Genomic DNA, 54310 nt, shown 5'->3' with positions numbered 1-54310 from the left:
TCCCCAAGGCGACCCCAAGGAGGTATTGAGCAACTACATTCGCTCGAAAATCCGCATCTCCCGCGACCTGCCCTTCGCCTCCAAAGTATTCGCCAGCGAAATCATGCACGGCGCGCCGCACCTGAGCGGGGAGCAAGTCGAACAACTGAATGCCCAGGCCAGGCACAATATCGACTGCATCCAGAGCTGGGTGGATCGCGGGTTGATCGCAGCGATCGATCCCCATCACCTGATGTTCAGCATCTGGGCGGCCACCCAGACCTATGCGGATTTCGACTGGCAGATTTCAGCCGTGACCGGCAAGGCCAGGCTGGATGAGGCCGACTATGAGGCGGCGGCGCAGACGATTATCCGGTTGGTGTTGAAGGGATGTGAGCCGGACTGATAGATCCGGGCGAGGCCATCGCAGGCAAGCCAGCTCTTATCAAACACAAAATAACTTATTGATTTTAAACCTTAAGTTCCAGGCAGCCACATTCCTGTGGCGAGCAGGCTTGCCCTAATGCCGTTCAGTTAAGCGCAGATTCCCTGTGGCGAGCAGGCTTGTCCTGCGTTGGGCTGCGCAGCAGCCCCAAAGCCAGGCGCTGAGCCGTATCAGGTACACCGCGTTTTGCTCGATGGGGGGCGCTTCGCACCCCAACGCGGGGCAAGCCCGCTCGCCACAATAAGCCCACACATTTTCCTTAACTGAACGGCATTAGGGCGAGCCCGCTCGCCACAGAGGCCCCAGTTTGCTGCGCGACAGCGCTACGTCGAAGAGGTAGTGGGGACTCCCACAGGATTACACCGTCCAATGTGGGGGCTGGCTTGCCTGCGATGGGGCCCTGAAGATAATCCAGTCAATCTGGCACCCCCGCGTCCGCCAGCAACCCCAGCCCCTCAATCGCCGTAATCGCGCACCGCTCATCAATATCCGACGTATCCCCGCTGATCCCGATCGCCCCCAGCACCACGCCCGCTCCATCCCGAATCAACACCCCGCCCGGTGCCGGCACCACGCTGCCGCGTCCCAGGCTGTTCAATGCGGCGATAAACGCCGGGCGCTGCTGTGCGTCCAACTCCAGCAGGCGTGAGCCCTTGCCCATTGCAATAGCCCCCCAGGCCTTGCCGGTGGCGATCTGCGGGCGCAGCAGGCTGGCGCCGTCTTCACGTTGAAGGGTGATCAGATGGCCGCCGCTGTCGAGTACCGCGATGGTCAGCGGTGCGGCGGACATCGCACGGCCGGCGGCGATGGCGTGGCAGGTCAATTGAGTAGCGAGTTTCAAGCTTAACGCGCTCATGGTGCCGTCCTTTTTCTTGTTATCAGGATGCGCTCAAGGCTTGTTTGATCAAGCCGCGAATAAAAACAGAATACATTTACTATTATTTTTGTATACAAAAAACCCAATAAAGCCTCTAAAAACCGCACATAAAACGTCGAAAGACGTAAAAGCATGCTCATAAAATGCATTGACCTGCACAGCCCGCCGTGAATAAACTCCGACCAAACGCAACTTGTATACAATTATAAAAATACGAGGCGACAAAAAAATGAGCAGAATGAGAGCAATCGAAGCCGCCGTACTGGTGATGCGCTGCGAGGGCGTGAACACCGCCTTCGGTATCCCGGGCGCCGCGATCAACCCGCTGTATTCGGCCTTGCAGAAAATTGGCGGCATCGATCACATCCTTGCTCGCCATGTTGAAGGCGCCTCGCACATGGCCGAGGGCTATACCCGCACCAAGGCCGGCAATATCGGCGTGTGTATCGGCACTTCGGGTCCGGCGGGCACCGACATGGTCACCGGCCTCTACAGCGCGTCGGCCGACTCCATCCCGATCCTGTGCATCACCGGCCAGGCGCCCCGTGCCCGCCTGCACAAGGAAGACTTCCAGGCCGTCGACATCACCAGCATCGTCAAGCCGCTGACCAAGTGGGCGACCACCGTGCTGGAGCCGGGCCAGGTGCCCTACGCGTTCCAGAAGGCCTTTTATGAAATGCGCTCCGGCCGCCCCGGCCCGGTATTGATCGACCTGCCGTTCGATGTGCAGATGGCCGAGATCGAATTCGACATCGACGCCTACCAGCCGCTGCCCCTGGCCAAGCCGCTGGCCACCCGCCTTCAGGTGGAAAAAGCCCTGGCCCTGCTCGATGCGGCCGAACGCCCGTTACTGGTGAGCGGCGGCGGCGTGATCAATGCCGACGCCAGCGACTTGCTGGTGGCGTTCGCCGAACTGACCGGCATCCCGGTGATTCCGACCCTGATGGGCTGGGGCACCCTCCCGGATGATCACCCGCAGATGGTGGGCATGGTCGGCCTGCAAACCTCGCACCGGTATGGCAACGCGACCCTGCTCAAGTCAGACCTGGTGCTGGGCATCGGCAACCGCTGGGCCAACCGCCATACCGGCTCGGTGGAGGTGTACACCGAGGGGCGCACGTTCATCCATGTCGACATCGAACCGATGCAGATCGGCCGTGTGTTCACCCCGGACCTGGGCATTGTTTCCGACGCCGGCGCCGCACTGACGATGTTCATCGAGGTGGCCCGCGAATGGAAAGCCGCCGGCAAACTCAAGGACCGCAGCGCCTGGCTGCATGACTGCCAGCAACGCAAGGCCACCCTGCAGCGCAAGACCCACTTCGATAACGTGCCGGTCAAGCCGCAGCGGGTGTACGAAGAGATGAACCAGGTGTTCGGCAAAGACACCTGCTACGTCAGCACCATCGGCCTGTCGCAGATTGCCGGCGCGCAATTCCTGCACGTTTATAAACCCCGCCACTGGATCAACTGCGGCCAGGCCGGCCCCCTGGGCTGGACCATTCCGGCGGCCCTCGGCGTGGTCAAAGCTGACCCGAGCCGCAGGGTGGTGGCGCTGTCGGGCGACTATGATTTCCAGTTCATGATCGAAGAACTCGCGGTGGGCGCACAGTTCAAGCTGCCGTATATCCATGTGGTGGTGAACAATTCCTACCTGGGCTTGATACGCCAGGCCCAGCGCGGCTTTGACATGGATTATTGCGTGCAGCTGTCTTTCGACAACCTCAACGCGCCGGAGCTGAACGGCTATGGCGTCGACCATGTGGCCGTCGCCGAAGGCCTGGGCTGCAAGGCGCTGCGGGTGTTCGAGCCGGGCCAGATCCAGCCGGCGCTGCGCAAGGCGCAGGAAATGATCGAAGAATTCAAGGTACCGGTGATCGTTGAGATTATTCTGGAGCGTGTGACCAATATTTCCATGGGCACCGAGATCAACGCCGTCAATGAATTCGAAGACCTGGCCCTGGTCGGCAACGATGCGCCGACTGCCATTGCCCTGCTCGATTAAGGAGAACCCTATGCCGCGCTTTGCCGCCAACCTGTCCATGCTGTTTACCGAACAGGATTTCCTCGCCCGTTTCAAGGCGGCCGCCGACGCCGGTTTCACCGGCGTCGAATACCTGTTCCCGTACGAGTTCGGCTCCACCGAAATCAAGACGCAGCTCGAGGCCAACGGCCTCACGCAGGTGCTGTTCAACCTGCCGGCCGGTGACTGGGCCAAGGGTGAGCGCGGCATCGCGTGCCACCCTGACCGGGTCGAGGAGTTCCGCGCCGGGGTCACGCTCGCCATCGCCTACGCCCAGGTGCTGGGCAATACCCAGGTCAACTGCCTGGCGGGTATTCGCCCCGAAGGGGTGGACGATAAAACCGTGGAGCAGACTTTTGTCGCCAACCTCAAGTACGCCGCCGAACACCTTCAGGCGGCGGGCATCCGGCTGGTGATGGAAATGATCAACACCCGCGACATCCCGGGGTTCTACCTCAACAACAGCGCGCAAGCCCTGGCGATCCGCGAGCAGGTGGGCAGTGACAATCTGTTCCTGCAATACGACATCTACCACATGCAAATCATGGAGGGCGACCTGGCCCGAACCATGGCCACTCACCTGGAGGTGATCAACCACATCCAACTGGCCGACAACCCAGGGCGCAACGAGCCGGGCACCGGCGAGATCAACTACCGCTTCCTGTTCGAACATCTGGACCGCATCGGGTACCAGGGTTGGGTCGGCTGTGAATACAAGCCGTCGACCACCACCGAAGCTGGTTTGGGTTGGCTCAAAACTCACAACGCGATCTAACAAACACAACACAGAACCAAATGTGGGAGGGGGCAAGCCCCCTCCCACATGGGACCTGCTGTGTAATAAAAAGAGGATTTTTTCATGGCTAACATCGGTTTTATCGGCACCGGCATCATGGGCCTGCCCATGGCTGCGAACCTGCAAAAGGCTGGTCATCAATTGTTTCTCTGCGAACACCACAGCAAGGCGCCGGCTGAACTGATCAGCGCCGGCGCCGTGGCCCTGGCCACCCCGCAGCAGGTGGCGCGGGAGGCCGAGTTCATCATCGTGATGGTGCCCGACACGCCGCAGGTCGAGGACGTGCTGTTCGGTGCCAACGGCGTGGCCACCGGGCTGTCGCCAGACAAGGTGGTGATCGACATGAGCTCGATCTCCCCCACCGCCACCAAAGCCTTTGCGGCGAAGATCAATGAGACCGGCGCGCACTACCTCGACGCACCGGTGTCCGGCGGTGAGGTCGGCGCCAGGGCCGGCACCCTGAGCATCATGGTCGGTGGTCAGCCGCAGACCTTTGAGCGCGCCCTGCCGCTGCTGCAGAGCCTGGGCAAGAACATCACGCTGGTCGGCGGCAATGGCGATGGCCAGACGGCCAAGGTGGCCAACCAGATCATCGTGGCGCTGAACATCCAGGCGGTGGCCGAAGCGTTGCTGTTCGCGGCAAAAAACGGCGCCGACCCGGCCAGGGTGCGCGAAGCGCTGATGGGTGGCTTTGCCGCCTCCCGAATCCTCGAAGTGCACGGTGAACGCATGATCAACGGCACCTTCGACCCGGGCTTTCGTATCAACCTGCACCAGAAGGATTTGAACCTGGCGCTGGCCGGGGCAAAGGAGCTGGGGATCAACCTGCCCAATACCGCCGCCACCCAGCAGGTGTTCAGCACCTGCAAGGCACTCGGCGGTGGCAACTGGGACCATTCGGCACTGATCAAGGGCCTCGAGCACATGGCGAACTTCTCGATTCGCGAAGGATAAATGCAGTCCCTGTGGGAGGGGGCTTGTTCGCGATGGGTCCACCACGGTCGCTCTGACTCACCCAAAACCCGCCGCCGCATGGACAGCCCCTTCGAATCCCCCTAGGCTTGCCCGACCTTCGATTCGGGCGTTCTTTATGCACAGCAATAACGATTGGCGTCAGCGGCTCTACGTCATGGTTTTCCAGAGCGACACCGTGGCCGGGCGGCGCTTTGACGGCATCCTGCTGCTGATCATTCTCGCCAGCCTGGTGATCGTGATGCTCGACAGCATCGACCAGGTCCACCAGAACTACGCCAATGTGCTGGCCTATATCGAGTGGGGCTTCACGCTGATCTTCGCCGTCGAGTACTGCCTGCGCCTGTATTGCTCGCCCAAGCCGTTGCGTTATGCCTTCAGTTTTTATGGGCTGGTGGACCTGCTGGCCATCGTGCCCGGCATCCTCGCGCTGTATTACAGCGACGCGCAGTACCTGTTGATCATCCGCATCATCCGCATGCTGCGGATTTTCCGCGTACTCAAGCTCAGCCCCTACCTCAAGCAGGCCAACTACCTGATGGCGGCGCTGCGCGGCAGCAAGCAGAAGATCGTGGTGTTCCTGGTCAGCGTGTGCACCCTGGTGACCGTGTTCGGCACCCTGATGTACGTGATCGAAGGCCCGGAACACGGCTTTACCAGCATTCCCAAGGGCATCTACTGGGCGATCGTGACGCTGACCACCGTGGGCTTTGGCGATATCGTGCCCAGGACCCCGCTGGGCCAGGTGATTTCGTCACTGGTGATGATCACCGGTTACTCGATCATCGCCGTGCCCACCGGGATTTTCACCGCTGAACTGGCCAGCGCGATGCGCGGTGAACAGCTGCAAACCGACTGCCCGGTGTGCAAGAAAGACAGCCATGAGCCCAACGCAGCGTTCTGTTCGCGCTGTGGCAGCAATCTTTTCAAGAAAGTGGAATAAGCAAAGTTCTTTTTAATCTTTAAGGCGCTATGCGGGTGCCGCTATAGTCGCTGGCAAAGTGCCTCCCCTCTTCTCGAACAACAAGGAATGAGCAGTGAAAAAACTCGTTAGCGCCTCTCTCCTGGCCGCCGGCCTTGCCCTCGCGGGCGCCGTGCAGGCAGCCCCCGTCACACTGCTCAACGTCTCCTACGACGTGATGCGCGATTTCTACAAGGACTACAACGCAGCCTTCCAGAAGCACTGGGATAGCGAGCACCCGAACGACAAGCTGACCCTGCAGATGTCCTTCGGCGGCTCCAGCAAACAGGCGCGCTCGGTCATCGATGGGCTGCCGGCCGACGTGATCACGATGAACATGGCCACCGACATCAATGCCCTGGTCGATAACGGCAAACTGGTACCGGACAACTGGGTCACGCGCCTGCCGAACAACAGCGCGCCGTTCACCTCGGCCACCGTGTTCATCGTGCGCAAGGGCAACCCGAAAGCCCTGAAAGACTGGCCGGACCTGTTGAAAGACGGTGTGCAAGTGATCGTGCCCAACCCCAAAACGTCCGGTAACGGCCGCTACACCTACCTGTCGGCCTGGGGCTATGTACTCAAGAACGGTGGTGACGAAGACAAGGCCAAGGCCTTCGTCGGCAAGCTGTTCAAGCAGGCACCGGTGCTGGACACCGGTGGCCGCGCCGCGACCACCACGTTCATGACCAACCAGATCGGCGACGTGCTGGTGACCTTCGAGAACGAAGCGGAAATGATCGCCCGTGAATTCGGCCGCGATCAGTTCGAAGTGATCTACCCAAGCGTCTCCGCCGAGGCCGAGCCGCCAGTGTCGGTGGTCGACAAGGTCGTCGACAAGAAAGGCACCCGCGCAGCCGCCGAAGACTACCTGAAGTACCTGTGGTCGCCCGAAGGCCAGGAAATTGCCGCCAACAACTACCTGCGCCCACGTGACCCGGCAGTGCTGGCCAAGTACACCGACCGTTTCCCGAAAGTCGACTTCCTGTCGGTGGAGAAGACCTTTGGCGACTGGCGCACCGTGCAGAAGACCCACTTCAATGATGGCGGCGTGTTTGACCAGATCTACTCCGGTCAATAATCAAACGCGGTCATAACTGTGGGAGCTGGCTTGCCTGCTCCCACATTGGTTTTGCATTCGCCAATTACATCGGCGGTGTCACGCCATCCTTCCCGGCAGAGATCGCCTGGGCAGTGACTTTCCCGCCCGCCCCCTGCGACGCGAACAACACCACCTTTACGCCCGGCTTGAGCAACGTGCGATCCCCAGGCTCCAGGTTGACGATCGGCACATCATCCGGCACCACGATCTTCTGCTCGCCGCCCTTGTATCTGACGGTCAACGTGCGCCCGTTGCTGACCACCAGGTCGCCGACGGTGCCATTGGTCATGCTGCTGCCTTCCTTTAAATCGAACGCGCGATGCCCTTCACCCGTGCCGGCCATGGCCGGGGGGAATACGTGGACTTCAAGGGCGGTCAGGGTGCCGTCGGCATTGGGCATGGCAGCCGAGCCGATGTAGCTGCCCGGCTTGATCTGATCAATTTTGGTCAGGGTCACAGCGCGTACCTGGGTGGCCGGGGTGAGGTGCACGACGACGTCTTCGCCGCTGTTGACCTTGACGTGCATGGCATCCCCGTCCATCGCAGTGATGGCGCCGCGAACGCCAACGCGCGGGGCCTCGGCCGCGTGCGCCAGGCCCACCGCCATGGCAGCGGCGAGGGTTGAGGCCAAAATCATCTTGTTCAACGTGATCTTCATCGCAGTGGATTTCCTGTTTCGGCAGTTGTGACTGAATGTATCATTGCCCGACATAAGTAATATCACGCCGAACAGCCTACTCGTCCCAGGGCGTTGTCTCTACTCTCGCTCGCCATCCTCCCTTGCTTTATGAGAACACCATGAACGCTACGTCCCACGCTACAAGCAGCATGACCCGAGGCATGGTGATGCTGTTTGCGTTTTGCTGCGGCGCCATTGTGGCCAACATCTACTACGCACAACCGATCATCGAACTGATCGCGCCGGACATCGGCCTGACGCCCGCGATGGCAAGCCTGATCGTGTCGCTGACGCAGATCGGCTATGCCCTGGGCCTGTTTTTTCTGGTGCCGTTGGGTGACCTGCTGGAAAACCGCAAGCTGATGATCACCACCACCGTGGTCGCCATCGCCAGCCTGCTGGGCGCGGCATTTACCGAGCAGCCGAACCTGTTCCTGCTGGTATCGCTGCTGATCGGCTTCAGTTCGGTGTCGGTGCAGATCCTGATCCCGCTGGCCGCGCACCTCGCGCCCGCCGAATCGCGTGGCCGGGTGGTGGGCAGCATCATGGGCGGCTTGCTACTCGGCATTTTGCTCGCACGGCCGGTGTCCAGCCTGGTGGCCGACCACTTCGGCTGGCGCGCGATGTTCATGGCGGCCGCCGCGTTGATGGCGTTTATCAGCGTGGTGCTGATGCTGACCATTCCCAAGCGTCAACCCGACCACAGCGCCAGCTACGGCCAATTACTGCGCTCCCTGGGCACCCTGCTGCGTGAACAACCGCTACTGCGCCAGCGCGCGTTTTACCAGGGCTGTCTGTTCGCCACCTTCAGCCTGTTCTGGACCGCCGCTCCGCTGGAGCTGGTGCGCAGCCACGGTCTGAGCCAGACACAGATCGCACTTTTCGCCCTGGTGGGGGCCATCGGCGCCATCGCCGCGCCCATTGCCGGCCGTCTGGCTGACGCGGGCCACACCCATCGCGCCTCGCTGCTGGCCATGCTGTTTGCCGCGTTAAGCTTCCTGCCGGCCCTGGTGCATCCGTTGTACAGCGTCATCGGCCTGGCCGTGACCGGCGTGGTGCTGGATTTCTGCGTGCAGATGAACATGGTGCTCGGCCAGCGCGCCATCTACGCCCTCGACGCCAATAGTCGCAGCCGCCTGAATGCGTTGTACATGACCAGCATCTTCATCGGCGGCGCCTTCGGCTCGGCGATTGCCAGCAGCGTGTATGAACACGGCGGCTGGCTGGGCGTCATGCTGGTGGGCAGCGCATTCCCGTTGCTGGCGTTGCTGCGCTTTTTGAGTGCATCACGGCACGCGGCGGTCGCTACGGCCTAGGAACGCACCAACTTCTCCAAGGCCGCGTCCGCCAGAAATGACGAGCGGCTTTTGACCTTGTGCTCGCGCACATAGCGGTCGATACGCTGGATGACATAACCGGGCAAGGTCACATTGACCTTCTCGGTCCGGCCCAGATAGGGCGAAATGTCCAGCTCCAGCATCCCCCAGCCCATGCCTGCGTACGCTTCGTCGGCGTGGTGATTGGCCACCGACGTCGGCATTGGAATCACCCCACCCTCTGCGGCAATCTCCTGCAGCATGATGTGCGCGACTTCCACCGCTGCGTTGTACGCCTCTTCAAAACTGTCTCCGGCGGTAACAGCGCCGGGAATGTCGGGGATCTGGATGCCGGTGGCGGTGAAGTCATCGCCCCATTCGATACAGATTGGGTATTGCATGCATGCTCTCCTTAAAACTGAAACAGACCGGCGCGTTTTCTGATGCTGCTGACGGTGCCAAGCGGCAGATCCTTTTTGGGATGGGGCACCGGGATCGTGTACGGGTTATAGCGGTGGGTAAAAATATGATGGCTGCCCGTGACGCGATCCAGCACCCAACCTGCTTCCTGCAGTTCCTTGATCAACACCCTGCTTTGCACCTCGGCCTCCTTGGCTTGGCTCGATTAAAAATAACCCTAGAGTTATCTTTACTCAAGCACAACATTCACTTGGGTGACTGCCGGTTATGTGACGGGATATGGGGATAGCGAAGGACGATGCAGATCCAGTGTGGGAGGGGGCTTGCTCGGTCAGTCAATTCATCAGGCGACGGTTCCACCGCCATCGGGAGCAAGCCCCCTCCCACGCTGGATTTTCAGCAGGACGGACAAGAGATGTTCGACGGTATCTTCCAGAGCGCCGGAATTGTCGAGTACGTACAACCCGGCGTCATTGCCGGCGATCATCTGCGCCGTGAACCGCGCATTGCGCGCCAGCCGTTCCTCAATATCGGCCAACGACTCACGCCCCCGCGCGATCAGGCGCTGGCGCAACAGGGTGTGATCCACCGTCAGCAACAGCACCCCCATGCCCGGGTAGCGCTCGCGGGTTTGCGCCAGATGCGCACGGGAGCCGTTGACCAGCACGTCCTCCCCCGCCGCCAGCCAATCGTCGATCTCGCGCGGGATGCCGTAGGACAACCCATTGGCCTGCCAACTGAGGGCAAATGCGCCCTGCGCCTGCAGCGCGGCAAACTGCTCCGGGGTCACACCCTGCGCCGCCTCGCCCACCGCCTCCGCCGAACGCGTGATGACGCGGCGCACGATGCGACAACCGCGCTCGGCCAGGCGTGAGCGTGCGGCGTCCAACAGGCTGTCCTTGCCCGAACCCGACGGCCCGATGAGATAGATCAACCTGCCGGCCATCAATACACCCTGTTTGCTTGTTTTCCAGACATGGGGGCTACCTTACCGGAGCGCGGACCGCCATACACCCATTGGCAGGCGGAGTCGGGAATACCTCGGTTTGATGGCCGAATAGAATTTCCTGTGGGAACTGGCTTGCGGAATGGAAAAAGCGACCCGAAGGTCGCCTTTTGTCATTGCGCGTACTGCTTGCTCAAGCCCGGCGGCACGCCCTGCACGTCGGTTTCTTCCCATGGCCCGTTCGGGCTGATGGAGCGGCTCCAGCCGTTGCTCCAGCGGTAGTAGGTGCGCTGGCGGTAGAAGGTGTCGGGCTGCTCTTCCAGCACATACACCTGCATCTTGCCGTCCCAGTGGCTGGCGGCGCCAGGTGGCGGGGCGAAGGTTGGGGATTTGCTCGGCACAGGCTTGGGCTGTGGCGTGACCGGGCCGGAAGGTTGAGTGCTCGGCTGCGTCGACGGGCCCGTTGGCGGGATGGTCGGGCCGGTGGGCACCGGAGGTGGGCGGTGGACCGCGCAGGCACTCAAGCCGAGTACGAGGCTGAGCAGGGTGATGCGTGCAATGGCGGTCATGGGCGTTTCCTCGAAGTTACGGGTCCGGACTGTCGATGGTCAGCGGCTGCAACGCAGTGGTGCTGCTGGCCAGGGGTTGGCTGCGGCCGATCCACTCGCCGGCGGTTGGAATACCTGCCCGGGATATGCGCGCAACCAGTTGGACTTCAGGGAAGTTGGACAGTTTCAACGACGCCATCATCGCGTCGGCATCCCCCAGTTCAACGGTGATCGGCAGCTCGGCGACAGTCACACGCTTGACCGCCAGCGGCGCGGGCGGGCCCTTTACCGCGCGGGCGAAGATGAACACGCTGTCGGTGGGCAGGACGTTGGCTTTTACCTCGGCGGACAGGTCCACGCGCACCGTCATCACCGACTTTTGCGCCACCACGCCGCCGCCCTCCTTGAGTTTCTGCGCCGCGCGGTCGATGCCACCCTGCAGTGCGGCGCGGGAGTTGTCTTCGGCCGGCAACTGCGCCAACAGGCGGTTCCAGTAGTCGATGGCTGCCTGATAGCGCTGGCCCTCGAACGCGGCGATGCCAAGCAGGCCGAGGCTGGTGACTTCCTTCGGGTCCAGCTTCAACGCTTCGTCCGTGAGTGCCTGAATCCTGGGCGACCATTGTTTGTTGTCGGCAAAATACTGCGCCTGCGCCCACTGCCCGAGCAGTTCCGGCCGGCGCCCGGCCAGGGCCACGGTGCGTTCGAACACCCGGGCGGCATCGGCAGAACGGCCCTGACCCATATAGGCGCGGCCAAGGAAATACAGGCCTTCGGCCGAGTCGGGCTGGGCCGCAGCGGCGCGCTCCAGGCGGTGAGTCATGTCTTCCATGGACACCGGCGGCCGCGAGAATTCGCGGGTCAGTTCAACCTTGTCGCTGGCGCCGTAGTGCAAGTACAGCGCAACGCCCAGCACCGGGACCAGAAACGCCGCCAACAATGGCAGCGGTTTGCCCAGGCGCGACTCGCGGGGCGGCTGCACGCCTTCGGTGTCGGCCAATAATTCGCGCGCAGCTTCGGCACGGCCGGTCTCCAATTGCGCAGCGTTAAGTACGCCTTCCTGCTGCTGCACTTGCAGCTCGGCGAGGCGCTCCTGATACAGCGCGACGTTCAGGGCGGTGCGATCCTCTTCACGCTGGGCACGCCGGTCGCGCAACACGGGAATCAACAGAAAACTCAGGGCGGTCAACAGCAGCAAGCCGGCGGCGAGCCAGAAATCAATCATCGGTCTTGGCATCCAGCAAGTGGTCGAGACGTTTGCGCTCCTCAGGGGACAGCGCGTCGGATCCATCGGTCGGTGCAGCACGCCGACGACGCACGATCACCGCCATGACGACCAGCCCCGTCAGCAACAACCCGGCAGGCGCAAACCAGAGCAGCGCGGTTTTGGCGTTGAGGGCCGGTTTGTAGCGCACGAAATCACCGTAGCGGTCGACCATGAAGTCGATGATCTGCTGGTCGTCCTTGCCCTCCCCCAGCATGCGGAAGATCTCTTTGCGCAGGTCGGCGGCGATGGGCGCGTTGGAGTCGGCGATGTCCTGGTTCTGGCACTTGGGGCAGCGCAGTTCTTTGGTCAGTTCGCGAAACCGCGTGCGCTCGGCGTCACTGGCAAATTCATAGGTATCGATGGCAGCGTGGGCCACACCGGCCAATCCCAGGACCAGCACGGCAGCGGCAAGCAGGCGCTTCATGGCTTGGCCTCATCGACCAGCGCCTGGTACTTGGCGGCCAGTTGCTCGCGCCACACCGCCTCGTCAATCACGCCGACGTACTTGTCGCGGATCACGCCCCTGGCATCGATGAAGAAGGTTTCCGGAGCGCCGTACACGCCAAGGTTCAACCCGAGGTTGCCGTCGTCATCGCGAATATTCAGTTGATAAGGGTTGTGAAACTCGGCCAGCCATTTCAGCGCGGCGGCGTTGTCGTCCTTGTAATCGATGCCGTAGATCACCACGCCCTGCTCGGCCAGCTTGTTCAACACCGGGTGCTCGACGCGGCAGGAGATGCACCAGGTGCCCCACACGTTGACCAGCGCCGGCTTGCCCAGCAGGTCGGCGCGGGTCAGGGTTTTATCGCCCTGCACGCTGGCCAACGAGAAGTCGGGAAACGGCTTGCCGATCATGGCCGACGGCAACTCGGCGGGGTTCAGGTACAGCCCGCGATAGAGAAACACCGCCACCAGCAGAAACAGCACCAGTGGCACCAGCATCAACCCTCGCTTCATACCGCAGCTCCTTGCAGGCCGAGGGCTTCGCGCACCCGGGTTTTGACTTTGATGCGATAACGCCGGTCAAGCGCTGCCAGCAAACCGCCTGCGCCGGTGAGCAGGCCACCGAACCAGATCCAGCGCACGAACGGTTTGACGTGCACGCGCACCGCCCAGGCGCCCTCGCCCAACGGTTCGCCCAGGGCCACATACAGGTCTCGGGTAAAACCGGCGTCGATGCCGGCTTCGGTCATCATCGAACTCTGCACCGTGTACAGGCGTTTTTCCGGGTGCAGCACGGCCACTTCCTTGCCGCTGCGGATGACGCGCACGGTGCCTCTGTCGGAGGTGAAGTTCGGCCCCTCGAAGTGCCTGGCGCCTTCGAAAATAAACTGGTAACCGGCCAGGTCCATCGATTCGCCCGGCGCCAGGCGCAGGTCGCGCTCGGCGCTGTTCTGGCTGGACAGCACTACGCCCAGCGCGCACACCGCAATGCCCAGGTGCGCAATCTGCATGCCCCAGTAACTGCGAGTGAGGCCCGGCAGGCCTTTGATCAAGCCTTTGTGGCGCGTCTTGTCGACGAGGTCGCGCACACCGGCGAGCAATACCCAGCCCGCCAGCAGGAAGGTGGCGAGCACCGCCCAGTTGAAGTCGCCATAGGCAATGCCTGCGATCACCGCCAGCGCCACGCTGCCCAGCAGCACCGGCAGCAGCATGCCGGCCAGCCACTTCAGCGGGGTGTCTTTCCAGCGCACCAGCATGCCGATTGCCATCACCACCATCAGCAGGCCCATCAATGGAATGAACAACGCGTTGAAATACGGCGGGCCGACCGACAGCTTGGCGCCGCTCAGGGCATCCAGCACCAGCGGATACAGGGTGCCGAGCAGGATCATCGAAGCGGCCACCACCAGCACCAGGTTATTGCCCAGCAGCAGGGTTTCCCGCGACCACAGGTTGAAGCCCACCTGGCTCTTGACCACCGGTGCGCGCAGGGCGAACAGGGTCAGAGAGCCGCCGACCACGAACAGCAGGAAGATCAGGATGAACACGCCCCGCGCTGGGTCGGACGCGAACGCGTGCACCGACGTCAGCACCCCCGAACGCACGAGGAACGTGCCGAGCAGGCTGAGGGAAAACGCGGCGATTGCCAGCAACACCGTCCAGCTTTTGAACACGCCGCGCTTTTCCGTGACCGCCAGCGAGTGAATCAGCGCAGTGCCCACCAGCCAGGGCATGAACGAGGCGTTTTCCACCGGGTCCCAGAACCACCAGCCGCCCCAGCCGAGTTCGTAGTAGGCCCACCACGAACCCAGCGTAATGCCGATGCCGAGGAAGGCCCAGGCGACGATGGTCCATGGCCGCGACCAGCGTGCCCAGGCCGCATCGAGGCGTCCGCCGAGCAAGGCAGCGATGGCGAAGGCGAAGGCCACGGAGAACCCGACGTAGCCCATGTAGAGCATCGGCGGGTGCACGATCAGGCCGATGTCCTGCAGCAACGGATTAAGGTCGCGCCCGTCCATCGGGATCTGCGGCAGGATGCGGCTGAACGGGTTGGAGGTCATGATCAGGAACAGCAGGAAACCGATGCTGATCATGCCCATCACCGCCAGCACGCGGGCCAGCATCACCTGCGGCAATTGGCGCGAGAACACCGACACGGCGAAGGTCCAGCCGCCGAGGATCAAGGCCCACAGCAACAGCGAGCCTTCGTGGGCACCCCACACGGCGCTGAACTTGTAGTACCAGGGCAAGGCGCTGTTGGAGTTGTTGGCGACGTAGGCGACGGAAAAGTCGTCGGTCATGAAGGCGTAGGTCAGGCAACCGAACGCGAACAGCAGGAAGGCAAACTGGCCCCAGGCGGCCGGCTGCGCCAGGCTCATCCACAGCCGGTCGCCGCGCCAGGCGCCGAGCAACGGCACCACGGCCTGCACGACGGCGAAGCAGAGGGCGAGGATCATCGCCAACTGGCCAAGCTCCGGAATAAACAATGCGGACGTCATGGCTTAACCTCCCTGGCCGGGGTTGGCGCGGATTGGCCGCTGTCTTTAAGGGCTTTGGTCACCTCGGGCGGCATGTATTTCTCGTCGTGCTTGGCCAGCACTTCATCGGCCACCACCACGCCCCTGGCGTTGAGCTTGCCCAGGGCAACGATGCCCTGGCCTTCACGGAACAGGTCCGGGAGGATACCGCGATAGGTGATGGTCACGGCCTTGTTGAAGTCGGTGACCACGAAGGTCACGTCCAGGGAGTCGCCGGAACGTTTCAACGAGCCCTTTTCCACCATGCCGCCGGCGCGGATTCGCGTGTCCAGAGGCGCTTCGCCGTTGGCGATCTGGGTCGGCGTATAGAAGAGGTTGATGTTCTGCTGCAGCGCACTCAATGCCAGACCCACGGCAATGCCGACGCCGGCCATGATGGCGAGGATGATCAACAGGCGCTTTCTACGCAGCGGATTCACTTTTCGGTCTCCCGGCGCAAACGACGCGCCTCTTGTTGCAGGTAACGCTTGCGGGCCAGGATCGGCGCGCCGACGTTGAGGGCCAGCACCGCCAGGCAGATGCCGTAGGCCGTCCACACATACAGGCCGTGGTGGCCCATCGCGAGAAAATCACTGAACGAGGCAAAGCTCACGGGCGTACTCCCAGGCAGCGCTGTATTTCGGCCTTGGCCCAACTGGCGCGGGCCTCACGCTTGAGCACTTCAAGGCGCATGCGCAGCAGCAACACGGCGCCGAAGAAGCAGTAGAAGCCCAGCACCATCAGCAGCAGTGGCGCCCACATTTCCACGGGCATTGCCGGTTTTTCGGTGAGGGTGAAGGTGGCGCCCTGGTGCAGGGTGTTCCACCACTCAACCGAGTATTTGATGATCGGGATGTTGATCACGCCGACAATGGCCAGCACCGCGCAGGCCTTGGCCGCGCTGTCACGGTTGCTGATCGCGTTGCCCAGGGCAATCAGGCCGAAATACAGGAACAGCAGGATCAGCATCGAGGTCAGGCGCGCATCCCACACCCACCACGAACCCCAGGTGGGTTTGCCCCAGATCGCACCCGTCACCAATGCCACGGCGGTCATCCACGCACCGATGGGCGCAGCGCATTGCAGGGTCACGTCGGCCAGCTTCATCTTCCACACCAGGCCGACGATGCCGCACACCGCCAGCATCACGTAGCAGGACTGCGCCAGCATGGCGGCGGGTACGTGGATATAGATGATGCGAAAACTGTTGCCTTGCTGATAGTCCGGCGGTGCGAAGGCCAGCCCCCAGACCAGGCCGATGCCGATCAGCAGGAGTGCGGCGATGCTCAACGCCGGCAGCAGCTTGCCGCTGATGCCGTAAAACCATTTGGGCGAGCCGAGCTTGTGAAACCAGGTCCAGTTCATTGCTGTTTCTCACGGTTGCGTCTTGCCGTGGCAAAACGCTTAGGGTCTTTACTGGCCGAGCCAGACCTCATTATTCGCCAACGCTGATTTTCAGGCCGGCCGCTATGGCAAAGGGTGTCAGGGTTACCGCCAGGGCGGTCAGGCTGCCCAGCCACAACAGGTAACCGCTGGCCGGCAGCCCCATGAGCGCGGCCTGCAACGCGCCGCTGCCGAGGATCAACACCGGGATATACAACGGCAGAATCAACAGGGCCAGCAGCAGGCCGCCGCGCTTCAAACCGACGGTCAACGCGGCGCCCACCGCCCCCAGCAGGCTGAGCACCGGCGTGCCGAGCAACAAAGACAGTAACAATACCGGCAGACACTCGACGGGCAAGCCCAGCATCATCGCCAGCAGCGGCGCAAGCAACACCAGCGCCAGGCCGGAAAACACCCAGTGTGCCAGCACCTTGGCCAATACCAGAAGCGGCAACGGGTGCGGCGAAAGGACCCACTGCTCCAGGGAGCCGTCTTCGAAATCACTGCGAAACAGCCCGTCCAGCGACAGCAGCACGGATAACAGCGCGGCCACCCACACCAGTCCCGGGGACAAGGTTTGCAATAGCCCGGTCTCGGGGCCGACTGCCAACGGGAACAGCGCAATGACGATGGCGAAGAATACCAGGGGGTTGGCCAACTCGGCCGGGCGGCGGCACAACAGCCGCGCCTCGCGGGCGACCAGCAGGGCGAACACACTCATGCCGGCCACCGGCTCAGGTCCAGCTCGCGGTAACCGGCGGGCGTGTGCGCGAGGGTGTGGTGCGTGGTGAGCACTACGCTGCCGCCCTGCTCACAGTGCCTGTCCAGGTGCTTTTCGAGTTGGGCGACGCCTTGTGTGTCCAGAGCGGTAAACGGCTCGTCGAGGATCCACAACGGCGGGCCGGGCAGATACAGACGCGCCAGCGCCACGCGACGTTGCTGGCCGGCGGACAGGGTGTGGCACGGCACGTCTTCAAAGCCCTTGAGGCCGACAGCGGCCAGGGCCTGCCAGATCGCGTCGCGACTGGCCGGGCGATGCAGGGCGCAGAGCCAGCCGAGGTTTTCTTCAGCGCTGAGCACGTCCTTGATCCCGGCGGCGTGGCCGATCCAGATCAGGTTGCGTGCAAGCTCGCGGCGTTGCTCGTCCAGCGGTTTGCCGTTGAGCCGCACCACGCCTGCAGTCGGCTGCATCAACCCCGCGAGCAGGCGCAGCAGACTGGTCTTGCCGCTGCCGTTGGGGCCGCTGACCTGCACCATGTCGCCCGCCGCGATCCGCAATTCGAGGTGTTCGAACAGCAGGCGCAGGTCGCGTTCACAGGCAAGCGCTATGGCTTCAAGAAGAGGGCTGGTCAAAAGATCGTGGGCCTTTACGGTTCAAGTCGGCGGTGCGGCGGCCGTTATAGAGAGCAGCACAATAACGGCTTTGGCGACTGATTTAGAGAGCGGGATCAAATGGTTGTGAGGTTTTTAGCGCTCTCTGTGCGCACGGGCGGCATTATACATGCGATGTCCTACGCTAAAGAGGGCAATTTCCCCAGAGATGGCGCGCACGATGACCGGTGAAATCAACCTTCCCACGCTTGCTCCCGTCCCGGCGGCAGGGCCCAGTGCTGCGCCCGCGGTGGGCCAGTTGCTGAAACTGCTGGAGCCACAGGTCGGGCTGATCGACGCGGGAAAAACCGCGAATGCCGAAGTCATCGCGCTCAAACAAGGCGGTGAGGCGTTTCAGTTGCTGCTCAAGCTGACGCTCGACGGCGGCCGCCAGACGCTGGTGCAGGCCAGCAGCCCGCAACCGCTGCCGTTGGGCAGTAACGTCGCAGTCAGCCAGACGCAGGCAGGCAACCTGACGTTGAGTCTGCAGCAGGCCATGAGCGCCAATGTCGCCGCCCTGACCAGTCTCGACACCGAGCAGTTGCCGGTCGGCACGCTGTTGCAGGCCAAGGTGCTGACCACCCAGGTGCTGCCCCAGGGCACTGCGCAACCGGCGGTCTACCGCTCGCTGGTCACGGTGCTCAATAATGCCTTGGCTGGCGCCACCCTGACCGTAGAGAGCCCGCAGCCGTTGCGGGTGGGCAGCTTGCTCAGCGCCGTGGTGCAGAATGCGCAAACGCTGAATTTTGTGCCGCTGAGCGGGCTTCAGGACCAACTGGCCGTCACCCAGCAGCTCGCGACCCAGCAAAGTCGTCAGGGCTCGCTGGATGCGGTGTTCACCGCCCTGCAGAACCTGCCCCGTGGCGACAGCGTCTCAGCCGATCTGCGCGCAGCGGCCGACCGCTTGTTGGCGGCATTGCCGGATCTGGCCCAGGTGAGCAATCCCAAGGTGCTGGCGCAAGTGATCCAGAACAGCGGCGCTTTTCTTGAAGCCAGATTACTGGTCGGGCAAAACCCGCAGATTCCGCCGCTGGATATGAAAGGCGCGCTGCTGCGCCTGGTCGCCGACCTGCTGCCCGCCCTGCCCGCGTCCACCCACCTGGGCGCCATTCTTGCCGCCAACACACTGGCCCAGGCCATGCCGAATTTCGTGCGCAGCCCGCTCGGTACGCTCGGACAGGTCGGCGCGCGCCAGGCGCCCGCCGGCTTCCCGTTGCCCGAGCGGCTGATGGCGAAACTGGAAGGCGAAGGCGACCTGGAAAACCTGCTGCGCCTGGCAGCCGGAGCGATTTCCCGGCTACAGAGCCATCAACTGTCGAGCCTGGAACAAACCGGCCTCACCGCCGATGGCCGCCTGCAAAGCACCTGGCAAATGGAAATCCCCATGCGCAACCTGCAGGACATCGTGCCGTTGCAGGTCAAGTTCCAGCGCGAAGAGCCCGCGCCGGACAAGGATGAGCCCGAACGCAAGGCCAGCAAGGACGCCAGGCAGATGCTCTGGCGCGTCGAGCTGGCGTTCGACATGGAGCCGCTGGGGCCGTTGCAGGTCCAGGCGCAGTTGAGCCAGGGCAAACTGTCCAGCCAGTTGTGGGCGACACGCCCCTTTACGGCCAGCCTGATCGAAAGCCATCTGGGCACGTTGCGCGAACGCCTGGTGACATCCGGGATCAACGTCGGCGACCTCGATTGCCATTTGGGCACACCGCCACGCGGCCCCAAAACCGGACTGGAACAACGCTGGGTGGATGAAACCGCATGAATGACGCCCACTCACCCCGCCAGGCGATTGCCCTCAAGTACGACGGCCAGCAGGCACCGACCCTCACCGCCAAGGGCGACGACGCCCTGGCCGAAGCCATTCTCAAGCTGGCCCGGGAAAACGAGGTGCCCATTTATGAGAATGCCGAGCTGGTGAAGCTGCTGGCGCGCATGGAACTGGGCGACAGTATTCCCGAAGAGTTGTACCGCACCATCGCGGAGATCATCGCGTTTGCGTGGACGCTGAAAGGTAAATTCCCGGTGGGCTACGACCCGGATGCAGGGCCGGTGGAGCGCGACGTTACCGAACGCGGCGACGATTACTGAAGCACCCATAACTCAATGTGGGAGGCTCAGCCAAATCTTCGACTTAGCACGTTTTCGCAGCAAACTGGCGCCTCTGCGGCGAGCGCGTTCTCTGTGGCGAGCGGGCTTGCCCTAATGCCGTTCAGTTAAGCGCAGATTCCCTGTGGCGAGCAGGCTTGTCCTGCGTTGGGCTGCGCAGCAGCCCCAAAGCCAGGCGCTGAGCCGTATCAGGTACACCGCGTTTTGCTCAATTGGGGGGCGCTTCGCACCCCAACGCGGGGCAAGCCCGCTCGCCACAGAGATTGGGTTACTTGAAATTTCAGGCTTTAAAATCAACAGGTTATTTTTTATTTGATACAAGCGAGGGCTTACCCTCGCCCACAGTGGGATCGGTGGTCAGTTCAAGACTTCGCTCAAAGGGATGAAGCTGACGCGGTCTCCGAGAGCCAGCGTGGTGCCTTCCAGCACTTCCACAAAACCCTCGGCCCACGCCGCACTGCGCAGCACGCCGGAGCTCTGGTTGCGGTAGATGATCGCCTGGCCCTGCTCGATGCGCCCGCGCAGGTATTCGCGGCGGTTGCCGGGCTTGGGCCAGACGAATCCCGCCGGTACGTTGAAACGCAGCGGCTCGACGTCAGGCACGCCCTGGCGGCGCAACAGGTAAGGCCGGGCCAGCAGCGCGAAGGTCACCAGGGTCGACGCTGGATTGCCGGGCAGGCCGATCACCGGCACGCCACGAAAATGTCCGAACGTCAGCGGCTTGCCGGGTTTGATCGCAAGCTTCCACAGGGCCAGTTCGCCCTCTTCACGCAGAGCGATGCCAAGGAAGTCCGCTTCGCCTACGGAAACACCGCCGGTGGACAGGATCAGGTCGACGTTGCCAAGGCCTGCCAGGCGCGTACGGGTCTGTTCAAGATCATCCGGGAGGATGCCGGCGTCGATCACTTCACAGCCCATGCGCGTCAGCCAACTGCACAATACGCGGCGATTGCTGTTGTAGATCTGGCCTGGGCCCAGGGGCAGCCCGGGTTCGATCAACTCATCACCGGTCGACAACACGGCCACGCGCACGCGGCGCACCACGTCCAGGCGATCACGTCCAAGCGACGCAGCCAGCCCCAGCTCTATGGGCCCCAGGCGCGTGCCGGCGGTGAGAACCTTTTCGCCGACGGTGGTTTCCTGGCCCTGGGGGCGGATGTTCTGCTGCGCCTGCAACGGCTCGCTGAAACTCACGCGCTCATCGGCGTGAACCACCGCGTTTTCCTGCATTTCCACGCAGTCGGCGCCCTCCGGCAGCGGCGCACCGGTGAAGATCCGTGCACAAGTGCCTGCCGCCAGCGGCGTCGGCGCCTGGCCGGCGAAGATGCGCTGGCTCACCGCCAATGGCTCGCCATTCCAGTCCGCCAGACGCAGCGCGTAGCCGTCCATGGCGCTGTTGGGCCAGGGTGGCAGGTCGAGGGTGGACACCAAATCCTGCGCCAGCACACGGCCATCGCCGTCAGCCAGCATCAGCACTTCGCGCTCGCTAATGCGCGCTGCGTCAGCCATGCCCAGCAAGCGTTGCAGGGCTTCTTCCACCGGCATCAGGGCGCCGGTCTTGCCGGGCTTACCCACGTGATTCACAGGGCTCGGCCTGCTTCAAATGGGGCACGAAGTTGCAGGGCCGATGGCGGTTATCCAGTTGCTCGGCGAGGATGCCGTCCCAGCCGGTGCGCACCGCGTTGGTGGAACCCGGCAGGCAGCACACCAGCGTGCCATTGGCCAGGCCGGCGAGGGCGCGGGACTGCACGGTGGAGGTGCCGATATCGGCCACGGAAATCTGGCGGAACAGTTCGCCAAAGCCATCGACCTGCTTGTCGAGCAGGCAGCTTACGGCTTCGGGGGTGCTGTCGCGGCCGGTGAAGCCGGTGCCGCCGGTGATCAATACCACTTGCACCACGTCTTCGGCGATCCAGTGGGCCACCTGGGCGCGAATCTTGTAGAGGTCGTCCTTGAGCAATACGCGTTCGGCCAGACGGTGGCCGGCGGCGGTGAGACGGTCAACGAAGACCTGGCCCGAGGTGTCGGTGTCCAGGGTGCGGGTGTCGCTGACAGTCAGTACGGCAATATTCAAGGGTACGAAAGGCACATCAGCCTTGGCTTTCATGGCTCGGTCCGGTTGTCGAAGGAACAGCCCGGTGTTATATCACAGGCCCCTGTTGAGCTGCCGCTGCGGAGCCGCCATGTCTGTTGATTCTTCCCCAATGCCCTGCTCGGTCCTGCTGCTGGCCGGAGGCCGCGGCCAGCGCATGGGCGGTCAGGACAAGGGCCTGCTGGACTGGCGCGGCCAGCCCCTGATCGCCCACCTGCAGCGCCTGACGCGACCGCTCACCGATGACCTGATCATCTCGTGCAACCGTAACCATGAACGGTACGCGCCGTATGCCGATCAACTGGTGAGCGACGACGATGCGGATTTTTCCGGGCCTTTGGCAGGCATTCGTGTGGGACTGGCCGCCGCACGTCATGCGCATTTGCTGATACTCCCGTGCGACGTACCGCAGATCGATGCGCGATTGCTTGCCGACCTTCGTGAGACGGCGCAACGCAATCCTCGGCTGCCGGTCATGGTGCGCCATGGCGAATACTGGGAACCCTTGATCTGCATTATTCCCACGGCGCTCGGAGCCGAAGTGCAACGGGCCTGGGACGCCGGTGAGCGCAGCCCGCGCAGAATCTTCCTGCAATGCGGTGCAATCGGCCTGCAGTGCCCGACTGATGACCCGCGCCTGGCCAACCTGAATACGCCGGACCTGTTGCTTCAAAGGTCCGGCGTGTCAGAATGAGCCTCGCACAAGGAACTTGCAGGCGTCTTACACGTCTCAAGGTCAGCCATTAAGAAGCAGTATTCTCTCGGAGACAAACTCATGACTCAACGGACCATCGCCGCTCTCATGCTTGCACTGGGCCTTGCCACCCTCGCCGGTTGCGCCTCGCCGACAGTGATCACCCTGAATGACGGTCGCGAAATCCAGGCCGTCGATACCCCGTCGTTCGACAAGTCGTCGGGCTTCTACGAGTTCGAACAACTGGACGGCAAGCGCACCCGCCTGAATAAAGACCAGGTTCGTACCGTTAAAGAGCTGTAAGCCCACGGCTTGCACACAAGGCCCGCCTCGCGCGGGCCTTTTTGTTTGTGCGGGTTACCAGTCGAGGGTGATACCGCTGCGAAAACTGCGTTGCTGTCCGGTGACCGGGTCGATAAACCGCACGCCCTGGGCCAGCAGTTTGAGGGGGTTGGCATAGTCGTCTTCGGCATCCTTGATCACGTCCGGATAGAACGGATCGTTGCAGATACTCGCGCCGAGCGCCGTCATGTGCACGCGCAACTGGTGCTTCTTGCCGGTGACGGGAAACAGGCCGTAGCGCCACAATCCGGCGTTTTTTTCGCGCACTTCAACCGCCGTTTCGGTATTGCTGACGCCAGGTCCTTCCTGCATGCGAAAGAACGGCTGGCCCTCCACCAGGCGACTTTTGTGCACCAGGGGAAAGACGAGGTCGGGTAAGGCCGGGGCAATGGCTTCGTAGAATTTGTCGATGCGCCGCGTGGGAAACAGTTGTTGATAGGCCGAGCGGCTGCGGGGGTTGGCAGAAAACAGCACCAGCCCGGCGGTGTGTCGGTCAATCCGATGCAGGGGCACCAGCGAAGGGTTGTCCAGGCGATGAATCAGACGGCGTAACAGGGTCTGTTCGACGTACTCACCGGCAGGCGTCACCGGCAAAAAATGCGGTTTGTCGGCCACCACCAGATGTTCGTCGGCGTAGAGGATGGTTTCCTGCACCGGGATCACTTTCTCGTTGGGCACTTCACGAAAGTAATGGATGCACAAGCCCTCTCTGTAGGGCAGTTGCGTGTCGATCGCCTTGCCGTCGCTGTCCAGCACCCGGCCACGGGCGATACGGTCCAGCCATTGCTCACGACTGATCGCCGGAAAATGCGCACACAGGCATTCGAGCACCGTAGGCCAGCGGCCAGGAGGCAAATACAAGGTACTGGCTTGGTGCCGGGAGGCGGAAAAACCGGAAGTGGACATGCGTGAGACCTTGGCTGAAACAGGCCGGCATTATCCCGCATGGAGCGGGATTGAGCCTAGGGCAGATCTCAGGCCTTGGCCAACTGCGTGCGCAGAATCGGCGAGGCACTGGCGGCTTCGGTGAACTCCTTGAGCCAGCGCAACACGTCTACCGCTTCCCAGCGACCAGGATCATAGAGCGCGTACAACAAGCCCTGGTAACCCACCACATCCAACTGTTTGTGATAACCGGCACGCTGAAACAATGCCTCGATTTCCGCAAAGCAGGTGTTGAAGTGCACTTTGTTGAACGGCGTCTTGCCTTCCGTGACCAGGCCGTCCAGGCGCAGCTCGCTCACCGCATCGCGCACAATGTCGACGGACATGCGATTGACGCTGCTTTTCAGTTGTTCAACATTCACCACGGGCGTTCCCTCAATTCAATCGCTGTACAAACATACAGTAAAGTAATATTCGGAAATCCGCCATGGCCTGTATGTCAGCCGAGGAAGGCAATCACCTGGGCAGTGTCGAACGGCCAGTCGAGTTCGGCCCCCGTGTCCACCCGGCGAAGTACCGGAATCCTTAGGCCGTAGAGGTCGGTAAGGTCCTTGGGAGCGGTGATATCCACCCGTTCGACCCACAACCCGTGTTCGACCAACGGCATGATTTCGGCCTCGGCTATCTCACAAAGATGGCAACTCAGGGTGCCGAACAGCTGGCATTCAGGCAGCATGATGTGGGGACCTGATCAAAAAACAGGCACTCATTCTAAGCGTTTCAGGTGCCCGGCACAGCCTTGCAAGGCTCACGGCCCCACCGCCCGCATTCAGCGCAACCGCGAGGCCCGCGCACCAAGGTGCGGCAAAAGCGTCGGCAGACAATTACACTGAACCTTCGGCACCGCCCGCGACTCGAAACCACACGTACCGATCAGCCCATCACGGAGATAACCATGGCCAGAAAAACAGCACAGACCGCCCAAGAGATACTCATGGCGGATTTTCAAACCCTGGTAAGCGATACCGAAAAGCTGCTGGACGACACCGCCATCCTCGCTGGCGACCAGGCTGACGAGCTGCGCAGCAAGATCCACGAGAGCCTGCTCAAGGCTCGCGAAACCCTGCAAACCACCGAAGATTCCCTGCGCGAGCGCGGGCAGGCGGCCGTCACCGCGACTGAAGATTACGTGCAGGCCAACCCCTGGCAGTCTGTCGGCATCGCTGCCGGCGTAGGCTTTTTGATCGGTCTGCTGGCTACAAGGCGCTAAATCATGGCTATCGGCGAAAGCGGCTCGTCCACGGGCCAAGGTTCGACTTCACGACGTCTGGGCGCAGCCGTACTGGGCTTGCTGCACAGTCACGTCGAGTTGTTTGGCATCGAATTGCAGGAACAGAAAGCCCGTACCGTCAGCCTGCTGCTGTTCGCCGGCCTGGCGCTGGTGTTTGCGCTGCTATTACTGGTGGGGCTGTCGACCCTGGTGATGATCCTGGTGTGGGACACCGGTTATCGTCTGACCGGCATTATCTGCCTGTGTGTGTTCTACAGCCTGGCTGCAGCCTTCTGCGGGGTGCGTTTGAAAGCGGCGGTGTTCGACGAATCCACGCCGTTCCACGCCACCCTCGAAGAGCTGGCCAATGATCGGGAGCGCCTGTTGCCATGAGCCGCAATGAAGTTGTGAACACCGACTCCCGCCGCGACATGCGCAAGGCGTTGATTCGCCTGCGCATGGAAATGCACCGCCAGGAGATTCGCCACGAGTCCCAGCAATTGATGGCGCCCCTGCACAAAATGCGCGACATGCGTCATAACTGGCAGGACAGCCTGGGCGTCAAGCACGCGCCACTGTGGGGTATGGCAGCGGTGACCCTGATGGGATTCTTCACCGGCAAGGGTGCCAAAAGCGGCAGCATCAGCAGCGTGACACGCTTGGTGCGGCTGGGCGCCGGCTTGATCCCGCTGATCAAACTGGCGATGGCAGGCGCTTCACGCAAACGCTAAGCGTTGCTGGCTGCAATCTTGCAAGTATCGTCAAAGATAGAAACGGCCCGGCCCTCGATATCGAGGGTCGGGTCTTTTTTTGCCCACGTGCTAAGGAGGCCCCGTGATCGACGGGCAACCGCTCGCCTGTTTCCAACCGTTTATCGATACCGCAACCGGGCGCATTGCCGGCGTCGAAGCCTTGGGTCGGCTGCGCCAGGCTGACGGGAGCCTGCAATCGGTAGGCCCGCTGTTCGCCGACCCACGCACGCCGGGAGCGGCGTTGCGTCGCCTGGACCGGCGGATCCGCGATAACGCCCTGAGCCGCCTGCATGAAGCGCCGCAGGACTGGTTCCTGAGCCTGAATATCTCGCCTCGCTGGATCAATCGCCTGCGCCCGGGCCAGGCACTGCCGAGCCTGAAGCAGCTGCAGACCCACGGTGTCGACCCACGACGCATTGTGTTCGAGATCACCGAGCTGGGCGGCAATATCCAGCGCCTGGCCGATGTAGTGGTGCGTTATCGCGAGGCCGGTGCGCGTATCGCCATTGATGACTTTGGCGCCGGCTATTCCCAGCTCGACCGGGTGCTGGCGCTGCAGCCGGACATCCTCAAGCTGGACATGCGGCTGTTCCAGGCGGCGGCCGAAGGCGGGCCGAGCAGCGATGTCGTGCGGGCACTGGCGCAGATGGCGGAAAAGACCGGCTGCTGGATCATCGCCGAAGGCGTGGAAACCGAAGCCCAACTGAGCTTCGCCCTGGAATGTGGCTCGCGCTATGTGCAGGGCTACCTGTTTGCCCAGGCACAGTTGGACTGGTTTGCCACCGATACCTTCGTGCCGCGCTTTGCCCACCTGCGCAACGCGTACGTGCAGCAGAAGCTGGCAGAACGCGGGCGTGTCATGCACCTGCGCGAGCAATTGACGCAGCTGATGAGCATCCTGCAGGGCTGGGCCCAGGGCCAGGCGCCGCTGAACCAATTACCGCCGCTGACGGATTTCCCCTGGCTGTTGCGGTTCTACCAGTGCGACCGCCACGGCACCCAGCTCACACCCAATATCGAATGGCGCGAGTCTGCCTGGCACAGCGACAGCCACTACCTGGGCCACAACTGGTCATGGCGCCCGTACTTCTATCACTTGCTGGCCGAAGGCTGGGAAGAGCGGCGCCTGATCCTGTCCTCGACCTACCGCGACGCCACCACCAACCAGTACTGCCTCACGGCCGGACAATTCTTCGACAACGGTCAGCGTTTGCTGTTAATCGACATCGATGCAGCCGGTCTGTAGATTTTTGCTTGCCCCGCCAGGGCGGAACCGGGAAGCTGGGCGGGTCATTCACCGCACGGAGAGTAACCGCCTTGGATTGGCCCACCCTGCTGACCCGCGAACGTCTTGGAAAACCCCTGCACAGCCCCGAAGAACTAGGCCGCAGCCCGTTTCACAAAGACCATGACCGCATCATTTTCTCCGGCGCATTCCGCCGCCTGGGCCGCAAGACCCAGGTGCATCCGGTGTCGAGTAACGACCACATCCACACGCGCCTGACCCACTCCCTGGAAGTCAGTTGCGTCGGCCGCTCCCTGGGCATGCGCGTGGGCGAAACCCTGCGCAGCGCCCTGCCCGACTGGTGCGACCCGAGCGACCTGGGCATGGTGGTGCAATCGGCCTGCCTGGCCCACGACATCGGCAACCCGCCGTTCGGTCATTCGGGCGAAGACGCCATCCGCCACTGGTTTCAGCAGGCCGCCGGGCGTGGCTGGCTGGACGACATGAGCGGCGCCGAGCGCAACGACTTCCTCAATTTCGAAGGCAATGCCCAGGGCTTTCGCGTCCTCACCCAGCTGGAATACCACCAGTTCGACGGTGGCACTCGCCTGACCTACGCCACCCTGGGCACCTACCTGAAATACCCCTGGACCGCACGCCACGCCGATGCCCTGGGCTACAAGAAGCACAAGTTCGGCTGCTATCAGAGCGAGCTGCCGATCCTCGAACAGATCGCCCACAAGCTCGGCCTGCCGCAACTTGAGGAACAACGCTGGGCTCGCCATCCGCTGGTTTACCTGATGGAAGCCGCAGACGACATCTGCTATGCCTTGATCGACCTGGAAGACGGCCTGGAAATGGAGCTGCTGCAATACGCCGAGGTCGAGTCATTGCTGCTCGACCTGGTGGGCGACGACCTGCCGCAGACCTACCGGCAGCTGGGCGCCGAGGATTCGCGGCGGCGCAAGCTGGCAATCCTGCGCGGCAAGGCCATCGAGCACCTCACCAACGCAGCCGCGCGCGCCTTCGTTGAACAGCAGGACGCCTTGTTGGCCGGCACCCTGCCGGGCGATCTGGTGGAGCACATGCACGGCCCGGCCAAGCGCTGCGTACTGGATGCCAAGGACATGGCGCGCAAAAAAATATTCCAGGACAAGCGCAAGACCCTGCATGAAATCGGCGCCTACACCACGCTGGAAATCCTGCTGAACGCTTTTTGCGGTGCCGCCCTTGAGCAGCATGGCGGGCGTACGCCGTCGTTCAAGAACCGGCGCATCCTCGACCTGCTGGGCAACAGTGCGCCGGACCCGGCCTGGCCGCTGCACGCCTCGTTCCTGCGAATGATCGACTTTATCGCCGGCATGACCGACAGCTACGCCACGCAAATGGCACGGGAGATGACTGGGCGTTCGAGCCCGAAGTGAGCATGGGATCACGCCGCCTGTTATCTGAGCAGAAATTGCCTACGACGCTAACAGAGCGGCCTGATCGAATTCGCGCAGTTATCCAAAGAATAATCGCGCACGCTTCTGGCCGACTCAGCGAGTCATTCCCAAGCCCCCCTATCGCCGCTTGACTGCCCCGTGTGCCTTCCATGCCCGCTCGCACCGTTCGAATCCTGTTGGTGGAGGATCATCCCTTTCAACTCCTGGCCACCCAATGCCTGCTCAAAAGCTTCGGCTTCGAGCAACTGACCCTCGCAGAAAACGCTGAACAAGCCATCCATTCGATGTGCACCGCCACAGCCCCTTTCGATCTTATGCTCTGCGACCAGTGCCTGCCTGACCTGCCGGGGCTGGAGCTGGTGGAAATTGCCAGCCGCCAGCATTTCATCACCGGTGCCATTCTACTGAGCGGATTGCCGGCGATGGAGCTCTCCAACCTGACCCTGCAAGCCTTGCAACGCGGCCTGCCCATTCTTGGTTATTTACCGAAACCATTAAACAAGGACGAACTTTCAATGTTAATGGCGCCACTATTTCAACGCTGACTGTAGGATTTTAAACATCAGGCTGCGAAAAAAATTACTTGAAAAGCAACGTGAACTGCCTCGTGCCACCGGTTATTACTTTTCATCAAAATTTGCTTACACCAGATACCACAAAGCCTTAACGCTGCGTAGGTTGCCACCTTTTTTCATGTAGGAATTTTCCTGTTTTATACCTGTCTCCCCAAGGCTCATGCTCACCCCTCATCTTCTGAGCTAATGTGCCCGCTTTATTTGCACTTGCATGGAATGTGATTATGAACACCGTTTTTATCATTGATGACCATCCCGTTATCAGGCTGGCGATTCGAATGTTGCTGGAACATGAAGGTTATAAAGTCGTTGGTGAAACGGATAATGGCTGCGACGCCATACAGATGGTGCGCGAATGCATGCCCGACCTGATCATTCTGGATATCAGCATTCCGAAACTGGATGGCCTGGAAGTGCTCTGCCGTTTCAACGCCATGAACACGTCGATGAAGACTCTGATCCTCACCGCCCAATGCCCGACGCTGTTCGCCACGCGCTGTATGCGCTCGGGCGCCGACGGCTACGTGTGCAAAGAGGGTGACCTGAGTGAGCTGCTGAGTGCCATCCGCGCCGTACTGTCCGGCTACAACTATTTTCCCAGCCAGGCATTGAATGCCGGCAGCGCAGACGGCAACGACGCGGAGGAACTTGAATTATTTAAAATGGTAAATGACAGGGAACTGATGGTCTTGCAACTTTTTGCCCAGGGCCGTACTAACAAGGAAATAGCAAAAGGCATGTTTTTGAGTAATAAAACCGTGAGCACTTATAAAAAACGCCTTATGCAAAAACTGAAAGCCAAGTCCTTGGTAGAACTTATCGAGATGGCAAAACGAAACGCGCTAGTGTGAGAAAGCGGATGCCCAGCCGTATAAAGGACTATTTGGTTATATTAATTGCCGGCGTGTGCTTCAGCACGACCGCGCCCGCCGATCATCAAACCGGCCCGGAACACTTCACCTTACTGAGCCGTGCGGGTGCCGTTCAACTGGAGTCTCGACTGGACAGGACACAGCGCCAATGGTTGCAGAACAAACGCGAACTGGTGCTGGGGACTGCTGCGCCCGACTACCCGCCCTTCGACCTCACCTCCAGCGGTCGCGACTACGAGGGGTTGACCGCCGACTACGCAGGGCTGCTGGCCGATGCCCTGAACCTGCCCATCACAGTATTGCGCTATCCCACACGTGAGGCAGCAATCCGCGCCCTTGAATCGGGCGACATAGACCTGCTGGGCTCCGCCAATGGCTTCGAGGCCGCCAACGCGAACCTCGTGCTGTCGGAGCCGTACGCGGTGGATCAACCCGTGCTGGTGACCCGCGAGGGAGAAACCCGCAGCCTGAACGATAACCTGGCCGGGCTGCGCTTGAGCCTGGTGTATCACTACCTGCCGCTGGACGAAGTGGAAAAGCTGTACCCGCAAGCGCACATCAGCACCTATCCCTCGTACCAGAACGCCTTGAATGCAGTGGCGTTCGACCAGGCCGACGTGTTTCTGGGCGATACCATCTCCACCCATTACATGATCAATAAGGGCTACCTGAAGAATGTGCGCATGGCCAATTTCGGCAAACATGAAGCCTATGGTTTCAGCTTTGCGTTACGCCAGGACCAACGCATCCTGCTGTCCCTTGTCGATTCGGTACTGGCCGCGGTGCCCATCAACGAACGAGACAGTATCGCCAAGCGCTGGAGTGCCGGCAGCGATATCCTGCTGACGGACAAGAAGCTGCACCTGACGCCGCGCGAAGAGCGTTGGCTGCAGGAACATCCGGTGGTCAGCGTGCTGGTCAATGAAACCTTTGCGCCGCTGACCTTTTTTGACGCAGACGGCAAATTCCGTGGCGTCACCGCCGACTTGCTGGAACTGATTCAGCTGCGTACCGGCCTGCGCTTCGAGATTCGGCGCACGCGTGAAGTCAGCACGATGATCGAAGAGGTCAGCACCGGAAAAGCCGACATCATCGGTGCAATTATTCCCAGCGATGAGCGGGAGAACCAACTGAACTTCAGCCGTCCCTATCTGGAAAACTCCTACGTGCTGTTGACACGCAAGGAGCCCAAAGCCCCACTGAACCTGGAACAGATGGCAGGCAAACGCCTGGCGATCACCCAAGGCAACCCGCTGGTCAAGATGCTCGCCCAGGACTTCCCGCTGATTCAACAGGTGGAGGCCGGCGACACCTTCAAGGCCTCCGAACTGCTGGCACAGGGACAGGTGGACGGCGCAGTGAATTCGCTGGTGATCGCCAATTACCTGCTGTCTTCCCAGGTGTTCCAGGACAAGCTGCAGATCAGCACCAGCATTGGCACCCTTCCGGCCACCTTTGCCCTGGCCACGTCGCGCGAAGCCACCGAGCTGAGTTCGATCCTCGATAAAGCATTGCTGAGCATTGCCCCGGATGAACTGGGCATCATCAACAGCCGCTGGCGGGGATACTCCACAGCCTCCGACAGCTACTGGCGCAACTACCACCGTCTGATCACGCAAATCATCATCGGCGCCGGGCTGTTACTGCTCACGTCCCTGACCTGGAACGCCTACATGCGCCGCCAGATCACCCAGCGAAAACGCGCTGAGCGGGCGCTCAACGATCAGTTCGAATTCATGCGCGCACTGGTCAATGAAACCCCGCATCCGATCTATGTACGGGATCGCAGTGGTTTGCTGCAGACCTGCAACGACAGTTACCTGCAGGCGTTTGGCGTCCAGCGTGAAGACGTGATCGGCAAAAACGTGACCCAGATGAACATGGCCATCGAGGCGGAAGCTGCGCAGTACCACGCCGACTACCAGCGAGTCGTGGCGCAGGGCAACCCGCTGATTCTGGATCGCACCCTGCATATCCAGGGCAAAAAGCTGACGATCTATCACTGGATTCTTCCCTATCGCGACTCGGTCGGGGAGGTCCAGGGCATCATCGGTGGCTGGATCGATATCAGTGATCGCCGCCAATTGTTCGACGAGCTGCGCGCGGCCAAGGAGCGCGCCGACGAAGCCAATCGAGCAAAAAGTACCTTCCTTGCGACCATGAGTCATGAAATCCGCACGCCGATGAACGCGGTAATCGGCATGCTCGAACTGACGCTCAAGCGCGCCGACCAGGGCCACCTTGATCGTCCGGCCATCGAGGTGGCCTACAACTCGGCCAAGGACTTGCTGGAGTTGATCGGCGATATCCTTGACATCGCGCGTATCGAATCCGGACGTTTGAGCCTGGCACCGGAGCGCGTGAATCTGCGAGAAGTGATTGAGTCGGTGGTGCGCGTATTCGATGGACTGGCGCGGCAGAAAACCCTCAGCCTGCTGCTGGAGTTCAAGCCGGAGCAGGACGCTACCGAAGTGCTGATCGACCCGCTGCGCTTCAAACAGGTGCTGTCGAACCTGGTAAGCAATGCCATCAAGTTCACCGAACACGGGCAGGTAAAGATCAAGGTGGACGTGCAACCCACCGACCAGCCGCAGCAGGTGGAAATGAAGCTGGTGGTCGAGGACACCGGTATCGGCATCAGCCGTGACGACCAGATGCGCCTGTTCGAACCTTTCGCCCAGGCCGACAATTCCGGGCAACTGGCCAGGAGCGGTGCAGGTCTGGGGCTGGTGATATGCCGCAGCCTGTGCGCCATGATGGGCGGGCAACTGAGCCTGAGCAGTGTGCCGATGGTCGGCACCCAGGTGCATGTCCATTTGAAAATGCCGAGCCTGCAGCCGGTCGAGCGCGTGGACGAGCCAAAGCCGGCCGACCCCGCCCCTGCTGCGGTGCTCAACGTGCTGGTGGTGGATGACCACCCTGCCAACCGCTTGCTGATGTGCCAGCAACTGGGCTATCTGGGGCATCAGTTCACCGCTGCCCAACACGGTGCGGCCGGCTTCCAGGCGTGGCGTCAGGAACGCTTCGACCTGGTCATCGCCGACTGCAACATGCCCATCATGAACGGCTATGAGTTGAGCCGCTCGATCCGCGAATATGAACAGCGCGAGCAACTCCCCCCCTGTGTGGTGCTGGGCTTTACCGCCAATGCCCAGCCGGAGGAAAAACTGCGCTGCAAGGAGGCCGGCATGGACGATTGCCTGTTCAAGCCGATCAGCCTCACGGTGCTGGAGCGACAACTGGCGCAGGTCGAGCGACAATCCTGCGGCACGCCGCCGGCCTTCGCCAGCCTCGACCACTTGACGGGAGGTGACGCCCAATTGAGCCGCCGCCTGATGGAAGAGTTATTGAGCAGCAGTCGTGATGACCGTCAGGAGTTGATGGCCCTCACCGCGCAGCGCGCGAGCCTCCAGGCGTTCATCGAGCAGGCGCACAAGATCAAGGGCGCTGCACGCATCGTCCAGGCCGGCACTCTGGCCGCGCAGTGCGAGACCGTGGAACAGGCCTGTGCCCGGGAAGATGACTGGCCTGCAATCGAAGCGGCCATCAAAATCCTGGAAAAAGGCATGCTTGAGCTGGAAAGGACGCTTCTCATACAACTCAACAGCCTGAAGGCGCCAGGCTGATCAGCAATCCGTCAAACGTAGAAAAATCGCCGCCAGTTGTTCGATACCCGCCTGGTCCTGCTCGGTGAAGCGGGCCAGCGACGGGCTGTCGAGGTCGAGTACGCCAATCAACTGGCCATTCTTGACCAGCGGCACCACGAGTTCACTGTTCGAGGCGCTGTCGCAGGCAATATGGCCGGCAAACGCATGCACATCCTCCACCCGCTGGGTTTGTCGCGATGCCGCCGCCGCACCGCATACACCGCGGCCAAACGGAATACGCACACAGGCAATCTGGCCCTGGAACGGACCCAGCACCAGCTCTTCATTACGATTGAGGTAGAAACCGGCCCAGTTGAGGTCGTCCAACTGGTTGTACAGAAACGCGGAAAACTGTGCGCTGTTGGCGATGAAATCACGCTCATCCGCCAGCAGCGACTCCAACTGCGCGCATAACATGGCGTAGCCGTCCAGGCCGGTGCCTGCGTGTTGCAAATCGATCATGGTTGACGCTCCAGCAATTTGAGACCCACCCAGTAGCGGGCGAATTGATACGCGCAACGGCCGTTGCGGTTACCCCGTCCGGTGGCCCAGCGTACGGCGAGAATGTCGAGGGCTTCATCGCGCTGCCACTGCAACCCGGACGTGCTTGCCAGCTCGCCGATCCAGTGTTCGACCACATCGAGGAAGTGCTCCTGGGTAAACGGGTAGAACGACAGCCACAAGCCAAATCGGTCGGACAGGGCAATCTTGTCTTCAACCGCTTCGCTGGGGTGCAGCTCGCCGTCCACGCGTTTCCAGTTGTCATTGTCGCTCTGGTTTTCCGGGACCAGGTGACGGCGGTTCGAGGTGGCATACAACAGCACGTTGTCCGGCGCCTGCTCGAGCGAGCCGTCAAGCACGCTCTTGAGGATGCGGTAGTCGCCCTCACCGGCTTCAAACGACAGGTCGTCGCAGAAGAGGATGAAACGCTGCGGCAGCTTGAGCAATTGCTCGACCACGCGCGGCAGATCGGCCAGGTGGTCGCGCTCGATCTCGATCAGGCGCAAGCCGGCCTTGGCGTGCTCGGCCAGCAGGGCACGCACCATGGAAGATTTACCGGTGCCCCGCGAGCCCCACAGCAACGCATGGTTGGCAGGCAGGCCGTTAATAAACTGCTGAGTGTTGCGTGCCAGTTGCTCGCGCTGTTTGTCGACGCCGATCAGGTCGGACAGGCGCATGTCGAGGCTGACCTCCAGCGGCAGCAGGAAGCCGCTGCGGCCTTCGCGCTGCCAACGGGCGGCCAGGCACTGATGCCAGTCGATGGCTTGGCGGGGCGCGGGTAACAAGGGTTCCAGCCGCGCGAGTACCGCGTCGGCACGCTCAAGAAAAGCGTTCAATCGAGAGTCCACGTCTATTCCTCTGGCAAGTTCCTGCAAAAGATGGCGTATTGGCAGCCGTGCTGCTGGCCGCAACAGGCTGCACCTGTAAAAATAAACGATTCGTGCCGGGCAAGCCTTGGCTTGTGGATGTTCAGCTATGCTTGCCGGCGAAAGGAAACGTGAAGTGGTTCAACACTCGATGGATATCAGGTTCGCCCACCGCTTGTCTTATAAACAAGCCAAACTGACTGTGCTGGTAGGTTTCATCCTGGGAACCTTGCTCAGCCTTGGGCAAATTGGCATTGATTATGCCAGCGAAGACGCATCCATCAACCGTGAAATTCGCTCGCTGATCGAAATCAGCCATAACCCGGCGTCACGCATCGCCTACAACATCGACGCTGAACTGGCCAAGGAGCTGACGCTGGGCCTGCTGCACTCCCCGGCCATCATCCGTGCGCAACTGGTCGACAACAACGGCGTGATACTCGCGGACGTCAATCGGCCGCGCAGCGAAAGCACCTATCGTCCCATCAGCGATTTCCTGTTTGGCGCCAATCGCCAATTCGAAGACCGTCTGTTCCTCAGCCACATGCCCGACGAGTCACTCGGCGTGCTGTACCTGGACGTTGACACTTATGCCTTCGGCAGCCGCTTCCTGCGCCGCGCCGAAATCACTCTGCTCAACGGGTTCGTGCGCAGCCTCTTGCTGACCGGGATCCTGCTGGGCCTGTTCTACGTGATGCTGACGCAGCCACTGGTGCGCATCATCCGCGAATTGAGCGACCGCAAGCAGGCGCGCCTGGACTGCCCGCCAGGGCATGAGCAGGATGAGATCGGCGTGCTGGTCAACGTGGCCAACCAGCAATTTGACAACATGCAAACCGAAATCCAGCAGCGCCGCCACGCCGAGGATCGCCTCACCGAATACCTGGGGCAGCTGGAAGATATCGTTTCGGCGCGTACTCTGGAGCTCAAGGCCAGCAACCAGCGCCTGAGCCAATCCAACGATGAGCTGGAGGCGGCGAAGATGAACGCCCTGGGCATGGCACAGGCGCGGGCAGCGTTCCTGGCCAACATGAGCCACGAAATTCGTACGCCGCTCAATGGCTTGCTCGGCATGATCGCGTTGTCGCTGGACAGCCCGCTGAACGCCGAACAGCGCCAGCAACTGTCCATCGCCCACGACTCCGGCAAGGTGCTGGTGGACTTGCTCAACGATATTCTCGACCTCTCCAAGTTCGACGCGGGCCAGTTGGAACTGGAGCGCATCCCGTTCGACCTGGGTTCAATGGTGGAAGACACCGCCAACCTGCTGTCGCAGAATGCGGCGCCGAGCGTCGAGCTGACCTGCCTGATCGATCCGCAATTTCCGGCACAGGTGCTCGGTGACCCGACGCGGGTACGGCAGATCGTCAGCAACCTGCTCTCCAACGCCTTGAAGTTCACGCGCTTCGGCCGCGTGGATGTGCGGCTCAGCGCCCAGGGCGATCAGGTAAAAATCGAGGTCTGCGACACCGGCATCGGCATCGCCCAGGACGCGCAGGTAAAGATCTTCCAGCCGTTCACCCAGGCCGGCGCCGGCATCACCCGCCAGTTTGGCGGCACCGGGCTGGGCCTGGCGCTGACCCACAACCTGTGTGAAGCCATGCACGGACGGTTGAGCATCAGTTCCGAGGTGGGCTTTGGCAGCCAGTTCTGCGCCGAACTGCCGTTGCCCACCCATCTACCCGCCAGCCGACAGGCGCCGCTCAAAGGTGAAGTGCTGGTGATCACCCATACCGGCAGCGGCCTGACGGAGCTGCTCACTTCGCTGCTGCCGCACTGGGGGCTGACCACGCGCTGTTTGACGATGGATGACGACATGACCGGGCAAACGCCCGACCTGCTGATCACCGACTGCCCGGAATGCCTGTTCCGCATCCGCCCGGGCATTACCGCGCCCATTCTCGTGGTCACCGCCTACGGCAATTTCATGCCCGGCGAAGAGGTCGCCGCGTTCGCGCCCTTGCAGCAACAGGCGCGCCCTTTGAGCCGCAATGCCTTGTACCAGATCCTGCAACGCAACCTGCGCAGCGACACGCAGTTGGCGCTCGATACCGTGCAGCGGGAAGCCGCGCCGCTGGCGCACCGGGCGCGCATCCTGCTGGTGGAGGACAACCCGGTCAATCAATTGGTGGCCAAAGGCATGCTCGCCAAGCTGGGTTGTGAAGTGATCGTGGCGGCCCATGGCGGCGAGGCGCTCAAGTTTCTTGAGGAACAGCGCTTTGACATGGTGTTGATGGACTGCAACATGCCGGTGATGGACGGCTACGAAGCCAGCCGCCAGATCCGCCGCAGTGGCCGCTGGCCGGATCTGCCGATTGTCGCGTTGACGGCCAATGCGCTGTCCGAGGAACGCGAGCGCTGCCGAGCGGCGGGGATGGATGACTACCTGGCCAAACCATTCCGCCGCGAGGAACTCAATGCGCTGCTGGACCTGTGGGTTCCCGAGGCGGCAGCGCGGTGAGTTGCGCAAGGCACATGCGCGTCGCATCGCTCATTTGAGCAGCGCTTCAATCTCCAGGGTCAGGTCCTGTGGCTTGGTGGTTGGACCAAACCGCTTGACCTGCTGGCCATCGCGGCCGATCAGGAACTTGGTAAAATTCCACTTGATGCCTTTGGAGCCCAACAGGCCGGGCGCCTGTTTTTTCAGTTGAACGAACAAGGGGTGGGCATCACTGCCGTTGACATCGACTTTCTTGAACAACGGGAAGCTGACGCCGAAGTTCAGCTCGCAGAACTCTGAAATCGCGCCTTCATCGCCCGGTTCCTGCTTGCCGAACTGATTACATGGAAACCCCAGCACCACCAGGCCCTGGTCCTTGTACTGCTGCCAGAGTTGTTCAAGGCCCTTGTACTGCGGGGTGAAGCCGCATTTGCTGGCGGTGTTGACCACCAGGATGGCCTTGCCGGCAAAATCGGCCAGGGTCTTCTGCTCACCCTTGATGGTGGTGCACGGGATGCTCAGCAGCGGGTCGGCCATGACAAAGTCTCGATCAGTGGAAGGGTTTGAAAAATAGCGGGCAACTCAATCGTGCGCAATTTACATCGATGGCGCTGATGGAGCGCAATCAGCATGCGGGAGTGAGCAAGGCCCCTCCCGCATTGGACTTCAGCGCGGCACGAAGTCCAGGCACACCGAGTTGATGCAGTAACGCAGGCCGGTCGGCGGCGGGCCGTCCGGGAACACATGGCCCAGGTGCGCATCGCATTTGGCACAGGTGACTTCGGTACGGATCATGCCGTGGCTGACGTCGCGAACCTCGATCATCGCGCTGTCGGCAATCGGCGCGTAAAAGCTGGGCCAGCCGCAACCGGAGTCGAATTTGGTGGTGGAGTCGAACAACGCTTCATTGCAGCAGATGCAGTGATAGACGCCGTCGGCTTTGGTCTCGTTGTACTTGCCGGTGAACGGGCGCTCGGTGCCCTTGAGACGGCATACGTTGTATTGCTCCGGATCAAGCATCGCTTTCCATTCATCAACGGTTTTCTGCAACTTATCCATCGGTACACCTCGGTCACTGAAAAACCCTGATCTGTGTCTTTTCCATGGATCAGGCGGCACGTATGATTGCGCCTCTTCAAAACGCCAGTCTGGCACCCGCGCCACCGCCATTCAAACGTATTTACAGGTGCGGACCGCGCAGGATTCACAGTACGGTAGTGTCTTCGCCGTCTGGATCGTTCATTTTCAGGATCACATCGCCATGCAGGTCAGCAAATCGAACAAGCTCGCCAACGTCTGCTACGACATTCGCGGCCCCGTGCTCAAGCACGCCAAACGCCTGGAAGAGGAAGGCCATCGCATCCTTAAGCTGAACATCGGCAACCCGGCCCCCTTTGGTTTCGAAGCGCCGGAAGAAATCCTCCAGGACGTGATCCGCAACCTGCCGACAGCCCAGGGCTACAGTGACTCCAAAGGCCTGTTCAGCGCGCGCAAGGCGGTGATGCAGTACTACCAGCAGAAGCAGGTAGAAGGTGTCGGCATCGAGGACATTTACCTGGGCAACGGGGTGTCCGAGCTGATCGTGATGTCCATGCAGGCCCTGCTCAACAACGGCGACGAAGTGCTTGTACCCGCGCCGGATTATCCGCTGTGGACCGCCGCTGTGACCCTCGCCGGCGGCCACCCGGTGCACTATCTGTGCGATGAAGGCGCCGACTGGTTCCCGGACCTGGCCGATATCAAAGCCAAGATCACTCCCAATACCAAAGCCCTGGTGATCATCAACCCGAACAACCCCACCGGTGCCGTGTACTCCAGGGAAGTGTTGCTGGGCATGCTCGAACTGGCACGCCAGCACAACCTGGTGGTGTTCTCCGACGAGATCTACGACAAGATCCTCTACGACGACGCCGTGCACATTTGCACCGGCTCCCTGGCCCCGGACCTGTTGTGCCTGACGTTCAACGGCCTGTCCAAGTCCTATCGAGTGGCGGGTTTCCGCTCCGGCTGGATCGCGATTTCCGGGCCCAAGCACAATGCCCAGAGCTACATCGAAGGCATCGACATACTGGCCAACATGCGCCTGTGCGCCAACGTGCCGAGCCAGCACGCGATCCAGACCGCCCTCGGCGGCTACCAGAGCATCAACGATCTGGTATTGCCCCAGGGCCGCCTGCTTGAACAGCGCAACCGTACCTGGGAGCTGCTCAACGACATTCCCGGCGTGAGCTGCGTCAAACCCATGGGTGCGCTGTATGCCTTCCCGCGTATCGACCCGAAGGTGTGCCCGATCCTCAACGACGAAAAGTTCGTGCTCGACCTGCTGCTGTCGGAAAAGCTGCTGGTAGTCCAGGGCACCGCGTTCAACTGGCCGTGGCCGGATCACTTCCGTGTGGTGACCCTGCCGCGTGTGGATGACCTGGAAATGGCCATTGGCCGTATCGGCAACTTCCTCAAGTCTTATCGCCAGTAACGAAAATGACACTGTACGGCCAGCTTTTGGTCGTACAGCGATTATCTGGCAACACTTCTCTGGCCTGCCCTGGGTCTGACCCATCTCTTGAACTCTCGGCAACCGCCAGGCCCCGTAAACACTAGGCCGCAAGACGATTGAAAGCGCGTGCCGAGCGGTTTGTCAGGTAGGAAAATCCCTTCAAGGGTTTACATAAAAGCTGTAGGACACAGTTTGAAATAGTCGCCCGGTTGAATCACCCCAGGCTGCACCTTATATACCCCGCAGTACGCGACATATTAAGCATGAGGAGAACTCTACAACCATGATGCGCATCCTGCTGTTTCTGGCCACTAACCTGGCGGTCGTGCTGATTGCCAGCATCACCCTGAGCCTTTTTGGCTTCAACGGGTTCATGGCGGCCAACGGGGTTGACCTGAACCTCAATCAGCTGCTGGTTTTCTGTGCGGTCTTTGGTTTTGCCGGCTCGCTGTTTTCGCTGTTCATCTCCAAGTGGATGGCGAAAATGAGCACCAGTACCCAGGTGATCACCCAGCCCCGTACCCGACATGAGCAATGGTTGCTGCAGACCGTCGAGCAATTGTCCCGCGAGGCCGGCATCAAGATGCCCGAAGTCGGGATCTTCCCGGCCTATGAAGCGAACGCCTTCGCCACCGGCTGGAACAAGAACGATGCGCTCGTTGCGGTCAGCCAGGGCATGCTGGAACGCTTTTCCTACGATGAAGTGAAGGCGGTACTGGCCCACGAGATCGGCCATGTAGCCAACGGCGACATGGTTACCCTGGCGCTGGTACAGGGCGTAGTAAACACCTTTGTGATGTTCTTCGCGCGGATCATCGGCAATTTTGTCGACAAGGTGATCTTCAAGAACGAAGAGGGTCGCGGCATCGCCTACTTCGTGGCGACCATTTTCGCCGAGCTGGTGCTGGGTTTCCTGGCCAGTGCGATCACCATGTGGTTCTCGCGCAAACGCGAATTCCGTGCAGACGAAGCCGGTGCGCGTCTGGCCGGTACCGGGGCGATGATTGCAGCCTTGCAGCACCTGCGCTCCGAACAGGGCCTGCCGGTGCATATGCCGGACAGCCTGACGGCCTTCGGTATCAACGGCGGCATCAAACAGGGCATGGCGCGCTTGTTCATGAGCCATCCACCGCTGGAAGAGCGAATCGACGCACTGCGCCGTCGCGGCTGACGGTCAGGCAGTGACACTGAAAGGGGCGACTTGATCGCTCCTTTTTTGTGGGTGCTTGAAACGCCATCGCGGGCAAGCCCTAATGTCAGTCAGTTAAGCGCAGATCCCCTGTGGGAGCGCCGGCGCGACAATTCGACTTACCCGCGAAGGCGTTGGCATGAACAGCGCAGACCTCAGCGCCGGTCCAGCCGATAGGCGCGCTCCTCCAGTCGCGTGACGCCGTCCTGCACGAACTTCCAGCTCTCGCCCAGGATGTCCTGCTCTTGCAGCACATCCACGCTCCAGCCCTCACACAACAACGTGCGCACTTCGTCATCATTCACCGCAAAGGGCGGGCCGGCCTTTTGCACCTGGTCATAGTCGAGCGTGACCAGCAGGCCTTTTGTGCCGGCCCCCAGCAGCGCAGTGAGATGCCCGGCATACTGCGCACGCATCAACGGCGGCAAGGCGATCAGCGCCGCGCGGTCATACAGCGCACTGCAATCACCCAGCGCCTGCGCATCCAGGACGAAGAAATCACCGCACCACAGCTCGATCAGTCCCGTCTGATAAACCTTGAAGGCGCCCTTCTCAACGACCTGTGGCGTCAGGCCCTGCTCACTGAAGAACGCCTGAACCGCCTGCTCCGACAGTTCCACGCCCATCACGCGATACCCCTGCGCGGCCAGCCAGATCAAATCCAGGCTTTTACCGCATAACGGCACCAGCACTTTTGCAGCCTCGGCCACGCCCAGCGTCGGCCAGTGGCGTTGCAGGTACGGGTTGACCTCGGGCAGGTGAAAGCCGATCTGATTGCGCGCCCAACGCGCTTGCCAAAATTCAGGCTGCATAAATCCCCCGGGAAATTCGATCAAAAAGCGCTAAAACTTATATTGGATTTAGATCAATGATCTGACTGAAGATGGCAGCATCTTAACCCTCAGGACCCTACGCATGTTGCCCAGCCTGTTCATCTCCCACGGTTCGCCCATGCTCGCCCTGCAACCGGGCGCCAGCGGCCCTGCTCTGCAGCGGCTGGCGGCAGAGCTGCCCAAGCCTGAGGCGATCGTGGTGGTGTCGGCGCACTGGGAAAGCACCGGGCTGCTGGTCAGCGGCAGTGCGGCGCCGCAAACCTGGCACGACTTCGGCGGCTTCCCTCGCGAATTGTTCGCGGTGCAATACCCGGCGCCGGGCGATCCGCAGTTGGCGAGCGCCATTGTCGAGCGGCTTCACGCAGACGGCCTGGAGGCGCAGATCGACGAGCGTCGCCCATTCGATCACGGCACCTGGGTGCCGCTGTCGTTGATGTATCCGGCGGCGGATATTCCGGTGGTGCAAGTCTCGCTGCCCAGCCGCATGGGCCCGGCCCTGCAAACCCGTGTCGGGCGTGCGCTGGCCAGCCTGCGCGAGCAAGGTGTGCTGTTGATCGGTTCCGGCAGCATCACCCATAACCTGGGTGAACTGGACTGGCGCGCCGGACCGGACAGCATCGAGCCGTGGGCCAGGGAGTTTCGTGACTGGATGGTGGAGACCCTCGCCGCCGATGACGAGGCAATACTGCACGACTATCGCCGCCTGGCGCCGCATGCGCTGCGCAGCCATCCCAGCGATGAACATTTGCTACCGCTGTATTTCGCTCGCGGTGCGGGTGGCCCTTTCAGCATCGAGCACCAAGGCTTCACCCTGGGTGCGCTTGGAATGGACATCTACCGCTTCGGTTGACGCCGGGTTTGCTCAGCCTTGCAGGTATTGGCCCTTGTACCGCCATCGGGAGCACGCCCCCCTCCCACAGTTGACCGGGGACTGATCCAAAAAAATATCAGGCAAAAAAAATCCCCGAACCAGTCGGGGATTTTTTATGGGCGATCAATCAGCCGTAGCGGCAAATCAATCTTCGCGGTAGCGACGCAGCTTCAGCTGCTTACCGGCAACGCGCGTGTCTTTCAACTTGGTCAGCAGTTTTTCCAGGCCGTCTTCCGGCAGCTCTACCAGAGAGAAGCTGTCGCGCACCTGGATGCGACCGATGGCTTCACGTGCCAGGCCACCCTCGTTGAGGATAGCGCCCAGCAGGTTCTTGGCAGCGATACCGTCACGCGCGCCCAGCGCGGTACGGCAACGAGCGCGGCCTTCAGCCAATGGAACCGGAGCACGACGCTCACGATCACCACGGTCCGGACGGTCGCCGGTACGCTCTGGACGATCACCGCGCGGGGCGTTGTTCGGCACCAGTGGGCGTTCTTTCTCGATGGCTGCCAGGGTCAGGGCCTGACCGTTGGTAGCCTTGCGCAGCAAAGCTGCAGCCAGGGCACGTGGGGTGCAGCCGATATCGGCAGTCAGGCGGTCGAGCAGTTCGCCGTGGGTCGATTCAGCGTCAGCCACCAATGGCGACAGGCTATTGGTGAGTTTCTTGATGCGCGCATCGAGAACAGCCTGAGCATCCGGCAGGCGGACTTCGGCAACTTTCTGACCGGTTACACGCTCGATCACCTGCAGCATGCGGCGCTCACGCGGAGTCACCAGCAGCAATGCACGGCCTTCGCGACCGGCACGGCCGGTACGGCCAATACGGTGAACGTAGGACTCGGGATCGTAAGGCATGTCAACGTTGAACACGTGGGTGATACGTGGAACGTCGAGGCCACGAGCAGCAACGTCGGTCGCCACAACGATGTCCAGACGGCCATCCTTGAGGGAATCGATCACGCGCTCGCGTTGGTTCTGGGCGATGTCACCGTTCAGCGCAGCGGCTTTGTAGCCTTTGGCTTCCAGGGCACTGGCCAGGTCCAGGGTGGCTTGCTTGGTGCGCACGAACATGATCAGGGCGTCGAAGTCTTCGACTTCCAGCAGGCTCAATACAGCCGAGGTCTTCTGGTCAGCGTGAACCAACAGGTGAGCCTGTTCGATCGCGGTAACGGTCTGGGTCTTGGTCTGGATTTTCACGTGTTGCGGATCGCGCAGGTGGCGTTCGGCAATGGCACGGATAGACTGCGGCAGGGTGGCCGAGAACAGTACGGTCTGACGGGTCGCAGGCAGTGCCTTGAAGATGACTTCCAGGTCATCCATAAAGCCCAGCTTCAACATTTCGTCAGCTTCGTCCAGCACCAGGTGGTTCACGGTGGACAGGACTTTCTCGTCGCGACGCAGGTGGTCGCAGAGACGGCCCGGGGTGGCGACAACGATCTGTGCGCCGTTACGGATGGCTTTCAGTTGTGGGCCCATGGGCGCGCCGCCGTAAACGGCCACAACGGTAACGCCTGGCATTTGCTTGGCGTAGGTTTCGAAAGCGGTTGCTACTTGCAGCGCCAACTCACGGGTTGGCGCCAGGATCAGGGCTTGCGGTTCGCGCTTGGCAGGATCGATGCAGTGCAGGATAGGCAGGGCGAACGCGGCGGTTTTACCAGTACCGGTTTGCGCCTGGCCAATCATGTCCTGGCCGGCCATGATGATCGGGATCGATTGCTGCTGAATCGCCGAAGGTTCTTCGTAGCCGGTCGCGATGACGGCAGCGAGAATGTTCGGGTTAAGATTAAAAGCGGCGAAGCCGCCGGTTTCCTGGGTCATGGGTCTGCCTCTAAGTGCATCCGCAAAGACCCATGCTCCAAAGCTGCGCATGCCGTGTTGAGACTCAAGAGTCGCCCTGGCTGCTTTGTCGGCGGGGATTTGCGAAAACGAATGAATGAAAAAGATTCGTCAAGGAAGAGTCCGCTGTGCGGACGTGCAGCCGAAGCTGGCTTCGGGGAATTGCGCTACCTGAACGCGGCCCGGTTAAAGGCCGGCGCGCACTATACCGGAAATACCTGAAAAAGGGAGCTTTTTTTCGCGCAACGCACCGATGTACCGCGCTGCGTCACAGGTTTTGCAGATACCCGCAGCAGGGTCTGTTTTGCAAACGCCCGGCCCTGCTGGGCATAACGCTTAAACGATTCACCGATTGGATCGCACCTTCGGTCCGAAACCTTAACTCCCGCGCCCGAGGGCACGCCCGATGAATCAAGCCAGCAGTAGCCGCGTCAGCCGTGAACTCCGGGGTCATGTCCTGCTGTTGGGCCTGGACCGGGTGGCCAAGCGCAACGCCTTCGACCTCGATTTGCTCAATGACCTGAGCCTGGCGTATGGCGAATTTGATCGAAACGACGTCGCGCGGGTGGCCGTGGTATTCGCCCATGGCGACCATTTTACCGCCGGGCTGGACCTGGCCAATGTCAGCGGCGTGATGGCCGGCGGCTGGCAACCGCCGCCGGGGGGCTGCGATCCCTGGGGCGTGTTTGCCGGACCAAGGGTCAGCAAGCCGGTGATTATCGCGGCCCAAGGTTATTGCCTGACCCTCGGCATCGAGCTGATGCTGGCGGCGGACATCAACCTTTGCGCCAGCAATACCCGCTTTGCGCAAATGGAAGTGCAGCGCGGAATCTTTCCGTTCGGTGGCGCGACGCTGCGTTTTCACCAGCTCGCGGGCTGGGGCAATGCCATGCGCTGGCTGCTCACCGGCGACGAGTTCGACGCCCATGAAGCCCTGCGCCTGGGGCTGGTGCAGGAGGTGATGGCCAGCGAAGACCTGCTGCCGCGCGCCATCGAACTGGCCAGCCGCATCGCCCGTCAGGCGCCGCTTGGGGTTCAGGCCACATTGACCTCGGCGCGTCTGGCCCGCATGGAAGGCGAAACCGTGGCGGCCGCCGCCTTGCCTGCGGTGGTGGATCAATTGCTTAACAGTGAGGATGCCAGGGAAGGCGTGCGGGCGATGATCGAGAAGCGGCCGGGGGTGTTCAAGGGGATTTGATGGCGGCACTGAGGGCCTCATCGGGGGCAAGCCCTAATGCCGTTCAGTTAAGGAAAATGTGTGGGCGTATTGTGGCGAGCGGGCTTGCCCCGCGTTGGGGTGCGAAGCGCCCCCAATCGAGCAAAATGCGGTGTACCTGATACGGCTCAGCGCCTGGTTTTGGGGCTGCTGCGCAGCCCAACGCAGGACAAGCCTGCTCGCCACAGGGAATCTGCGCTTAACTGAACGGCATTAGGGCAAGCCCCGATGAGGCTCTGATAGTCACCTAAGTCGCCGGCCGAATTGCCTTGATCAACGGCTGCAACGAATACCCCAATCGCGGCGCCAGGGCCTCGGCACGCGCCGAGAGCGCCTCCAGCTCCAGTTCCTGATCCAGCTCCGAAGGCACCAGCAAGATCACATTGCCCTCCTTCACCGGCAGCTCCCAGTAATGTCGGTGATACAGCCCGCGCAACAGCGCTGCCCCCAACGGTTTGCCATCGTCGGTGGCCCATTGGTTGATCACCAGCCAACCGCCCGGGTTGAGCTTTTTCTGGCAGTTTTCCAGAAACGTCCACGCCAGGTGCCCGACGCCGGGGCCGACATCGGTGTAGAGGTCGACGAAAATCAAGTCAGCCGGCTCAGCGCTTTCCAGCAACTGCAAGGCATCGCCGATGCGGATGTACAGGCGTGGATCATCGTCCAGCCCCAGGTACTCGATGGCGAGGCGCGGCACATCGGGGCGCAGCTCGATGGCTTCGACGTCTTCCAGCGGCAGGAACTTGAGGCATGCCTGGGTCAGGGTGCCGGCGCCCAGGCCGAGAAACAGCGCGCTGTCCGGCTGCTCATGGCACAACGCGCCAACCAGCATGGCGCGGGTGTAGTCGTACTCCAGCCAGCTCGGGTCGGCGGTGAACACGCAGCTTTGCTCGATGGCGTCGCCAAACTCGAGAAAGCGGTAATCGGCCACTTCCAGCACACGGATCATGCCGAAGTCATCATGCACCTCGGCCAGCAGGCGCTCGACACGCTCCTCGGTCATCACTACTCCTAAAGGGTTTACCGCACGGCAAAGGCGCGATTGTCGGCCAACCGGCGGCAACAGGTCACGCACTAATTGCTGATAACATTGGCGCCCGACCGTCAATCAGCCAATCGAGTTCATGATGAGCCAACCCTGGAGCCCCGACAGCTGGCGCGCCCTGCCGATCCAGCAACAACCCCGGTACCCGGACGCTGCGCACTTGCTGCAAGTGGAGCAGAACCTCGCCAGCTACCCCCCACTGGTGTTTGCCGGGGAAGCCCGCGAGTTGCGCCGTCAGTTTGCCGAAGTCACCGAGGGCCGCGCGTTCCTGCTGCAAGGCGGCGACTGCGCCGAGAGCTTTGCCGAGTTCTCCGCTGCCAAAATCCGCGACACCTTCAAGGTGCTCTTGCAGATGGCGATCGTGATGACCTTCGCCGCCGGCTGCCCGGTGGTGAAAGTCGGGCGCATGGCCGGCCAGTTCGCCAAGCCGCGCTCGTCCAACGATGAAACCATCGGCGGCATCACCCTGCCCGCCTACCGCGGCGATATCGTCAACGGCATCGGCTTCGATGAAAAAAGCCGCGTGCCCGACCCGGACCGTCTGCTGCAGTCCTATCACCAGTCCACCGCCACCCTCAACCTGCTGCGCGCATTTGCCCAGGGCGGTTTCGCCGACCTGCACCAGGTGCACAAGTGGAATTTGGACTTCATCGCCAACTCCGCCCTGGCTGAAAAATACAGCCAGTTGGCCGACCGCATCGACGAAACCCTGGCGTTCATGCGCGCCTGTGGCATGGACAGCTCGCCGCAGTTGCGCGAAACCAGCTTCTTCACTGCCCACGAAGCGCTGCTGCTCAACTACGAACAAGCCTTCGTGCGCCGCGACAGCCTGACCAACGATTACTACGACTGCTCGGCCCACATGTTGTGGATCGGCGACCGCACCCGTCAGCTCGACGGCGCCCACGTCGAGTTCCTGCGCGGGGTGAACAATCCGATTGGCGTCAAGGTCGGCCCGAGCATGAACCCTGACGACCTGATCCGCCTGATCGACATTCTCAACCCGGACAACGATCCCGGCCGCCTCAACCTGATCGCGCGCATGGGCGCAGGCAAGGTCGGCGACCACCTGCCCCACCTGATCCGCGCCGTGCAGCGTGAAGGCAAGCAGGTGCTGTGGAGTTCGGACCCGATGCATGGCAACACCATCAAGGCCAGCAGCGGCTACAAGACCCGCGACTTTGCGCAGATCCTCGGCGAAGTGAAGGAATTCTTCCAGGTGCACCAGGCCGAGGGCAGCTATGCCGGCGGGATTCATATCGAGATGACCGGGCAGAACGTCACCGAGTGCATCGGCGGCGCACGGCCGATTACCGAAGACGGTTTGTCGGACCGCTACCACACCCACTGCGACCCTCGGATGAATGCCGATCAGTCGCTTGAACTGGCGTTCCTGATTGCCGAAACACTGAAGCAGGTCAAGCGCTAAGGCCGTAGCTGGAAATGCCTGCTGACGGACTGCCTGTGGCGAGCGGGCTTGCCCCGCGTTGGGGTGCGAAGCGCTCCCAATCGAGCAAAACGCGGTGTACCTGATACGGCTCAGCGCCTGGTTTTGGGGCTGCTGCGCAGCCCAACGCAGGACAAGCCTGCTCGCCACAGGGAATCTGCGCTTAACTGAACGGCATTAGGGCTCGCCACAGTCAAGCACAAGCAAGCCCTCCAACCACAACCCAAGTTACTTTCGCAAAGGGTCGTCCCAAAAATGCCGTTGGCTTTCCTGCTCCACGTCGGCGCGGCTGAGCCCAATGTCCTTGAGCGCGTCGTCGTTCAGGGTCGCCAGTAACCGGCGCTCCCGGTACACCGTGTGCCAACGCACAATGCCCTGAAACAGCCCGGCCAAAGGCCGCTTCGCGATCAGCACAAAACCTTTTTGACCTTTCATCTTCTCGCCCTCCTGTGGGGATGACGAAAGTGTGTGCCTGGCTCTATGATCAATCCAACGAATGTTTCTTATGCAATACATCTCGGAGATTGATCAATTGTCCGGCTACCCGAGCATCGACACTGACGTGCTGCGCACCTTCGTCGCCATCGCCGACCAGGGCGGCTTTACCCGCGCCGCCGAACGGGTGAATCGCACCCAGTCGGCGGTGAGCATGCAGATGAAACGCCTTGAAGAGGATGTGCTGCAACGCAAGCTGTTCGAACGTGACGGTCGACAGGTACGCCTGACGCCCGAGGGCCAGGTGCTGCTGGGCTATGCGCGGCGCATCCTGAAACTGCACAGCGAGGTGTTCAATACCCTGCGCGAGCCGCATATGGTGGGGCTGGTACGCATCGGCACGCCGGATGACTACGTGATGCGCTACCTGCCAGGGATTCTCACGCGGTTTTCCAAGGCTTATCCGCTGATCCAGATCGAGATGCACTGCGAGGCCTCGAACGTGCTGATGCAGCGCCGCGACCTGGCCTTGACGGTGATCAGCCGCCAGCCCGGCGACGATGTCGGTGAACTGCTGCGCACCGAACGAATGGTGTGGGCCGCCGCCGCGTGCTTTTGCGTGGACGAACACGATACCCTGCCCCTGGCGGTGTCCGGCGTTGAGTGCTTCGGCACCCAGTGGAGCCAGGCCGCGCTGGACAGCGTCGGGCTCGATTACCGGCTGGCGTATCACAGCTCCAATGTGGCGGCGATCCAGGCCGTGGTCAGCGCCGGCCTGGCGGTGATGGTCAGCCTGGAAAGCCTGGTGACCGAAGACCTGCGCATACTCGGCAGCGAAGACGGCTTTCCGCCGCTGCCGTCGATGAACCTGCGGCTGCTGCGCAACCCGGCGATGGCCTCGCCCATCACCGAGTGCCTGGCGCAATACATCCTCGAAGGCTTCAGACTTTAAAGGTCAGCATCACCGCACACACCACCAGAAATCCGCAGAACAGCCCGCGCAGCACGCGCTCCGGCAGCGCATGGGCGACCTTCACACCCCAGCTGATACTCAGCAGGCCGCCGACTGCCAGGGGCACGCCGATTGCCCAATCCACTTCGTGGTGCCAGGCGTAGGTCACCAGGGTTACGCCGGTGCTGGGCAATGCCAGAGCCAGTGACAAGCCTTGCGCGACCACCTGGGTGGTACCGAACACACTGGTCAATACCGGCGTGGCAACCACCGCGCCACCGACGCCAAACAGCCCGCCCATGGCGCCGGACGCGGCGCCCAGTACGCCCAACCAGGGCCAGGAATAACGCATCTGCGCCGTCGGCGGCGCGTTACGTGTGAACATGCGCACCCCGTTGTAGGCCGCCAGCACCACCAGAAACACAATAAAACCGATGCGCATCACGCCTGCGTCCAGCCCCACCGCCCAGATCGAACCGAGCCAGGCAAAACTGAAACCCATCACGCCCAGCGGCAAGGCATGCCGCAATTCAATGCGATTACGTTGGTGGTAGCGCCACAGGGCCAGCATTACATTCGGCACCACCATCACCAGCGCCGTGCCCTGGGCGAGTTGCTGGTCCAGGCCGAACAACACGCCGAGCACCGGGATGGCAATCAGCCCGCCGCCGATCCCGAACAAGCCGCCCACCGTGCCGAGGGCTGCGCCCAATACCAGGTATATCGCTAAATCCAACACCGCTCGTTACTCCACAATCTCAAGCCTTGCATGCTACGCAGTCGGCTATGGCGTGGAAACGCACAGCAACGCACAATGGCTATGCCAATCTAGCATAAGCCTTCGCCCATGAACCCGAACACCCTGACCGATCAACTGGGCCTGTTTCTCGACGTACTGGAAACCGGCAGCTTTTCTGCCGCCGCACGGCGCCATCCGCTGACGCCTTCGGCAGTGGCTCGGCGCATCGACAGCCTGGAAAGCTCGGTGGGCAGCCGCTTGTTTCAGCGCAGCACCCATGCGGTGGTGCCCACCCCCGCGGGCCTGGCTTTTGCCGAACGAGCGCGCAGGATTGTCACCGAGTTGCAATTGGCACGGGCCGAGGCGGTGTCCCTGAGCCATGCGCCGGAAGGCCTGATTCGCGTAGACGCGCCGGCAGCCTTCGGCCGACGCCACTTGGCGCCAGTAATCGCCGACTTTTTGAACGTGTACCCTGGGCTGGACGTGCACCTGCATTTGATCGACAGTTTTGTTGATATGCAGGGCGCGCACCTGGGCAAGGTCGACCTGGTGCTGCGTGCCGGGCATATCGTCGATACCCGGCTGATCGCTACGCCCCTGGCGAGCATCGTGCGTATCGCTTGCGCCAGCCCGGCGTACCTGAAAAGCCGCGGCACGCCCACCCACCCTCGCGAGCTGAGCGAGCATGACGGCCTGGACTGGGACGGCCTGGCACCGATGTTCGCTTGGCGCTTCGAACTGGACGGGCGCCGCGCCACCTGTCGCCCGCAGCGCATCCGCATGAGCGCCAACAATGCCGAAGCACTGTTGTCCGGCGCGCTCGCCGGGCTGGGGATCGCCCACCTGCCGACCTGGCTGGCCAGTGAGTACCTGGTGCGCGGCGAGCTCTTGCCGCTGTTCTGCGAAGGCGGCCTGCCTAGCCCGGAAACCACCGGGATTTACGCGCTGCGTCTGGAGCAACAGCCCAATGCGCGCAGTCGATTGTTGCTGGAATACCTGAAATCCCGATTCAGCCCGGTCCCTCCCTGGGATCTGGCCCTGCAAAGTGGCTTGGTCTGACCGACTGGACAGAATTATCTGGCGCATTAAAGGTTTGCCCGCTAGATTCCAGGCCAGATACGCTTTTTTCGAGGCACCGCCATGAGCAAAAATCCTGACCCTTGCGAATCCCTGCTGCTGGATAACCAGCTGTGTTTCGCCCTGCACTCCACCTCGCTGCTGATGACCAAGGTCTACAAGCCTCTGCTGCAAGCCCTCGGCCTGACGTACCCGCAGTACCTGGCGATGATGGTGCTGTGGGAAGAGGATGGTTTGACCGTCGGCGAAATCAGCAGCCGCCTGTTGACCGACCCGGGCTCCCTCACCCCGCTGCTCAAGCGCCTGGAAGCCGAAGGCCTGCTTAGCCGCACGCGCAGCCGTGAAGACGAGCGCGTGGTGGTGGTGGAATTGACTGCCGCCGGCCGCGCCTTGCAGGAAAAAGCCATGGGCATTCCGCAGTGCATCCTCGGCGCCAGCGGCCTTGAGCTTGAGCAATTGCGCCAGTTGCAGGCTGACTTGGTTGCTCTGCGCAGTCATCTGCAGAACGCAATCTAAAGGCACCAAAGCACCAAAAATGTGGGAGCGGGCTTGCTGGCGAAGGCGCAGTGTCAGTCACTGAATTTATTCACTGATACACCGTTTTCGCGAGCAAGCCCGCTCCCACATTGGGTTCTGCGGCGCGTCATTATTCAAAACCTAAAACATTTTTGTAAATTTATCTTGCGCACTAAACATTGGCGCTATACATTCAACTCACCAACTAATTAGCGCGCAAACATTTAGCGCATAACACGCAGAGGACGACACCATGCAAACTCTCTATACCGCAGTAGCCACCGCCACCGGCGGCCGTGATGGTCGTGCTGTTTCCAGCGACAACATCCTCGACGTAAAACTCTCCACGCCCAAGGAATTGGGCGGCGCCGGTGGCCAGGCCACCAACCCTGAACAATTGTTCGCTGCCGGCTATTCGGCCTGCTTTATCGGTGCACTGAAATTCGTCGCCAGCCAGACCAAACGCAAAATCCCGGATGACGCTTCGATCACTGCCCACGTCGGCATCGGCCAGATCACTGGCGGTTTCGGCCTGGACATCGACCTGCACATCAGCCTGCCGGGCCTGGCCCAGGACGATGCGCAAAGCCTGGTCGACGCGGCTCACCAAGTCTGCCCGTACTCCAACGCCACCCGTGGCAACGTCGATGTGCGCCTGCACGTAACCGTCTAAATGACCTCGGCCGCCCCTGGAGAAAGAAATGAACACAATTGGTAAAGCGCTCACCGGCACCCTGCTCGCCCTGTCCATCACCAACGCCTTTGCGGCGACCGGTGAGGTCGAACACAACACCCAGGCCTTTCTGGATGTGTTGAACGCAGGCACCGGTAAACCGATGGAACAACTGACGCCGAAGGACGCCCGCGCTGTACTGACCGGCGCCCAGGCCGGTGTGAAGCTGACCCTGCCCAAGGCGGATGTGAGCCAGAAGACCATCCAGGTCGATGGCCAGCCGCTGGACCTGACCATCGTGCGGCCAGCCGGGGTCAAGGGTACATTGCCGGTGTTCATGTTTTTCCACGGCGGCGGCTGGGTGCTGGGGGATTACCCGACCCATGAACGCCTGGTGCGGGATTTGGTGGTGGGTTCGGGGGCTGTCGCAGTGTTTGTCAATTACACGCCTTCGCCGGAAGCGCATTACCCGGTGGCGATCAACCAGGCCTACGGCGCAACGAAGTGGGTCGCCGAACACGGCAAAGAGATCAACGTCGACGGCAAGCGCCTGGCGGTTGCGGGCAACAGTGTCGGCGGCAACATGGCGGCGGTGGTCAGCCTGATGGCCAAGGACAAGGGCACGCCGGCGATCAAGTTCCAGCTGTTGTTGTGGCCAGTGACCGACGCCAACTTTGACACCGGTTCCTACAACCAGTATGCCGAAGGGCATTTCCTCACCCGCAACATGATGAAGTGGTTCTGGGACAACTACACCACCGACGCCAACCAGCGCGCCGAGGTCTATGCCTCGCCACTGCGGGCCACGACTGATCAGCTCAAAGGGCTGCCACCCGCGCTGATCCAGACCGCCGGTGCGGACGTGCTGCGTGATGAAGGCGAAGCCTATGCGCGCAAGTTGGACCAGGCCGGTGTACCGGTCACCGCCGTGCGCTACAACGGCATGATCCACGACTACGGCCTGCTTAACGTGGTCAGCCAGGTGCCGGCGGTACGTTCGGCCTTGCTGCAAGCGTCGGACGAACTCAAGCAACACCTCAAGTAAGCCCGGCGAAGTAAACATGACGCCCATGAAAAAGCCCGACTCAAGGTCGGGCTTTTTTTCGTATCGTGTCCCGTCCTGAATAAGGTTTACACCTTCTGACCTTTCTTCAGGAGGACTCAATGGATACGGGAAAAAGGCGCAGCCAACGCGATTACACGCTAGCTTTTAAATTGTCGGTCGTAGACCAAGTC

At 61.6% G+C, this 54310-nt stretch carries 59 protein-coding genes (1 of these 59 cut by a window edge); 30 read left to right on the top strand and 29 right to left on the bottom strand.

Going from position 1 to position 54310, the window contains the following annotated elements:
* Positions 1–385, top strand: partial view of a TetR/AcrR family transcriptional regulator gene (locus tag LUB09_RS20890; RefSeq protein WP_057008345.1) — the 3' portion only. It extends 221 nt beyond the left edge of the window; only the last 385 of its 606 coding nucleotides appear in the window; the start codon falls outside the window, past its left edge; it ends in the stop codon at positions 383–385.
* Between the two features lie 454 nt (positions 386–839).
* Here LUB09_RS20890 and LUB09_RS20885 read toward each other — a convergent pair whose 3' ends face one another.
* Entirely contained in the window at positions 840–1280 is a 441-nt protein-coding gene (locus LUB09_RS20885; RefSeq protein WP_231423584.1) for a GlcG/HbpS family heme-binding protein, read from the bottom strand.
* A 250-nt stretch (positions 1281–1530) separates the two neighbouring features.
* Here LUB09_RS20885 and gcl point away from each other — a divergent pair, with 250 nt between their 5' ends.
* The 5 genes from gcl to LUB09_RS20860 all read left to right on the top strand — a co-directional run bounded on the left by gcl (position 1531) and on the right by LUB09_RS20860 (position 7134).
* Positions 1531–3306: a glyoxylate carboligase gene (gcl, locus tag LUB09_RS20880; protein WP_231423583.1), complete on the top strand. Its 1776-nt coding sequence runs from the start codon at positions 1531–1533 to the stop codon at positions 3304–3306.
* Between the two features lie 10 nt (positions 3307–3316).
* Positions 3317–4099 carry a hydroxypyruvate isomerase gene (hyi, locus tag LUB09_RS20875; protein ID WP_231423582.1) on the top strand — a complete coding sequence of 261 codons (783 nt, stop codon included), beginning with the start codon at positions 3317–3319 and terminating at the stop codon, positions 4097–4099.
* 84 nt (positions 4100–4183) lie between these two features.
* Positions 4184–5074: a 2-hydroxy-3-oxopropionate reductase gene (locus tag LUB09_RS20870; RefSeq protein ID WP_231423581.1), complete on the top strand. Its 891-nt coding sequence runs from the start codon at positions 4184–4186 to the stop codon at positions 5072–5074.
* Between the two features lie 136 nt (positions 5075–5210).
* Positions 5211–6035 (top strand): ion transporter, encoded by an 825-nt coding sequence (locus LUB09_RS20865; RefSeq protein WP_209980591.1) that lies wholly within the window; start codon positions 5211–5213, stop codon positions 6033–6035.
* Between the two features lie 94 nt (positions 6036–6129).
* Positions 6130–7134, top strand: coding sequence for a sulfate ABC transporter substrate-binding protein (locus LUB09_RS20860; protein WP_209980589.1), 1005 nt, complete (start codon positions 6130–6132; stop codon positions 7132–7134).
* A 64-nt stretch (positions 7135–7198) separates the two neighbouring features.
* Here the strand turns inward: LUB09_RS20860 and LUB09_RS20855 are convergent, their stop codons facing one another.
* Positions 7199–7813, bottom strand: a complete 615-nt coding sequence (locus tag LUB09_RS20855; RefSeq protein ID WP_209980587.1) for a DUF5666 domain-containing protein — start codon at positions 7811–7813, stop codon at positions 7199–7201.
* A gap of 140 nt (positions 7814–7953) precedes the next feature.
* Between LUB09_RS20855 and LUB09_RS20850 the strand changes: the two genes are divergently transcribed.
* Entirely contained in the window at positions 7954–9150 is a 1197-nt protein-coding gene (locus tag LUB09_RS20850; protein WP_209980585.1) for an MFS transporter, read from the top strand.
* On the opposite strand, the gene LUB09_RS20845 is transcribed toward LUB09_RS20850, so the two are convergent.
* The 13 genes from LUB09_RS20845 to ccmA all read right to left on the bottom strand — a co-directional run bounded on the left by LUB09_RS20845 (position 9147) and on the right by ccmA (position 18024).
* A complete protein-coding gene (locus LUB09_RS20845) occupies positions 9147–9551 on the bottom strand; it encodes a type II toxin-antitoxin system HicB family antitoxin (RefSeq protein ID WP_209980583.1) in 405 nt (134 codons plus the stop codon). The genes LUB09_RS20850 and LUB09_RS20845 overlap by 4 nt on opposite strands.
* Before the next feature lie 11 nt (positions 9552–9562).
* Positions 9563–9751, bottom strand: a complete 189-nt coding sequence (locus tag LUB09_RS20840; RefSeq protein WP_209980571.1) for a type II toxin-antitoxin system HicA family toxin — start codon at positions 9749–9751, stop codon at positions 9563–9565.
* A gap of 162 nt (positions 9752–9913) precedes the next feature.
* Positions 9914–10516: a phosphonate metabolism protein/1,5-bisphosphokinase (PRPP-forming) PhnN gene (phnN, locus tag LUB09_RS20835; protein WP_209980569.1), complete on the bottom strand. Its 603-nt coding sequence runs from the start codon at positions 10514–10516 to the stop codon at positions 9914–9916.
* Between the two features lie 173 nt (positions 10517–10689).
* A complete protein-coding gene (locus LUB09_RS20830) occupies positions 10690–11085 on the bottom strand; it encodes a hypothetical protein (protein ID WP_209980567.1) in 396 nt (131 codons plus the stop codon).
* A gap of 16 nt (positions 11086–11101) precedes the next feature.
* Positions 11102–12286 (bottom strand): c-type cytochrome biogenesis protein CcmI, encoded by a 1185-nt coding sequence (ccmI, locus tag LUB09_RS20825; protein ID WP_209980564.1) that lies wholly within the window; start codon positions 12284–12286, stop codon positions 11102–11104.
* A complete protein-coding gene (locus LUB09_RS20820; protein ID WP_231423580.1) occupies positions 12279–12752 on the bottom strand; it encodes a cytochrome c-type biogenesis protein in 474 nt (157 codons plus the stop codon). Before LUB09_RS20820 ends, ccmI begins: the two co-directional genes overlap by 8 nt.
* Entirely contained in the window at positions 12749–13285 is a 537-nt protein-coding gene (locus LUB09_RS20815) for a DsbE family thiol:disulfide interchange protein (RefSeq protein ID WP_209980561.1), read from the bottom strand. Before LUB09_RS20815 ends, LUB09_RS20820 begins: the two co-directional genes overlap by 4 nt.
* Positions 13282–15270, bottom strand: a complete 1989-nt coding sequence (locus LUB09_RS20810; protein WP_209980559.1) for a heme lyase CcmF/NrfE family subunit — start codon at positions 15268–15270, stop codon at positions 13282–13284. Before LUB09_RS20810 ends, LUB09_RS20815 begins: the two co-directional genes overlap by 4 nt.
* Complete coding sequence (gene ccmE / locus LUB09_RS20805; RefSeq protein WP_231423579.1) at positions 15267–15728, bottom strand: cytochrome c maturation protein CcmE; 462 nt, start codon at positions 15726–15728, stop codon at positions 15267–15269. Before ccmE ends, LUB09_RS20810 begins: the two co-directional genes overlap by 4 nt.
* On the bottom strand, positions 15725–15901 hold the full coding sequence (gene ccmD / locus LUB09_RS20800) for a heme exporter protein CcmD (RefSeq protein ID WP_057008363.1): 177 nt from the start codon (positions 15899–15901) through the stop codon (positions 15725–15727). Before ccmD ends, ccmE begins: the two co-directional genes overlap by 4 nt.
* The gene (locus LUB09_RS20795) at positions 15898–16653 is read right to left on the bottom strand and encodes a heme ABC transporter permease (protein WP_231423578.1); all 756 of its coding nucleotides are present in this window, start codon (positions 16651–16653) and stop codon (positions 15898–15900) included. The genes ccmD and LUB09_RS20795 overlap by 4 nt, the downstream gene beginning before the upstream one ends.
* Positions 16654–16723: 70 nt before the next feature.
* Positions 16724–17392 (bottom strand): heme exporter protein CcmB, encoded by a 669-nt coding sequence (gene ccmB, locus LUB09_RS20790; RefSeq protein ID WP_209980551.1) that lies wholly within the window; start codon positions 17390–17392, stop codon positions 16724–16726.
* A complete protein-coding gene (gene ccmA / locus LUB09_RS20785; protein ID WP_231423577.1) occupies positions 17389–18024 on the bottom strand; it encodes a cytochrome c biogenesis heme-transporting ATPase CcmA in 636 nt (211 codons plus the stop codon). The genes ccmB and ccmA overlap by 4 nt, the downstream gene beginning before the upstream one ends.
* A gap of 199 nt (positions 18025–18223) precedes the next feature.
* Here ccmA and fliK point away from each other — a divergent pair, with 199 nt between their 5' ends.
* Positions 18224–19801, top strand: coding sequence for a flagellar hook-length control protein FliK (gene fliK, locus LUB09_RS20780; protein ID WP_231423576.1), 1578 nt, complete (start codon positions 18224–18226; stop codon positions 19799–19801).
* The gene (locus LUB09_RS20775) at positions 19798–20127 is read left to right on the top strand and encodes an EscU/YscU/HrcU family type III secretion system export apparatus switch protein (protein ID WP_209980545.1); all 330 of its coding nucleotides are present in this window, start codon (positions 19798–19800) and stop codon (positions 20125–20127) included. Before fliK ends, LUB09_RS20775 begins: the two co-directional genes overlap by 4 nt.
* Before the next feature lie 375 nt (positions 20128–20502).
* Here the strand turns inward: LUB09_RS20775 and LUB09_RS20770 are convergent, their stop codons facing one another.
* Both LUB09_RS20770 and moaB read right to left on the bottom strand, forming a co-directional pair.
* A complete protein-coding gene (locus LUB09_RS20770; protein ID WP_231423575.1) occupies positions 20503–21729 on the bottom strand; it encodes a molybdopterin molybdotransferase MoeA in 1227 nt (408 codons plus the stop codon).
* The gene (moaB, locus tag LUB09_RS20765) at positions 21713–22252 is read right to left on the bottom strand and encodes a molybdenum cofactor biosynthesis protein B (protein WP_231423573.1); all 540 of its coding nucleotides are present in this window, start codon (positions 22250–22252) and stop codon (positions 21713–21715) included. Before moaB ends, LUB09_RS20770 begins: the two co-directional genes overlap by 17 nt.
* 76 nt (positions 22253–22328) lie before the next feature.
* On the opposite strand from moaB, the gene mobA reads away from it, so the two are divergent.
* Together mobA and LUB09_RS20755 are read left to right on the top strand one after the other, a co-directional pair.
* The gene (gene mobA, locus LUB09_RS20760; RefSeq protein WP_231423571.1) at positions 22329–22931 is read left to right on the top strand and encodes a molybdenum cofactor guanylyltransferase MobA; all 603 of its coding nucleotides are present in this window, start codon (positions 22329–22331) and stop codon (positions 22929–22931) included.
* Positions 22932–23012: 81 nt separating this feature from the next.
* Positions 23013–23234, top strand: a complete 222-nt coding sequence (locus LUB09_RS20755; protein ID WP_015371619.1) for a YgdI/YgdR family lipoprotein — start codon at positions 23013–23015, stop codon at positions 23232–23234.
* 54 nt (positions 23235–23288) lie between these two features.
* Here the strand turns inward: LUB09_RS20755 and LUB09_RS20750 are convergent, their stop codons facing one another.
* The 3 genes from LUB09_RS20750 to LUB09_RS20740 form a co-directional block, all read right to left on the bottom strand.
* Positions 23289–24179 (bottom strand): pseudouridine synthase, encoded by an 891-nt coding sequence (locus LUB09_RS20750; RefSeq protein ID WP_209980537.1) that lies wholly within the window; start codon positions 24177–24179, stop codon positions 23289–23291.
* A gap of 68 nt (positions 24180–24247) precedes the next feature.
* Positions 24248–24583, bottom strand: a complete 336-nt coding sequence (locus LUB09_RS20745; RefSeq protein WP_209980536.1) for a transcriptional regulator — start codon at positions 24581–24583, stop codon at positions 24248–24250.
* Positions 24584–24657: 74 nt separating this feature from the next.
* The gene (locus LUB09_RS20740; protein ID WP_209980535.1) at positions 24658–24894 is read right to left on the bottom strand and encodes a glutaredoxin family protein; all 237 of its coding nucleotides are present in this window, start codon (positions 24892–24894) and stop codon (positions 24658–24660) included.
* 219 nt (positions 24895–25113) lie between these two features.
* On the opposite strand from LUB09_RS20740, the gene LUB09_RS20735 reads away from it, so the two are divergent.
* The 8 genes from LUB09_RS20735 (at position 25114) to LUB09_RS20700 (ending at position 33923) form a co-directional block, all read left to right on the top strand.
* Entirely contained in the window at positions 25114–25428 is a 315-nt protein-coding gene (locus tag LUB09_RS20735; protein WP_057008372.1) for a DUF883 family protein, read from the top strand.
* Positions 25429–25431: 3 nt separating this feature from the next.
* The gene (locus LUB09_RS20730) at positions 25432–25821 is read left to right on the top strand and encodes a phage holin family protein (protein ID WP_057008373.1); all 390 of its coding nucleotides are present in this window, start codon (positions 25432–25434) and stop codon (positions 25819–25821) included.
* Positions 25818–26159: a hypothetical protein gene (locus LUB09_RS20725; RefSeq protein ID WP_003233325.1), complete on the top strand. Its 342-nt coding sequence runs from the start codon at positions 25818–25820 to the stop codon at positions 26157–26159. The genes LUB09_RS20730 and LUB09_RS20725 overlap by 4 nt, the downstream gene beginning before the upstream one ends.
* 103 nt (positions 26160–26262) lie before the next feature.
* Positions 26263–27426 (top strand): EAL domain-containing protein, encoded by a 1164-nt coding sequence (locus LUB09_RS20720; RefSeq protein WP_209980534.1) that lies wholly within the window; start codon positions 26263–26265, stop codon positions 27424–27426.
* Positions 27427–27497: 71 nt separating this feature from the next.
* On the top strand, positions 27498–28829 hold the full coding sequence (locus LUB09_RS20715; RefSeq protein ID WP_209980532.1) for a deoxyguanosinetriphosphate triphosphohydrolase: 1332 nt from the start codon (positions 27498–27500) through the stop codon (positions 28827–28829).
* Between the two features lie 170 nt (positions 28830–28999).
* Positions 29000–29395 (top strand): response regulator, encoded by a 396-nt coding sequence (locus tag LUB09_RS20710; RefSeq protein ID WP_209980530.1) that lies wholly within the window; start codon positions 29000–29002, stop codon positions 29393–29395.
* Between the two features lie 254 nt (positions 29396–29649).
* On the top strand, positions 29650–30276 hold the full coding sequence (locus LUB09_RS20705; RefSeq protein ID WP_209980529.1) for a response regulator transcription factor: 627 nt from the start codon (positions 29650–29652) through the stop codon (positions 30274–30276).
* Positions 30277–30284: 8 nt separating this feature from the next.
* A complete protein-coding gene (locus LUB09_RS20700; RefSeq protein WP_231423569.1) occupies positions 30285–33923 on the top strand; it encodes a transporter substrate-binding domain-containing protein in 3639 nt (1212 codons plus the stop codon).
* On the opposite strand, the gene LUB09_RS20695 is transcribed toward LUB09_RS20700, so the two are convergent.
* Complete coding sequence (locus LUB09_RS20695; protein ID WP_231423567.1) at positions 33924–34406, bottom strand: GAF domain-containing protein; 483 nt, start codon at positions 34404–34406, stop codon at positions 33924–33926. It abuts the gene before it with no gap.
* On the bottom strand, positions 34403–35293 hold the full coding sequence (locus LUB09_RS20690; RefSeq protein WP_209980523.1) for an ATP-binding protein: 891 nt from the start codon (positions 35291–35293) through the stop codon (positions 34403–34405). Before LUB09_RS20690 ends, LUB09_RS20695 begins: the two co-directional genes overlap by 4 nt.
* A 169-nt stretch (positions 35294–35462) precedes the next feature.
* On the opposite strand from LUB09_RS20690, the gene LUB09_RS20685 reads away from it, so the two are divergent.
* Positions 35463–37772: a hybrid sensor histidine kinase/response regulator gene (locus tag LUB09_RS20685; protein WP_231423591.1), complete on the top strand. Its 2310-nt coding sequence runs from the start codon at positions 35463–35465 to the stop codon at positions 37770–37772.
* A gap of 30 nt (positions 37773–37802) precedes the next feature.
* Here LUB09_RS20685 and LUB09_RS20680 read toward each other — a convergent pair whose 3' ends face one another.
* Complete coding sequence (locus tag LUB09_RS20680; RefSeq protein WP_231423566.1) at positions 37803–38288, bottom strand: glutathione peroxidase; 486 nt, start codon at positions 38286–38288, stop codon at positions 37803–37805.
* Positions 38289–38417: 129 nt separating this feature from the next.
* Complete coding sequence (gene msrB, locus LUB09_RS20675; RefSeq protein ID WP_231423565.1) at positions 38418–38810, bottom strand: peptide-methionine (R)-S-oxide reductase MsrB; 393 nt, start codon at positions 38808–38810, stop codon at positions 38418–38420.
* Positions 38811–39012: 202 nt separating this feature from the next.
* On the opposite strand from msrB, the gene LUB09_RS20670 reads away from it, so the two are divergent.
* Both LUB09_RS20670 and htpX read left to right on the top strand, forming a co-directional pair.
* Complete coding sequence (locus tag LUB09_RS20670; RefSeq protein WP_209980516.1) at positions 39013–40224, top strand: pyridoxal phosphate-dependent aminotransferase; 1212 nt, start codon at positions 39013–39015, stop codon at positions 40222–40224.
* Positions 40225–40528: 304 nt separating this feature from the next.
* Positions 40529–41416 (top strand): protease HtpX, encoded by an 888-nt coding sequence (htpX, locus tag LUB09_RS20665; protein WP_043050458.1) that lies wholly within the window; start codon positions 40529–40531, stop codon positions 41414–41416.
* Between the two features lie 173 nt (positions 41417–41589).
* Here htpX and LUB09_RS20660 read toward each other — a convergent pair whose 3' ends face one another.
* The gene (locus LUB09_RS20660) at positions 41590–42246 is read right to left on the bottom strand and encodes a thiopurine S-methyltransferase (protein WP_231423564.1); all 657 of its coding nucleotides are present in this window, start codon (positions 42244–42246) and stop codon (positions 41590–41592) included.
* A gap of 103 nt (positions 42247–42349) precedes the next feature.
* On the opposite strand from LUB09_RS20660, the gene LUB09_RS20655 reads away from it, so the two are divergent.
* Complete coding sequence (locus tag LUB09_RS20655) at positions 42350–43117, top strand: DODA-type extradiol aromatic ring-opening family dioxygenase (protein ID WP_231423563.1); 768 nt, start codon at positions 42350–42352, stop codon at positions 43115–43117.
* A gap of 165 nt (positions 43118–43282) precedes the next feature.
* Here the strand turns inward: LUB09_RS20655 and LUB09_RS20650 are convergent, their stop codons facing one another.
* Positions 43283–44956, bottom strand: coding sequence for a DEAD/DEAH box helicase (locus LUB09_RS20650; protein ID WP_209980508.1), 1674 nt, complete (start codon positions 44954–44956; stop codon positions 43283–43285).
* A gap of 424 nt (positions 44957–45380) precedes the next feature.
* Here LUB09_RS20650 and LUB09_RS20645 point away from each other — a divergent pair, with 424 nt between their 5' ends.
* Complete coding sequence (locus LUB09_RS20645) at positions 45381–46172, top strand: crotonase/enoyl-CoA hydratase family protein (protein ID WP_231423562.1); 792 nt, start codon at positions 45381–45383, stop codon at positions 46170–46172.
* Positions 46173–46437: 265 nt separating this feature from the next.
* Here LUB09_RS20645 and LUB09_RS20640 read toward each other — a convergent pair whose 3' ends face one another.
* A complete protein-coding gene (locus LUB09_RS20640; RefSeq protein ID WP_209980505.1) occupies positions 46438–47193 on the bottom strand; it encodes a spermidine synthase in 756 nt (251 codons plus the stop codon).
* Positions 47194–47317: 124 nt separating this feature from the next.
* Here LUB09_RS20640 and LUB09_RS20635 point away from each other — a divergent pair, with 124 nt between their 5' ends.
* Positions 47318–48664 (top strand): class II 3-deoxy-7-phosphoheptulonate synthase, encoded by a 1347-nt coding sequence (locus LUB09_RS20635; protein ID WP_231423561.1) that lies wholly within the window; start codon positions 47318–47320, stop codon positions 48662–48664.
* A 246-nt stretch (positions 48665–48910) separates the two neighbouring features.
* Here the strand turns inward: LUB09_RS20635 and LUB09_RS20630 are convergent, their stop codons facing one another.
* On the bottom strand, positions 48911–49117 hold the full coding sequence (locus tag LUB09_RS20630) for a DUF1127 domain-containing protein (RefSeq protein WP_057008389.1): 207 nt from the start codon (positions 49115–49117) through the stop codon (positions 48911–48913).
* 70 nt (positions 49118–49187) lie between these two features.
* Between LUB09_RS20630 and LUB09_RS20625 the strand changes: the two genes are divergently transcribed.
* On the top strand, positions 49188–50069 hold the full coding sequence (locus LUB09_RS20625; RefSeq protein ID WP_231423560.1) for a LysR family transcriptional regulator: 882 nt from the start codon (positions 49188–49190) through the stop codon (positions 50067–50069).
* Here LUB09_RS20625 and LUB09_RS20620 read toward each other — a convergent pair.
* On the bottom strand, positions 50059–50808 hold the full coding sequence (locus LUB09_RS20620) for a sulfite exporter TauE/SafE family protein (RefSeq protein ID WP_231423558.1): 750 nt from the start codon (positions 50806–50808) through the stop codon (positions 50059–50061). The two genes, LUB09_RS20625 and LUB09_RS20620, sit on opposite strands and share 11 nt — an antisense overlap.
* A 108-nt stretch (positions 50809–50916) precedes the next feature.
* Here LUB09_RS20620 and LUB09_RS20615 point away from each other — a divergent pair, with 108 nt between their 5' ends.
* The 4 genes from LUB09_RS20615 (at position 50917) to LUB09_RS20600 (ending at position 54119) form a co-directional block, all read left to right on the top strand.
* On the top strand, positions 50917–51867 hold the full coding sequence (locus LUB09_RS20615) for a LysR family transcriptional regulator (protein WP_209990242.1): 951 nt from the start codon (positions 50917–50919) through the stop codon (positions 51865–51867).
* Positions 51868–51948: 81 nt separating this feature from the next.
* Complete coding sequence (locus LUB09_RS20610) at positions 51949–52401, top strand: MarR family winged helix-turn-helix transcriptional regulator (protein ID WP_209980498.1); 453 nt, start codon at positions 51949–51951, stop codon at positions 52399–52401.
* Positions 52402–52654: 253 nt separating this feature from the next.
* A complete protein-coding gene (locus LUB09_RS20605; RefSeq protein ID WP_012722993.1) occupies positions 52655–53074 on the top strand; it encodes an organic hydroperoxide resistance protein in 420 nt (139 codons plus the stop codon).
* Positions 53075–53102: 28 nt separating this feature from the next.
* Positions 53103–54119 carry an alpha/beta hydrolase gene (locus LUB09_RS20600; RefSeq protein ID WP_209980496.1) on the top strand — a complete coding sequence of 339 codons (1017 nt, stop codon included), beginning with the start codon at positions 53103–53105 and terminating at the stop codon, positions 54117–54119.
* Positions 54120–54310: the final 191 nt, after the last annotated feature.

The sequence above is a fragment of the Pseudomonas sp. Leaf59 genome, assembly GCF_920984685.1.
Lineage (GTDB): Bacteria > Pseudomonadota > Gammaproteobacteria > Pseudomonadales > Pseudomonadaceae > Aquipseudomonas.
Note: the sequence above shows the minus strand (reverse complement) of the source record. Positions and strands in the feature narration are given on the sequence as shown.

What these genes read in the sequence shown, in the direction of transcription:
- hyi (WP_231423582.1), top strand. Translation starts at nt 3,317, where the DNA reads ATGCCGCGCTTTGCCGCCAACCTGTCCATGCTGTTTACCGAACAGGAT.
- LUB09_RS20870 (WP_231423581.1), top strand. Translation starts at nt 4,184, where the DNA reads ATGGCTAACATCGGTTTTATCGGCACCGGCATCATGGGCCTGCCCATG.
- LUB09_RS20730 (WP_057008373.1), top strand. Translation starts at nt 25,432, where the DNA reads ATGGCTATCGGCGAAAGCGGCTCGTCCACGGGCCAAGGTTCGACTTCA.
- LUB09_RS20650 (WP_209980508.1), bottom strand. Translation starts at nt 44,956, where the DNA reads ATGACCCAGGAAACCGGCGGCTTCGCCGCTTTTAATCTTAACCCGAAC.
- LUB09_RS20685 (WP_231423591.1), top strand. Translation starts at nt 35,463, where the DNA reads ATGGATATCAGGTTCGCCCACCGCTTGTCTTATAAACAAGCCAAACTG.
- phnN (WP_209980569.1), bottom strand. Translation starts at nt 10,516, where the DNA reads ATGGCCGGCAGGTTGATCTATCTCATCGGGCCGTCGGGTTCGGGCAAG.
- LUB09_RS20680 (WP_231423566.1), bottom strand. Translation starts at nt 38,288, where the DNA reads ATGGCCGACCCGCTGCTGAGCATCCCGTGCACCACCATCAAGGGTGAG.
- moaB (WP_231423573.1), bottom strand. Translation starts at nt 22,252, where the DNA reads ATGAAAGCCAAGGCTGATGTGCCTTTCGTACCCTTGAATATTGCCGTA.
- LUB09_RS20630 (WP_057008389.1), bottom strand. Translation starts at nt 49,117, where the DNA reads ATGAAAGGTCAAAAAGGTTTTGTGCTGATCGCGAAGCGGCCTTTGGCC.
- LUB09_RS20615 (WP_209990242.1), top strand. Translation starts at nt 50,917, where the DNA reads ATGAACCCGAACACCCTGACCGATCAACTGGGCCTGTTTCTCGACGTA.
- LUB09_RS20820 (WP_231423580.1), bottom strand. Translation starts at nt 12,752, where the DNA reads ATGAAGCGCCTGCTTGCCGCTGCCGTGCTGGTCCTGGGATTGGCCGGT.
- mobA (WP_231423571.1), top strand. Translation starts at nt 22,329, where the DNA reads ATGTCTGTTGATTCTTCCCCAATGCCCTGCTCGGTCCTGCTGCTGGCC.
- LUB09_RS20660 (WP_231423564.1), bottom strand. Translation starts at nt 42,246, where the DNA reads ATGCAGCCTGAATTTTGGCAAGCGCGTTGGGCGCGCAATCAGATCGGC.
- LUB09_RS20605 (WP_012722993.1), top strand. Translation starts at nt 52,655, where the DNA reads ATGCAAACTCTCTATACCGCAGTAGCCACCGCCACCGGCGGCCGTGAT.
- LUB09_RS20645 (WP_231423562.1), top strand. Translation starts at nt 45,381, where the DNA reads ATGAATCAAGCCAGCAGTAGCCGCGTCAGCCGTGAACTCCGGGGTCAT.
- LUB09_RS20700 (WP_231423569.1), top strand. Translation starts at nt 30,285, where the DNA reads ATGCCCAGCCGTATAAAGGACTATTTGGTTATATTAATTGCCGGCGTG.
- LUB09_RS20735 (WP_057008372.1), top strand. Translation starts at nt 25,114, where the DNA reads ATGGCCAGAAAAACAGCACAGACCGCCCAAGAGATACTCATGGCGGAT.
- LUB09_RS20755 (WP_015371619.1), top strand. Translation starts at nt 23,013, where the DNA reads ATGACTCAACGGACCATCGCCGCTCTCATGCTTGCACTGGGCCTTGCC.
- ccmB (WP_209980551.1), bottom strand. Translation starts at nt 17,392, where the DNA reads ATGAGTGTGTTCGCCCTGCTGGTCGCCCGCGAGGCGCGGCTGTTGTGC.
- LUB09_RS20750 (WP_209980537.1), bottom strand. Translation starts at nt 24,179, where the DNA reads ATGTCCACTTCCGGTTTTTCCGCCTCCCGGCACCAAGCCAGTACCTTG.
- htpX (WP_043050458.1), top strand. Translation starts at nt 40,529, where the DNA reads ATGATGCGCATCCTGCTGTTTCTGGCCACTAACCTGGCGGTCGTGCTG.
- LUB09_RS20865 (WP_209980591.1), top strand. Translation starts at nt 5,211, where the DNA reads ATGCACAGCAATAACGATTGGCGTCAGCGGCTCTACGTCATGGTTTTC.
- LUB09_RS20850 (WP_209980585.1), top strand. Translation starts at nt 7,954, where the DNA reads ATGAACGCTACGTCCCACGCTACAAGCAGCATGACCCGAGGCATGGTG.
- LUB09_RS20705 (WP_209980529.1), top strand. Translation starts at nt 29,650, where the DNA reads ATGAACACCGTTTTTATCATTGATGACCATCCCGTTATCAGGCTGGCG.
- LUB09_RS20625 (WP_231423560.1), top strand. Translation starts at nt 49,188, where the DNA reads ATGCAATACATCTCGGAGATTGATCAATTGTCCGGCTACCCGAGCATC.
- LUB09_RS20655 (WP_231423563.1), top strand. Translation starts at nt 42,350, where the DNA reads ATGTTGCCCAGCCTGTTCATCTCCCACGGTTCGCCCATGCTCGCCCTG.
- LUB09_RS20635 (WP_231423561.1), top strand. Translation starts at nt 47,318, where the DNA reads ATGAGCCAACCCTGGAGCCCCGACAGCTGGCGCGCCCTGCCGATCCAG.
- LUB09_RS20725 (WP_003233325.1), top strand. Translation starts at nt 25,818, where the DNA reads ATGAGCCGCAATGAAGTTGTGAACACCGACTCCCGCCGCGACATGCGC.
- msrB (WP_231423565.1), bottom strand. Translation starts at nt 38,810, where the DNA reads ATGGATAAGTTGCAGAAAACCGTTGATGAATGGAAAGCGATGCTTGAT.
- LUB09_RS20740 (WP_209980535.1), bottom strand. Translation starts at nt 24,894, where the DNA reads ATGCTGCCTGAATGCCAGCTGTTCGGCACCCTGAGTTGCCATCTTTGT.
- ccmI (WP_209980564.1), bottom strand. Translation starts at nt 12,286, where the DNA reads ATGATTGATTTCTGGCTCGCCGCCGGCTTGCTGCTGTTGACCGCCCTG.
- LUB09_RS20845 (WP_209980583.1), bottom strand. Translation starts at nt 9,551, where the DNA reads ATGCAATACCCAATCTGTATCGAATGGGGCGATGACTTCACCGCCACC.
- LUB09_RS20670 (WP_209980516.1), top strand. Translation starts at nt 39,013, where the DNA reads ATGCAGGTCAGCAAATCGAACAAGCTCGCCAACGTCTGCTACGACATT.
- fliK (WP_231423576.1), top strand. Translation starts at nt 18,224, where the DNA reads ATGACCGGTGAAATCAACCTTCCCACGCTTGCTCCCGTCCCGGCGGCA.
- LUB09_RS20610 (WP_209980498.1), top strand. Translation starts at nt 51,949, where the DNA reads ATGAGCAAAAATCCTGACCCTTGCGAATCCCTGCTGCTGGATAACCAG.
- LUB09_RS20795 (WP_231423578.1), bottom strand. Translation starts at nt 16,653, where the DNA reads ATGAACTGGACCTGGTTTCACAAGCTCGGCTCGCCCAAATGGTTTTAC.
- LUB09_RS20775 (WP_209980545.1), top strand. Translation starts at nt 19,798, where the DNA reads ATGAATGACGCCCACTCACCCCGCCAGGCGATTGCCCTCAAGTACGAC.
- gcl (WP_231423583.1), top strand. Translation starts at nt 1,531, where the DNA reads ATGAGCAGAATGAGAGCAATCGAAGCCGCCGTACTGGTGATGCGCTGC.
- LUB09_RS20855 (WP_209980587.1), bottom strand. Translation starts at nt 7,813, where the DNA reads ATGAAGATCACGTTGAACAAGATGATTTTGGCCTCAACCCTCGCCGCT.
- LUB09_RS20810 (WP_209980559.1), bottom strand. Translation starts at nt 15,270, where the DNA reads ATGACGTCCGCATTGTTTATTCCGGAGCTTGGCCAGTTGGCGATGATC.
- LUB09_RS20695 (WP_231423567.1), bottom strand. Translation starts at nt 34,406, where the DNA reads ATGATCGATTTGCAACACGCAGGCACCGGCCTGGACGGCTACGCCATG.
- LUB09_RS20710 (WP_209980530.1), top strand. Translation starts at nt 29,000, where the DNA reads ATGCCCGCTCGCACCGTTCGAATCCTGTTGGTGGAGGATCATCCCTTT.
- LUB09_RS20640 (WP_209980505.1), bottom strand. Translation starts at nt 47,193, where the DNA reads ATGACCGAGGAGCGTGTCGAGCGCCTGCTGGCCGAGGTGCATGATGAC.
- LUB09_RS20600 (WP_209980496.1), top strand. Translation starts at nt 53,103, where the DNA reads ATGAACACAATTGGTAAAGCGCTCACCGGCACCCTGCTCGCCCTGTCC.
- LUB09_RS20885 (WP_231423584.1), bottom strand. Translation starts at nt 1,280, where the DNA reads ATGAGCGCGTTAAGCTTGAAACTCGCTACTCAATTGACCTGCCACGCC.
- LUB09_RS20815 (WP_209980561.1), bottom strand. Translation starts at nt 13,285, where the DNA reads ATGAAGCGAGGGTTGATGCTGGTGCCACTGGTGCTGTTTCTGCTGGTG.
- LUB09_RS20830 (WP_209980567.1), bottom strand. Translation starts at nt 11,085, where the DNA reads ATGACCGCCATTGCACGCATCACCCTGCTCAGCCTCGTACTCGGCTTG.